Raw genomic sequence first — 56,674 nt, 5'->3', positions numbered from 1 at the left:
CCGGCGCGCTGCCGTCGTTCGGGCCGATCCAGACGAGGACGGGGCCGAAGCTTCCGCCGGGGTGGAGGGGGACGCATTCTACGTCACCGTCGCAGGGGAAATCGCAGGGCCCCGTGCTGCTACTTGGGCCGGCATCCTCTTCGTCGCCGGCGTCGGTGCCGGCGTCGGGGGCTTGGCCGCCCGTACCAGCGTCATAATAGTCGTAAAAAACGTCCCCTTCACTACAGGAAGCAACCATCGCTGCGACAAGAACGGCAAGGACACACAGACCATGCGTCTTCCGAGGTCGGTACATCATCGTTTCCTCCATAGCTCATTGCAGAAGATTGGCGCTGAGCGCGATGCCCAGCGAAAGCCTGATATTTGGAGATATCCAATCCGGTGGCGGAAGAACGCCTGGCTCGTTACTCCCGGATGTGCGCAAGTTGATTTTTCGGGTCTCGATCGTGCCATCCACATACCCCACGAGCGAAAACACACTCGACAGCGCGAGGCGCGGGGCGAGCCGAAGACCGAAGCCGGCGGATGATGCGTCCGCACGTTGGAGCGCTGCGGGCGCTTCCAGATCGAACCTCATCAGGCTACCGCTACCGATGGCGCAGAAGTCGATGTGGCGCGTGACGACACACGGAAGAACGGCGAACGTGTAAAGCGATACCCGGCCTTGGAGATCACCGTCCCCAATATCGGACGAAAGCGTCGTCACGGCGCGGATATCACCCCCGATGGCAAAGCGAGCCCAGCGAGCTTGAGCGAACAAGTTTCCTCCGAGCGCGACGCTCGGCAATCCGTACGGTGTCAGGGCTGCTCCCAGCGCCGCCTCCACTTGGAACGGCGTCTTCTCCTCTGCGGCCGGCGCCCGCTGCGCCCACAACGGCGCCGTCCCCTCCCACGGCGTCAGCGGCGCCTCCGACGGCTCCCCCGCCATCGAGTCCAGGAAGGCCGGCGGCATCTCCATCCTCAGCTCGGGAAGCTCCACCTCGAACCGGGGCGGCGCCAGGAGCCACGGCGGCGGCTCCTCCCCTTCCCACCCGCCCGGGCCAAACCGGATCCGGATCAGGGTCGCCGCATCATAAACGAGCTCCCGGCAGTCCTGGCTCGTGATCACCCGCCGCCATTCCCCCTCCCCCGCTGGGTTTGGCGCGGAAAGCTCGGCCTCGATCCCCCTGCCGTTCGTCCGGGTCTCGATGCGCAGCGTGGCTGCCGCATCGTCACGGACGAGCAGATATCCGAACTCGCCCGCGAGGATCAGGCCAAACTCGTCCGCATTCGGACATCCGCGTCCGGGGAGGTTGGCCTGGTAATCCAGGCGGAACGCAATCTGCGGAGGGACCTCGGCGGCGGGTTTGCCCGAGAGCGTCAGGACAGCGCATGCGGCGGCGATAGCAACGACCCGTTCTATCATGACGAACCCTACGTTGCCCGAGTTTGGCCGGGACCGCAAGGGGGGTTCGTCCAGGGAGACGACGCGGAGCCGTATCGCCCGTCTGGGCTCGAACGACAGCGGCTCCGCGCCGGTCCCCGAATTCGGGCCTATCGTGGGAGGATGCGACCGGCAGGCCCCCGGACAAACATTTCGTTGGTCCCAGGTAAGAGAACCGGCGCGGAGCCCTGCCGCCTGGCCAACCACGCACACGACCCCGCGCCGGCCGGGATACTTACCGCGGACAAACTCGACGGTCAAGCCCGGGGACAAACTTTTCGTTCACGGCACGCGAGGGGTGGTGTAGGGTTCCGAAAGAAGGGAGCACGTCATGAAGCGTCGTCAAAGGTTCGCCGCCACCGTCGCCATCGCCGTCATGGTCACCGCGGGGATGGGGGCGTACCGGGGGGACCGGCAAGTTCCCAGAGAGGAGCTTTGCGAAGGGGATGAACTATCCGACCTGTACGAAACGTGCACGCAGGACATCAGACTGGGTTTGTGCACAGGGATCTCGAAGGAGTTCGAGGTTCCCTGCCAGGTCGCGTGCGTGAGCCACATCTGCCCGGACGAGGCCGCATGTGTGGACGACGATCCCGTCGGGTGCGCGCCCTGCGACGACATGGATGGTGCGGCGTTCTGGTACACGCTCCACACAGCCGACTGGCGCTGCAATTACAAGACGATCGCCACTCGCGATGAACCCTTTGACCCGGCAGCGTTCACGGCATGTTATTGGGCCCAGGTGGAGCACCTCTGCCCCGCGCTCGTCGATACGGACTGGGACGAGCGGGTCCGCGCTGCCTTCTCGGTGTACTCTGATGAGTTCCCCTCCCGCCCTGCCTCACCTACGCGTCGCGCGCTGGGCGCGAAATAAGGAACCGGCAGGCGCGTTACTCGGCCGAGTCGTCCCCACCCTGAGAAGCGCCCTCGCGCGCTTGCTGTTCCAAGCGCTCGCGCCGCGTACGAATCGCGGGGCATCGTTCCTTCATGACTGCCTGCCTGCAATCCTGCCAAGGCCAGAAGTCGTGGGAATCCCATACTCCGTCGCCATTCGCGTCACCGGAAAGGTGTTCGCAACGCTCCGTGGCGATGATCGCGTTGCGCCAGAAGGTGGCGCCGCTCGGATCCTCACAGGGGGTCCCGCACCACATCGGGTCGAGCTCGGTGCACGTGATTTGCTCGGGGCAGAAGCGCATCACACAGCCGGCCTGACAGGCGGCACTGTACTCGTCCTGGATGCCGCACGGCCAATGGGCTCGGCTGTCGCACCAGTCGAAGACGAACCCGAGGTCCGTCGTACAGGACTCCGAGCTTGGCGGATGCCAGTCATCCGCGCGCGACCCCAAGCCGAGGTTCAGGAAGGCGACGGCGGCGATGGTGATGATCGCGATTCCATGGCGTCTCATGTGGTGATCCCCTTCGTCGCTCCGTTGCGTGGACGCTACACCACAGGGTCCGCGAACGCGAGCGTGCTCGTCTCCATCCCTCAGATCCCGCCCTGTCCCTCATCGCCGGGGTAGGCCCCGGCGCTCCCCGCGCCGCCTGCCCCCTGCGCATCGGACCAGTAATCGCCGCTGCCTGCGCCGACGCCCACACCCACGGTGATGAAGGTCTCGCCGGTGGGCGACGGACCAGGTCCGCCCGCTGCGGCGTCCACGTCCAGGCAGATGGGCGCGAGTGAGAACGTGGCCGTGCAGTCGGCATACGGGCGAATACGTCCCGCCCGGCGAAGCTCATCTATGCACCGATTTTCGGTCCAAGACCCCTGGTCGACGACCTCCGGATCCTCGACCCCCTTCAGCACCACAACCGTGTTGGGACGCCCTCCATAGTTCTCGCAAGTCAACACCGCGTTGCACTTGACCGCGGGCCCCTCGACCCTTTGTCCCCTGTAGTCCATCTGGGCCATCTTCGGATTCTTGCACTTGTCCTCCGAGCACCCGCCCCCGAACAAGACCACCCCCACCACCAGCACCCCGATCCCAAGCGCCCGCATCCTCACCCTCCGGCCCGCCCCGCGAACCTACGAGGGCGCAACGCAACGGGCCAACGTTTCCGCGGCGAGCCTCGACGCAATCGCCGACCCGCTCCACGCGGTCGACGCGCCCCTCCACGAATTCATCGTGCAATCCGACGACGACCTCGTCCTCGCCGACGCCCTCCTCGCTCTCTCCCCATGCAATCGTCGACCCGCCCGGCGCCGTCGTCCCCTCCCCCCGACGCCCTCGCCGCCCGCCCCCTCGACCTCGTCGCCGGCCGCGACGCTCTCGTCGACCCGCCCGACGATCCCGCGGGCCCGCTCGACGTGATCGTCGACCTCCCCCGACGACTTCACCGACCCATCTCGACGACATCGTCGACCCCTCCCGACGACATCGTCGACCCCTCCCGACGACTTCACCGACCCTCACCGTCCATTTCGTGCTGAATCACGCCCGCCCCTCGACGGCTCGATTCCCCTGGTTACGTTCCCGCTTCTCCCGCAACCCTTGCAAAAGAGGTATCGCGATGTCCAATGTAGCTGCAAAGCCCTATACCGGTCCGCTCGAATTCTCCCTCAAGGATTGCGAGGCCGACCTCGTCGACCTCGCCCCGGGCGCGATGAGCCACCTCCGCTTCGAGCACGACGGCCTCGCCGACGTCCTCGCAGAGCTCGCCACCAGCGTGCCGGCGCTCGGCGACGAGGCCGGCATCTCGCCGAAGGTCTATCAGCGCCTTCTCGATTCCAATGCCTCGATCGACAAACTCGCCGCCCACGAGCTCGTGCTCGCCAAGGCCCTCGAGGTCGTCCGGGAATCACGCGCGAAGAAGGTGCACGAGCGCGAGAACGACATCGCCGCGATCGTCGATTCCGCGAAGTCGACGGCGCGCCGCGGCGGAGACAAAGGTCTCCTCGCGGCATTCGAGAAGACCATCAAGTACAACGCGCAGGTCGCCGAGAAGGCCGCGAAGACCCGGCGCAAGAACGCCGAGGCCGTAAAGCCCGCGGCCCCCACCGGCTGACCCACGCAAGGAGTGGAACGGCGGCGCCCTCTCCCCCGCGCGCCGCCGTCCCCTTTTCAGGCCAGCGCAAACGCATGCGCCCGATGCGCATCCCGATGCGCCAGCCGCGTGATGGCCTCACGCAGCACGTCCTCGCGTAGCTCGCGCGGCGTCACGCCATTGCCGATCCCCTGCAGCAAAGGCACGCGCGGCGACCGGCCAAAGGATCGCTCCGACAACCCGTCGAGGAGCAAGAGCCGCCCCTCGGAGTCGACATTGCCGAGCGTGTCGTGCCACAGCCGCAGACCAAGCCGCTCGAGCAGCCGATGGATCGCCTCGCGCTCCGCCTCCGTGTTCGTCCCGTGCAGCGCGCCGAGCGTCGTGTCGAGTGCGATGCCCACCGCGAGCGCCTCGCCCTGCCGGATGCGCCGCTCGGTGTGGAGCTCGATCCGGTCCGCCGACCACGCCCCGAACGCGAGCGGTCCCTCCGGACCGTAGATGTCCTCGTGCGGCGCCGTCGCCGCGAGGTCGGCGTGCAGGGCCGCGCTCTGCTGGAGCAACTCCGCGACGGCGTCGCGCTCGCCCGAGGCGAGCCGGTGCGCGTGCGAGACGATCCAGCCGAAGAGCTCCGCGTCCCACAGGAGCGCAGCCCGTACGGCCTGGACGAGGCCGAAGACCTTTTCGCGCGTCTTCTGGGTCTCGACGAAGCGTCGATCGCACACGACCGCGTACGGCGGGCGGAACGTGCACAGGAAGTCCTTCGCGCCGAACGCGTTGATGGCGCTCTTCGGCAGCACCGCGGGTCCGGCCTGCGCGAGCGTCGTCGTGGGCACGCGGACGACGCGCGGCGCGCTCTGCACCATCGACGCGGCGAAGCCCACGAGGTCGAGCAGCGACGCACCGCCCACGACGAGCAGGACCGAACGTCGATCGAGCTCCAGGGCGTGGACGTACGCCTGCAGGCGCGCAGGTAACGTCGCGTCGTCCTTCATGCTCTCGCCCCCGCCCTGAACGATCGGCGGAGCCACGAGATCCAACACGTCGTTGTGACACCGGGCATACCGCTCGATGTGCAAATTCAGCTCGGGCTGGGCAGCGAGCGCACCACGGTCGACGATGGCCGCAACGCGGTGCCGGACGTCGGGCTCACGCCGGACGATGAGGTGGAGCAAGTCACGGTTCATCGGCGAGAACACGTCGCTCGTGAAGCAGACGGGGTACTCGAACGACGATGCCGAGGCTCTGACGTGGACAATCACAGCGCTCTCCGGGAGTGAGCACGCCTGCATGCGGCGTACCGACCCGTCGAGCGCGATCGTGAGCACAAACGAACAATCCCCGGGAGGCAGGGCCTACCGGGGATTGCTGTACTGTCTCGTTTCTAGTCTTGTCGGGGCGAGAGGATTTGAACCTCCGACTCCTCGGTCCCGAACCGAGTGCGCTACCAGGCTGCGCTACGCCCCGTACGCCGCGGGCTTTCGCCACCGACGTGGGGGCGGACCATGCTCGCACCGGGCGCTTCTGTCAAGTCCTGTCGAGCAGAGATTTCATCCGACCGGCCATCGCCCTGGGCGCCCTCACGTCCGCCGGGGACGTCGGATGGGCGGAAAAATCTTGAAACGCAAGCAAAAAAGTCGATCCAGGAGCAGCCGGGCTCGTGTTAAAGTGCTACTGGAATCGAGGCGAGACCTGGGGGCGCTCAGAGCCCCCCCAGGCCGAACATGCGGCGACTCCAGGGGGGGGTTCGAGGAAGTAGCCCGGCGGTCCGGGCGAAAACCTCGGGCGTCGACGAGAGCTCTTTCCACGTTTGGGGGGTGCGCTCGACGGGTCGAGCGCACCCCCCAAACCCCCAGTCGATGTGGCCGCGAATAGGAGGACAAGGTGGCAATCGAGCTTCCGGCAGTTCGCATCCTGATCGTGGACGATGACCGAGCCATCTGCGACTACATGCAGACGCTGCTCGAACGGGATGGATACCAGGTGAAGACCCTGGTCGATCCATCAGCCGTGGAGGAAGAGGTCCGCACAGGCGGGTATCACCTCATCATCCTCGATCTGATGATGCCCAAGCTCGACGGCATCGAGGTGCTCAAGCGCATCCGCAAGGTCGACACCGACATCGCGGTCGTCATCTTCACGGGCTTCCCGAACCTGGAGAGCGCCGTGCAATCGATGAAGCTCGACGCCGTCGACTACATCAAAAAGCCCTTCAACGTGGACGAGTTCCGCGAGGTGCTCGCCCGGGTGATGCGCAAGAAGGGCCTGGCGCGCACACCCGAAGAGCAGCTGCACCGCGTCATCGGCGACACGATCCGAAACCTCCGCAAGGAGAAGGACCTGACGCTGAAGCAGATGGCTCGCCGCACAGGGCTCAGCGTGTCGCTGCTCTCGCAGATCGAGCGCGCCGAGTCGAGCGCGTCGATCTCGTCGCTCTACAAGATCGCGGTCGCCCTGGAGTCCCGCATCCAGGACCTCTTCGGGCAGTACTGACAGACTCCCTCACCCCCAACCCCCTCTCCCTGGCGGGAGAGGGGGCGAAAAGCCGCGTTCTCCGAGGAGAAGAGGCTAGGGCGAGGAACCTTTGATGATCGCGCGGTCGAGCCGCGCTAGGTCCACGCCGGCGATGCGGTCGATCGCAACGCCGCGCTTGTCGTACACGACGACGTACGGGAGTTGGGGCACGTTCGCGAGGTAGCGCTTCGCGAGCGGCGTGTCCCAGTCCCCCACGTCGAGGCGCCGGTACGCCACGTCCGTGCGCGCGCCGAGCACCTTCGCCATGTGCTCGTCCACCTGGCGGCACGGGCCGCACCACTCCGCAGAGAAGTCGACGACCGTGACCTTGCCCGACGCGAGATGCGGCGCGAGGTCCGGTACGTCGCTTCCGTCCTCCACGACCATGCGCACGTCCGCGCCTTCGGGGAACGGTACATGTTCGAGGTAGCGGCCCTTGCCCGCACCGAGGATCGCCTCGAACCCGTCCTCGGCGGCAAGCGTGCGGACCGCCGTGAACACGTCGACGTTCGGCGCAGCCACGACTTGCACCTCGGCCTTGCGGCGATCGAAGCGAGCGTCGTAGACGCCCGGGCGCTCGCGCAAGTCCCGGGCGATCCCGTCGCCGCAGTCGCTGCAATCGAGCTTGTCGAGCGAGACGATCACGGTGCGCGCATCCTTCGGATAGGAGCGCGCGCCGCCGCACGCCGTGAGCAGGACGAACGCAGACAGCGTGAACAGGTGCTTCACCGAAATGCGCATCGCGAGGCGCACACGATGCCGCCCCGGTCGCACGAGAGCAAGGCGCGCGCGCAGGCCTGAATCCACGGGGCAAGGCATGCTCGCTCGGTGTACGCTCTCGCGCGTGAGCCAGAGCCAGATCCTGACCCGGACCCTCGCCGCCGATCACGTCACGCCTGTCCGCGCATACAACGCGCTCCGGGCGCAATCCGTCGGTCGCTCGTCGTTCCTGCTCGAATCCGTGCTGCCTGGAGAGCGCTGGGGGCGTTACTCGATCCTCGGCTACCGCGCGCGCACCGAGCACGCCTACCCGCCGGGCGCAAACGCGCTCGAGCTGCTCGCCAGTGACGCCTCCGAGCTCGAGAACGCCGAGGGCCTCGCCGCGCGCTTCTCGCAAGCGCTCGTCGGCTTCCTCGTCTACGACGCGGCCAACGTGGCGAACGGCATCAAGCCGTGGCCGAACGAGGGCATGAGCGGAAGGCTCATGCGCGACTGCACGGTGGTCGTGTTCGACAACCTCCAGCAGACGCTCACGATCGCAGGGCGCTCGAAGGGCGCGATCGATCGGTGCGCCTGGGAGATGACGCACGGGCCGGAGCTCGATCCGCTGCCGTCGCCGGATCCGACGCTGGAGGCGCTGTTCACCGAGCCGAACATCGACGACGACACGTACGCGGCGAAGGTCGCGAAGGCGAAGCAGTACATCGAGGCGGGCGATTGCCTGCAGATCGTTTTGGCTCGAACGTTCCGCGCGCCGATGCGGAACGCGGACGCGTTCGACGTGTACCGCGCGCTGCGCGTGCTCTCGCCCTCGCCTTACCTGTTCTTCCTGGACTTCGCGGAGACGCCGTTCGCCGAGGGGATGGCGATCGCGGGTGCGTCGCCCGAGACGATGGTGCGTGTGTCCGGCGGAAAGGTGACGCTCCGGCCGATCGCGGGGACGCGCAAGCGCGGGGCGACGCAGGAGGAGGACGAGGCGCTCGAACGCGAGCTCGTGGCCGATCCGAAGGAGCGCGCCGAGCACGTGATGCTCGTCGATCTGGCGCGCAACGACGTGGGGCGCGTGTCCGCGCCAGGGTCGGTGTCCGTGACGAGCGAGATGCGCGTGCAGCGTTTCTCGCACGTGATGCACCTCGTGAGCGAGGTGGAAGGGGCGCTCGCGGAGGACAAGTCGCCGATCGACGCGGTGCGCTCGGCGATGCCCGCGGGGACGCTCTCGGGCGCGCCGAAGGTGCGGGCGATGCAGATCATCCGCCAGCTCGAACCAGGTCCGCGCGGCGTGTACGGCGGCGCGATCGGGTACGTGCTGCCGGATGGAACGGTCGATTTCGCCATCCCGATCCGCACGGTGATCGCGCGCGGGGCAGACTTCGAGGTGACGGCGGGCGCAGGGATCGTGGCGGACAGCGATCCGCTGCGCGAGGCCGAGGAGACGCGCATCAAGGCGCGCGCGGCGCTGGCGGCGATCCGGAGCGCCCAGGACGCGGTCGAGCGGCGCGAGGCGGAGGCCGCGGCGCTGCAGAAGCGGCGTGAGGAGGCGGAGCGGAAGAAGGCCGAGGCCGCCGCAGCGGAGGCAGCAGCCAAGGCGAACGAGGACGGTGGAGGGGGCTCGGGCGAGCCGGGCGCGATGAACTGAGGGCTCTCTCGATCAGGGCGAGAGCTTGGCGAGGAAAGCGTCGCCGCTAGTGAGGTACGCGCTCAGCGGCCCGCCGCCGAAGTCGATCGAGCCGCCGTAGAGCACGCCCGCGAGGATGGTGTTCCCGGCGGTGTCGACGGCGAGGCCGCCGAGCCGCTGCTCGCCGCTGTCGCCGAAATGCCCGGCCGAGAGCGTCGCGCCCGAAGGATCGAGCTTCGCGGCGAAGACGTCGTACGTCGTCGTGGAGGAGCCGGGGACGTAGCCGAGGCCGAGATCGACGCTGCCCTGGTAGCTGCCGGCGACGCTGATGTTGCCGGCGGCGTCCACGTCGAGCTGCACCTGCTCCTGATGATTCGGGCCACCGAGGCGCTTGGTCCAGACGTGGTTGCCCGTCGGGCCGAGCTTGACGACGAACCCGTCGGAATTGTCGATGCCGTTGAGCGTCGGCCCGCCGAAGTTCGCGCGGTAAACGAAGTGGCCGCCGAGGAGGAGGTCGCCGCTCGGATCGACGCGGAGCGAGGACAACGTCTGGTCGTACGGGCCGCCGAGGCTCTTCGCCCATACCGTGCTCCCCGAAGGGTCGATCTCCGCGAGGAGGATCTCAGCGCCCGAGCCAGGGAACGCGCCCGTGCCCACGTCGGCGGAGCTACTGTAAACGAAGCCGAGGATGACATTGCCCGAGGCATCGACGTCGATCACCGGGAGCATTTGCGATTTCGTCGCGACGTACCGTTTGCCCCAGACGAGGTTGCCCGCCGCGTCGAACTTCCCGAGGACGACGTCACTATCGGCGCCGGTGAGCGCGCCCGCGCCGAAGTCGAAGGGCAGCTCGCTGTGGCTCGCGTAATAGACGTTGCCCGTCGCGTCCACGGCGACGCTGCCGCCGTGCGAGCCCCCCGTGAAGGGTCGCGCCCATAACGTATTGCCGGCGGGGTCGAGCTTCACGACGAAGGAGCCGAGTCCCGTGACCGTCATGGGTCCGGTGCCGAAATCACAGGTGCCGCTGAAGATGCCGGCGGCGAACACGTTGCCCGCCGCGTCTGTCGCGAGGGAGTAGACGCCTCCGCCACTGGCGCCGCCGACGTTCGGGCAGAGGGGCTTCATCCAGGCGTGAGAGCCGGACGCGTCATATTTGACCACGGCCATCCCGCCCGTGATGGGGATCGGGCCGCTGCCGAAATCGACGCTGCCGCTCGCGCCGAGGGCGACGAAGATGTTGTTCGAGGCGTCGGTCGCCACGGCACTGTAGTTCTGCCCTCCTGCGCCGAGGAGCCCGCGGCTCCAGACGTGCGTGCCGCCGGGGCAGCCGCCGAAGCCGTCGCAATCCTCGTCCTCGGGGGTGTTGCAATCCTCGGGCTGCGGCGCCTGATCGGGCACGCATTCGAGCTCGGCGTAGTAGCCGCAGGTGAGCGTGCCGGCGGCGCAAATGCCGGGCTGGCCGGTGTCACAGGCGAGGCCGTACGACGGATCGTCCTCGTCGACCTCGCCGTCGTAATCGTTGTCGAGGCCGTCGCAGACCTCGTCCCCAGGCGGCCCGAGGACCGCGGGCGGCGGGCCCGGGACCAGGGAATTCGTCTGCGGGCTAGGATCGCCGGGCTCCGCGCCGCAACCGGCGAAGCCCCAAGCAGTGACGAGCATGAGAACAGGAATGGAAGCGGTGAAATGGAAGCGCATTCGGACCTCCCTGCGGGTACGCCATCGACAATTCCGTCGATAGCCGATTCGCAGAAGAGCCGAGCCTACACCGGTCGAGGCCGGTCGGCAGTATCTTTTGGAAATGCCGGAGATGAAATCAGATGCGGGGCGCGCCCACGCCGAAGGCCAAGCGCACGTTCGGGCGCGTCAGATAAAAGACGACCACGGCCGCTATCACGATGGCGATCCACGCCGGCCAGGCGGCCGGCGCCGCCGCGACCGACACGATTGCAAAGAGGCCGTTCACGGCCTGGATTCCGAGCGTCACCACCCACGCCCAGGCGCGCAGCGTGATGAGGCCCCACGCGACGGCGAACATGGCAATTCCGACGGCTACGTCGAGCGCGATCGCCCAGGGCGGCAGCTCGGCGCCCGTGACGGCTGGGACGCTGGAGAGCACGGTGAGCACGCCGCTGAGCGCCATCAGCACGGCCACCACGGTGACGCCCGCAGGCCTCGTCTTCAGTTCATTCATGAAGACGGGCCGATGCAAGAGGCGCGCGACGCGTGATTCCGCTCCCGGTCCGCGCGGCTAGGACTGGTATTCGCGGAGGACGGTCAAATCGCGGGAGACCATGCGAAATGCCGCGCGCTCGGCCTCGGCGCGGATCTTCTCCTCGTCGAGCGTCAGGATCGTCCCGTTCGCGTAGAGGAGGTTTCCCGCGACGAACACGTGGCTCACGTCGCTGCCCTTCGCGGCGTGCACGAGGTTCGCGACGAGGTCGTGACGCGGCACGAGGTGGGGTTTGTCGAAATCGAAGAGCACGAGATCGGCCGGCCGCCCGGCTTCGAGCACGCCCGCCTTGGAAAAACCCATCGCGCGCGCGCCGGCCTGCGTGGCGATGCGGAGCGAGGCGTCGCCTGCGATCACCTCGGCATCGCGGCACGCGAGCTTCTGGAGCAGCGGCAGGAAGCGGACGGCTTCCTTCATGTCCATGTCGTTGTTCGACGCTGGCCCGTCGGTCCCGAGCGCGACGTTGACGCCCGCGCGGAGCAGCCGCGGCACGTCGCCCGGGCCCATCGCGAGCTTCATGTACGTGATCGGGCAATACGCCACGGTCGTCCCGTGCCGCGCGAGGATCGCCACGTCGTCGTCGCTCAGGTAGAGCGCGTGCGCCGCGATCGTCGGTACGTCGAGTACGCCCGTCTCTTCGAGCAGCCGCGCGGGCGTCACGCCGTGCGCGGCGAGCGAGCGGCTCACCTGCTCTTCGCTCTCGGCGATGTGAATGTGCAGGCCGAGGCCCTTCTCCTTCGCGAGCGCCGCGATCTCGCGCAGGAACGCGGGTGGACAGACGTAGGGCGAATGCGGCCCGAGCATCGCGCGGATACGCCCGTCCGCTTTGCCGTTCCATCGCTCCGCGAACGCGAGCGCGCCTTCGAGATCCGCGCCGACCTCCTTGTCCGCGCCGAGCCCGAACTGGCACCACGTGAGCGAGGCGCGCATCCCCGACGCTTCCACGACCTCGGCGACGTGGTCCATGTAGAAGTAGTGATCATTGAAGGCGACCGTGCCCGAGCGGATCATCTCGCACGCGGCCAAGAGCGCGCCGGCGCGCACTTCCTCGGGGCCGAGCGCGGATTCGGCGACCCAGACGCGCTCGTTGAACCAGCGATCGAGCGGCAGGTCCTCCGCGTAGCCGCGCACGAGCGACATCGACGCGTGGCAGTGGGCGTTAAAAAATCCAGGGACGGCGACGTGGTTCGTGCCGTCGATCGTCGTGTCGGGCACGAATTCGACGGGCGCCTCTCCGACGGCCACGATATGTGCGCCGTCGATGGCGAGGGCGCCGCCCCGGATCACCGTGCCTTTTTCGTCGAGGGTCACGATGTCCACGTCCTTGATCAGCGTCTTCACGGCTCTTCCTCCGGGCTCCGGGCGCTAGCGCCGTGGCGCATCCTACAACGAACATTCGTGATCCCAAAGCGCGAGGGACGATGCTAGTCTCGACGGCGCTTCGAGGACTTTGGGGGTCATCCCCGGGAGAGCTGGGCCATGGCTTTGACCGACCTCATCACCATTTCGTCGAGCGTGCTGCCGGACACGACGCGCGTGATCGCATTCCGCGGCGTCGAGGCGATCTCCCGGACGTACGAGTTCGAGATTTTCCTGTCGCTCGAAGGGGAAGAGGGCGACGGGCTGGATCTCGGCGACGCGATCGGCGCGAAGGCGCAGCTCGTGATCGACCGGGCGGACGATAACCTCCCTCCATTCGTGTTCGCCGGGATCCTGGCGAGCGTCGAGCTCCTGCACGCGGTCGAGGGCCGATCGCTCGTCCGCGCGGTGCTCGTCCCGCGGCTATGGCTGCTCGGGCTCTCGAAGCACAGCCGCATCTTCACGAAAAAGAAGCTGCCCGAGGTGATCGAGTCGATCCTCGAGGAAAACAGCCTCTCCGGCGACGATTACGAGCTCCGCCTCGGCTCCTACGAGACGGAGGAGCACATCTGCCAGTACCGGGAGAGCGACCTCGATTTCATCTCGCGCTGGATGGAGCGCGAAGGCATCTATTATTACTTCATCCACGGCGAGGAGGGCGAGAAGCTCATCATCAGCGACGGCTCCTCGTACGAGGAGGACATCCTCGGCAAACCCGTGCGGTATTACCCGCAGACCGGGCAGGATCGGAGCGCGGGGGCCTCGTTCCGCGCGTTCACGAGCCGCCACCGCACGCTGCCGTCGATGGTCAAGCTCAAGGATTACGATTACGCCCGGCCAAACCTCACCATCACCGGATCGGCGCAGGTCTCGTCGAACGGCGCGGGCGAGGTGAGCCTCTACGGCGAGCGGTTCTTCTCGGCCGCCGCGGGCGAGCGATTGGCCAAGCTCCGGGCCGAGGAGATGCTCGCGCGCGAGGTCGTCTACCAGGCGCGCGGCACGCGCTCGCACCTGCGCGCCGGGCACGTCTTCGAGATCGAGGAGCACCCGCGCGCGGCGCTCAATGCCCGTTACCTCGCGGTCGAGGTGCGCCACCACGGCAACCAGGCCGCGGGTGCGTCGGCGTTCAAGCAGCTTCTCGATCTGGACCACGACGAGGTGTATTTCGTCGAGGTCGAGGCGACCCCGGAGGGCACGCAGTTCCGGCCGGAGTCGCGCACGCAATGGCCGCGGATCTACGGCTACGAGAATGGCACCGTGGACGGGCCGGCCGACAGCGAGTACGCGCAGATCGACGACCATGGCCGGTACTCGGTCAAGTTCAAGTTCGACGAGACGAACCTGAAGGACGGCAAGGCGAGCACGTTCGTGCGCATGATGCAGCCGCACGGCGGCGGCATCGAGGGCTTCCATTTCCCGCTGCGCAAGGGCACCGAGGTCGTCTTCAGCTTCCTCGGCGGCGATCCGGACCGGCCCGTGATTTCGGGCGTCGTGCCGAACGCGCTCACGCCGAGCCCGGTCACGAGCGGCAACCACACGAAAAACGTGATCCAGACGGGCGGGCGCAATCGCCTCGAGCTCGAGGACAAGAACGGCCAGCAGCGGGTCACGCTCTCGACGCCGTACTCGAACTCCTACGTGCGCATGGGCTCACCGAACGAGGACCACGAGCTCATCGTGCGCACCGACGACAATACGCTCCTGCACGCCGGCAAGAACTATGACCAGAAGGTGGGCGAGAACAACGGCGGGACCTGGACGGTCACGGTCGCGAACGACTGGAAGTCGTACATCAAGGGCGGCATGTCGCTCGGCGTGGGGACGTTCTACGGCGGGCCCAAGGCCGGCTGCATCGGGATCGCGGCGCACGATAGCATCGGGATCGAGGCGAACACGGGCAGCTATACACTCACCGTGAAGAAGGGGCCCTGGACGACGAAGGTGCCGGAAAACTCGATGACCACGACCACGAAGGGCGATTACACGGTCACGGTCACCGCGAACAACACCAAGATCGACACGCAGAACGGCAAGACCGACATCCTGAGCAAGGGCAACATCAAGATCGAGTCTGCGAGCGGCGACATCACGATCGATGCGAAAACCGGAAAGATGACGATCAATGCCAAGAGCGGCATCGACATCACGTCCGAGGGCGACATCAGCGTGAAGGGCGCGCAGAAGTGGTATCAGTACACGGCCGGTGACTGGATCAAGTTCAACTCGAGCTCGGGCATCTCGCTCACGATGGGCATCACGAGCGACACGAAGATCGGCATCGCCAACGAGAACTTCATCGGCGGCAAGGTCTCGACCACGGTCGGCGGGTTCGCCGAGTTCAATGCGGCGTACAAGTTCTCCGTGACGGCCGCGGTCGCAATGGAATTCAAGTTCGGCGCGTCGCTCTGCATCAACGCCGCCGCCGAGGTGACGGCGAAGGCCACGCGCGTCAATGGCGTGGCCGCCGCCATCGAGAACATGCCCACGTGGATGGGCACGAGCGCCGTACGCTTCAGCCTCTCGGGCGTGCATACGCTCATGTGAAAGCGGCGTCCCGCCCTCTCCTCCCATCATGCGCGTCATCAAACCCCTCCGTCTTTCGGTCGTGCAGCGCATGCTCATGGTGCGGCGCGAAAACCGCCTGAGCATTGGCCTGCTCGTATATTTCCCGTTCGAAGCGCCCGATCGGCCGCTGCCCGAAATCGCGATGTGGCAGAAGGTCGTGAAGGAGATCGGCAAGGACGCCGCGCTCGACGAGGGTTTGCCCAAGCCGCGCGGCGAGGTCCTCGTCCACGGCAAGGCCCATGCGCCGGGTGGGCAGCCGCGGACCGCGTTCCAGGCGCGCCTCTCCATGGGCGACATCGACAAATCGATCGTCGTCGTGGGCCGGCGAAAATGGACGCTCGGCGGGCCCACGCCGCCCGAGCCGATCACGGAGATGCCCGTCACGTACGAAAAGGCGTTCGGAGGCGCCAGCTACGCGCAGAACCCGATCGGAATGGGCGCCGCCCCCGTGGAGGAGAACGGGGCCAAGGTGCATTGGCTCCCGCACCTCGAGGACCCGAAACGCCTGCTCAAGCACCCGGACGACCGGCCCCCGCCGGCCTGCTTCGGGCCGATCGACATCACCTGGCCCCAGCGCGCGAAGAAAGCTGGCACGTACGGCACGAAATGGCTGGAGACGGACTTCCCTGGCCTCGCGAGCGACATCGATCCGGAGATGTTCCAGACCGCGCCCGAGGATCAGAGGCTCGTCGGGTATTTCAAGGGCGGCGAGGAGATCACGATCGAGAACATGCACCCGACGAAGCCACGCCAATCGACGCGCGTGCCCCGGCTGCGGGTCCGGTGCTTCGCCTCGATGAAGCGGGCCGAGAGTGATTCTCCGCTCCTCGAGGTGCCGACGCGCCTCGAAACGGTGCTCCTGTTCCCGAACCTCGAGCGTGGCGTCGCGCTGTACCGCTGCGTGCTCCAGACCGTCGAGGACGACGCCGCCGACGTGGCGAGCTTGGTCGCGGCGATCGAAAAGCCCGAGGCGCCGAAGTCGCTCGACCATTACGAGGCCGCGCTCCGCAACCGGCTCGACAAGGAAAAAGGTCATCTCTACGGCCTGCGCGACAAGGACCTCATGCCCGAGCCCGACCCCGACGCGCCCGCGCTCCCGGACGAGGTCGTGAGCGACATGGACGAGCTCGTGAAGCGCGAGGACATGCTCCAGAAGCGAGGACACGCGCGGGCCGAGCGGGAGCTCGAAAAGGCGCGGCTCGCCATGCGCGTCGCCGGGCAGGACCCGGACGCGGCGCTGCCGAAAGCGATCCCGCCGCCGGAGAAACCGCCGAAGATCGAGGACCTGCCCGATTACGTCGAGAAGCTCCAAGCCGAATCGAAGAGGGTCCAGGAAGAGGCCGAGGCGAAGCGCAAAGACGCAATGGCGGAGGCCCGGGCCCAATGTGAAAAGCAGGGGGTCGATTTCGACGCGCTGCTCGAAAAGGCGAAGCGCGAGGGCGGCGGCCCGCCCGCGTTCCGCGCGGAGCTCGAAATCCAGCGCCTCCGGGACCTCGCCGACATCGCGCGGAACGGCGGCACGCCGATGGAGGAGCTCGAAGCGAAGATCGAGGATCCGGCCTTCCGCAAGAGCCTCGAAAAGATCGAGGAGATGCAGCTTTTCGCGTATCGCGGCTTCGCGCACCACTTCCCGCCGGCGCCCGATCGGTCGCCGGAGGATCAGGCGCGGCTCCGCGCCGAGGTGGAGGCCGCGATTGCCGCGAAGAAGCCGCTCGTCGGCTGCGATCTGACCGGCGCGGATCTACACGGGCTCTCGCTCGCCGGGGCGAACCTGCGCGAGGCGCTGCTCGAACGCGCCGATCTTTCGGGCTGTGATCTTTCGGGCTCGGATCTCTCGGGCGCGGTGCTCACGCGGGCGACGCTCGCGGACGTGAAGTTCGCCGGCGCGAAGCTCGTCGGGACGAACCTCGGCGAAGTGCTCGCCGAGGGGACGAGTTTTTCCGGGGCGAACCTGGAGAAGGCCGTGTTCTACAAGGCGCGGCTCTCGTCGGCGAAGCTCGCGGGCGTCACGCTCCGCGGCGCCGACATGATGGAGGCCGTGCTCGAAGGGGCCGACCTCTCGGGCGTCGAGGCGGCGGAGGTGCTGTTCTTCAAGGCAAACCTCAAGGGCGCGCGGTTCGAGCGGGCGAAGCTCGGCAAAGCGACGTTCTTCCAGTGCTCCTGCGACGGGATCGATTTCAGCCGGGCAAACCTCGACGCGACGAGCTTCGTGGAGCTCTCGGCCGAGCGCGCTTCCTTTCGGGAGGCCGCCGCGCAGAACCTCCGGCTCGTCTCGGCGACGTCCTTGCCCGGCGCAGATTTCACGGGCGCCGACCTCCGGCTCGCGAACCTGCGCGAGGTCGATTTCAAGGGGGCGATCTTCGACGGCGCGCTCTGCGAAAACGCGGACTTCGGAGAGTCGAACCTGAAAGGCGCGCGCCTGCGCGGGCTGCGCGCTCGGGGCGCTCGTTTCATCCGCGCGGACCTCACGGACGCGGATTTCACGGGCTCGAATCTCATGGAGGCGCTGCTCCTTCACGCGAAGCTTCCCGGCGCGAAGTTCGAACAGACAAACCTCTTCCGCGCGACGCTGATGAACGCGAAGGGCGACGACCGCACGAGCTTCGCGGGCTCCTACGTGCGGCAGACGCTGTTCACGCCGAGGCAAGGCTCATGACGAACGAAGAGGTCCTCGCGAACGTCGAGAACGCCGAGCCGATCACGGGAGTGGATCTCGCCGGGATCGATCTTTCGGGCCGCGATCTTTCGGGCGCGGTGTTCGAGAAGGTCAGCCTCCGCGGCGCCAAGCTCGCGGGCGCCAAGCTCTCCGAATCGCTCTTCAGCGAATGTGATCTGTCGAGCGCCGATCTCTCGGGCGTGCAAGCGCGGCACACGACGTTCAGCAAGTGCACCTTCCTGCTCGCGAACCTCGTGGACGCGAATCTCGTGGGCGCGAGCCTCGTCGACGTCGACGTGTCCGGCGCGCGGCTCGATCGGGCAAACCTGACGATCGCGGCCCTCATCAAGCCACGGGCCGACGAGACGAGCTTCCGCGACGCGACGCTCGATCGCTCTGCGCTCGTCGATTTCGTCGGCGCGCGCGCGGTCTTCGAGGGCGCGCTGCTCAAGCAGACGGGGCTCATCAAGGCCGACCTTCGGACGGCGATCTTGCGCGGCGCGAAGCTCGAGAACGCGCTGCTCATCGGCTCGAACCTGGAGGGGCAAGACCTGTCGAAGATGAGCCTCGTCCTGACGCAATTCACGGACGCGGACGTCTCGCGCTGCGATTTCCGCGGGGCGAACCTGACGCAGGCGATCTTCAAGGGCGCGAACCTAAGGGGCGCGAAGCTCGACGGCGCCACCGCGGAGCGCGCGCTGTTCGTCCAGGCAGACCTGTCGGCCGCGAGCCTCGCCAAGGCCGTCCTGCGGCAGTCGATCTTCCTCGAAGCGACGCTCGCGGCGACGGATCTGCACGAGGCCGACCTCTTCCAGGCCATCTTCAAGAGCGCGAAGTGCCCCCAGGCGAGTTTCCGCGGCGCGGAGCTCACGTATGCCGACTTCTCGTACGCCCGCCTGGAGGAGGCCGATTTCTCGAAGGCGCAGCTCTTCCGCGCCCGATTCCATCAAACGGAGGAGCGCGGCGCATTGTTCACGAACCGGGCGCTCGCGCTCGGCGACGACGAGGAGCTCCGCGCGGCCGAGCGCTGGAAGCCCAAGGCATGATAGGCTGATCAAAGGAGACGACGATGCGAGACAACTTGGCCAGGCAGCGGGTCCAATCGTTCGCGACGCAGGAGGTCGGCACCATCGTCGCGCTCCTCGGCCGCACGTTCCGCGTGCGGTGCGGGTCCGGCGAGCACGAGGCGCGGCGCGCGGTGAGCTGCCTCGTCGCGCCGGCGCTCGGCGACCGCGTGCTCGTCGCGCTCCACGACGAGGGTTGCCACGTGCTCGCGATCCTGGACCGCGACGCCGAGGCGCCGACGCGGCTCGTCGCAGACGGTGACCTCGAGCTCAGCGCGCCCGAAGGCACGGTGACGGTGACGGCCGGGGAGGGCGTGCGCGTCGTTTCGCCGGGAGAAACCGCTATCGCGTCGGGCACGGTGCGCATCGCCGCGTCGGACGCGTCTCTCGCGGTGGGCGCGCTGCATTACGTGGGCGAGCAGATCGCGGCGCAGGTCGACCGCGTGAAGACGGTGTCACGCGAGCTCGAAAGCGTGGCGGATCGCTGGGTGCAACGGCTCGGAAACGCGTACCGGTTCATCACGGAGTCGGAGCAGGTGCGCGCCCATTACCTCGAATATTCGGCGACCGCGGCCGTGAACGTGAAGGCCAAGACGACGATCGTCTCGGGCGGCGAGCTCGCCAAGATCGACGGCTCGCAGGTCCACATCGGTTAGAGTGGCGAGGAAGTCGCGCATGCTGGTTCTCGTCGCGCTCGTCCCGATCACCATCCTGCTCGTCGCGGGTATCGTCGTGTATCGCCTCGTCCGAGGGGAGCACCAGGCCGCGGAGATGGGCGCGGAGCAGCGGGCGGAGCTCGGCGCGCGCATGGCGCTTGGAATCGGCGCGCGCGCCGCCGTCGTGAAGAGCCAGACGATCGTGGCCATGCCGGGCCGCGGCGCGGCGGCAATTCAGGTGCACCTCGACGTGGAGGCGCCCTCCGGCGAGAGGTACCCGGCGAGCGCGAAATGGGAGGTCGATCTCATCTCGCTTTCGCGCCTGCAACCTGGGCAAATCGTGGGCATCAAGATCGATCCGGACGACAGGACGAGGGTGTATCCGGGCGAGTCGTGGGCCCGAATTTACGCAGACGGTCGATGACGGCGCGTCGCCGCGCGGCGCTGGAGGAGGACGACGATGTTCGCGAATTCGCAGATGATGGGCATGTCGCTCGGCTTCCCCGACGTATGCCTCACGCCGACGCCCGCGCCGGTGCCCATTCCGTATCCAAACATCTCGGCGCAGCCGATGGGCGTGCCCGCGGCGTACAACATTCTCTTCATGGGCACGCCGGCCCACAACATGGCGACGTCGGTGCCGCTCACGAACGGCGATAACCCCGGCGTCGCGCTGGGCGTCGCGTCGGGGATCGTCATGGGGCCGTCGCGGCACCTGACGGCGGCATTCCGGGTGCTCGCCGGCGGAATCCCGGCGACACGAATGACGAGCATGACGCTCACGAACTCCACCAATTGCCCTGGTGTCTCGATCGTGCCGAGCCAGGTGAAGGTCCTCTTGCTCGGCCCGTGAAAGAGCAAAACAAGAATCGCCTCGCGACCATCACGGGTCGATACGCCTCGCGGCAACGCGAGAAGGCTGCGCTCGACCGTCGCGCCTTCGACGAGGCCTTCGTCGAGGTGCGCGAGAAGGTCCTCCGGCCCGTATTCGAGGACATCGCGGACGAGCTGCGAGGCGCAGGGCACACGGCGGTCGTCGCTATCGACGGTGCGACGGAGACGCCGAGTATCGAGCTCGTGCTCGGGATCGGCGGGAATACGACGAAGGACGCGCACGATCGTGTCGCCTTCGTGGTCATCACGCGCAGGCCGGCGCCCGAGGTGCTCGCGTATCTCGTGGTGCGGCCACCGGCGCTCGACCTCGTGCGATTCGCGTCGCCCTCGGACATCACGGCGGAACAGGTGGAGCAAATCCTGGTCGACGCCGTCGAGCACATCTTCGCGTGCCATTCGGTTTGAAAGCGGATCCGCCATGCTGAAACGGAATGCCACCATCGCCGTCGTCGCCCCCGCAGGGATCCCGCAGCTCGCCGGCGTCGCGGCCGGCGTACGGCTCGTCAAGAGCTGGGGCTACGAGGTCGTTCTCGCGCCGAATCTGGAAAAGCAACACCATTTCACCGCAGGCACGGCCGAGGTGCGGACGCAGGATCTCCTCTGGGCGCTTTCGGCCGAGGGGATCGACGCGGTGTGGCTCGCGCGAGGCGGCTACGGGTGCATGCATTGCCTGCCGAGCCTGCCGAGCGAAGGGCTCGACGGGAGGCCGGTGCTCGGATGCTCGGACGCGACGGCGCTGTTCGCGGCGCTCGTGAAGTCACGCGGGGGCAAACTCGTGCACGGGCCGATGCTGGAGACGATCGCGACGAAGGTGGACGACGCGACACGCGAGCGAATCCGGGCAATGCTGGCCGGCGAGGAGGTCGCGGCCATTCCAGCGCAGCACTTCGCAGGGCCGAAGGAAGAGGTGCACGGGCGGGTCGTCGGGGGAAACCTGTGCGTGCTTTCGAGCCTGGCAGGCACGCCATGGGCGCTCGACGCGCGGGGGGCGATCGTGGTGCTGGAAGAGGTGACGGAGGTGCCCTATCGGGTCGATCGGCTGATCATGCAGCTGCGCCTGAGCGGGGCGCTCGACGGAGCGGTGGGGATCGCGCTCGGCGATTTCGTGAAATGCGACCCGCCGGAGGGCGCGCGCTACGAGCTCACGGACGTGCTGCGCGAGGCGCTCGAGCCGCTGGGGCTGCCCGTATGGTCGCGGCTGACCCTCGGCCATGACAAACGCAATCTGGCGTTCTGCATCGGCGAGGAAGGGTCGCTCGGGCCGGGCGGGCTGTCGCAAGCGCGATCGGTCTGAGGACCGACGAAACATCCGAGCGCCAAAAAGCAAAGGGGCCGACCCATTTCGAGTCGACCCCTTGCTTTCCGCTTTGCGGACTTGGTTGCGCGGGCAGGATTTGAACCTACGACCTTCGGGTTATGAGCCCGACGAGCTACCAGGCTGCTCCACCGCGCGTCAATTTGTCACTTCTACAAAAACAACCGAGCGTGGAGGACAGCGACTACGGCTGGCCCCACGCTCCGCTGGTTGCGCGGGTAGGATTTGAACCTACGACCTTCGGGTTATGAGCCCGACGAGCTACCAGGCTGCTCCACCGCGCGTCATGTTCGCCAAACGAAGCGGCGACGACGGGTCGGAACCTACTCCTGTCCGTGCAGGAGTCAAGCCCCTCGTGACCGTTCGATCACGCTTCCCGCGGGAAGGCCGTTTTTCCCAGGTCTCCGTCAGGCATTGAGCAGCCACGCCGGCACGAGCGCACTCGGCTTGGACGTCGAGATCACCCAGAGCTGATGCGCCGCGCGCGTCGCCCCGATGTGCAGGAGGTGCCGCGACTCGTCGTCCGCCGGGTAGGTCGATGCGTTCACGTCGACCAGCACGACGTAGTCGTACTCGAGGCCCTTCACCTGCCGGATCTCGGTGACGTCCACGCCCGGCCGGAAGAGGAAGTCGAACGCGCGCACGCGGCGGAGGCTCGGAATCTCCGCCATTTTCAGCGCCTCGTAGTACGCGTCCGCCTGCTCGGGGTGGCGCGCGAGGATCGCCAGCGTGGCGCGCGGCTCGCGCGTGAAGAGCGGGCGGATCGAGTCCGCGAGGAACGCGACGGCCGCGCCCTGGCTCGGGAAATGGTGGTGCTCGACGGGCGCGCCCGTGCGCGGCGCGACGGGCGGCGTGGGATCGGCGAGCGGGCCGAGGATGTCACGCGCGACCGCGAGGACTTCACGCGTCGAGCGATACGCGATGCGCAGAGGCTCGATGTTGACCGAGGAGAGACCGAGGTCTTCGAGGACGCGGCTCCAGTCGCGGAAGCCCGAGTCCATGAAGAGGCGCTGCGCGGTGTCGCCCGCGAGCGTCACGGACTTCTGCTTGGAGACGACGCCGAGCAGGACCGCGAGATCCACGGGCGCGAGGTCCTGCGCTTCGTCGACGAAGAGGTGCTCGACGACGTAGGGCTGTTTGCCCTTCTTGAGGTCGCCCTTGATGACCTGGTAGGCGCGGAGCAGGAGCGCGTCGTCCTCGGGATCGAGCAGCGCGCGCTCGTCCTCCTCGATGGGCTTGTCGTCGGCGCCGAGGCGCTCCTCTTCGGGATCCTCGTCCACGGGCTCGTCCGCGAGCGCCGCTTTGCGCTCGGCGCGATCGCCGGGATCACGATCGAGGACCGCGGGGCAACGCTCGGCGCACCAGCGCCACGCCTGGCGAACCTTGTCGAGGCTGAACTCGGGATCGTTTGCAGAGGCGAACGCCTTCTCGATGCTGTCCTTGTCCGTGAGCAGATCGGCCCAGAACCAGAGGATGCCGCGCGAGTCCTTGCGGGTCGTGGGATCCTCGGCGTACGCCCTCGCGCGCTCTTCGAGCAGGCGCAGGAGCGCCGGGTGCGTCTTGTACCGCGTGACCGCGCTCGGGGTGTTCTCCTCGACCGGGACGTCGAGCCACGGGTAGGCGCGCAAGCGCACGGCGCGGGCCCACTCGGCGAAGGTCTCGACCTGGACCTGGCCGATGCCGAGCGCAGGCAAGACCTCGCTGATGTACGCCCTTAGCGCGGGGCTCCCGACGATGACGAGCATCTTGTCGCCGGAGAAGCGAGCGCGGTTGTTGAACGCGAGGAAGGCCATGCGGTGGACGCCGATGGTGGTCTTGCCGCTGCCCGCTCCGCCCTGGATGACCACGATGCCGGAATCGGGCCGCGAGATGAGCTCGAACTGGCGCGGGTCGAGGAGCGCGGCGATCTCGGGCAGGTGCCGATCCTCCTTCGCCGCGAAGCTCGCGCCGGTGCCGAGCGCGCCGCGCATGTCCTCGGGGCGAACGGCTTTGCCCTGCCCGCCCGCGAGCACGACGGCGCGGCTGTCGAGCCGGCGATAGCCGTTCTCGACCCGCACGAAGACGCCCTGCGGCGCGGCGATGCGATAGAGCTCGCCGTCCTCGATGGTGACGGTGCGCCGGGCGAGGACCTTGCCCTCGACCTCGCGGTCGCCGAAGGTCTCCTCGTACTCGGCGCCTTCCTCGTAGCGGTAATAAAGCTGGCTCACGGGCGCATGGCGCCAGTCGACGATGCGTACGCCGGCCTTGGCGTCGACGTGCGTGGTGCGGCCGATGAGGACGTCGCGGTCCTGTTTGCCGCGCTCGCGGAGACGGAGGTGACCGAAGTAGGGCGAGCGCGGGTCGACGGGCTCGGTGACGACCTCGGCGCGACGCGCGGCGACGCCCGCGATGCGCTCCATCTGCTGCACGAGCGCAGGGACGTCTTCGAGGCGGCTCGCCGCGATCTGATCGCGCAGCGAGATCATCTGCGACTCGTAGTCCTCCGTGGGCGGCGGGCGCGAGGGCTTCACCGTCGCGAGGTGCTCACGGACGCGATCGAGCAGCGCTTGCTCTTCGCGAACGATCGTGAGCTCGTCCGCGCCGTTCGTCTGCGGCGTGCTTTGGGGGTTGCCCGAGCTCGACTCGGGACGAAGCGGCTGCGCGGTCGTCTGCTTGGCGGTCACGGTGGATTACGTAGCGCGCGGAGCGGGGTTGGGAGGGACAGGGCCCCTCGATTTCCATTTCCATCCGCTGTCCGGAAGACCGGTGGACGGACGGCAGAGCTCGCGGATGTTCCGGAAAAAGGGCTTCGGCCGCGAGGCGACCGCGCGTTTTGACCCATCCTCCCGGGCCGCGCAAGGGTTTGTCGAGGGAGAGCCTCACGCTCGGACGGACCGGTTCGGCCGTCCGGGCAGGAGGTGACCGTGGGGCGAGAGGGATGGGGCGGGACGCGTCAGGTGCGCGCTTCGGCGGGCGCCGGGCTCGACTCGGAGACCGAGGACATCGTCGGCCTGCGCGCGTTCTCTTTCGTGCGGACGTCGCGCACCTCGACGTGGATGCCGCGCATCGCCGCGGAGATCTGGAAGTCCTCGATCACCTCGAGGATGTCCTGATCGATGAACTCGGCGCGGGTGCCGTCGATGATGACCGACGAGCCGTCGGGGATGCGCTTGAGGACGCCGATGAACGTCGCCTTGTTGAGGAAGGAGACGTCCTTCTTGAAGGTGATCACGCGCTTCTTGCCCTCCTTCGCGATCGTGAACGCCGCGCGCATGTGGCTGCGCAGGACGAAGCCGACGCCGACGACGATGCCCGCGAGGATGCCGCGCAGAAGGTCGGTGAGGAGGATGGCGGAGATGGTGAAGACGAACGGGATGAACTGATCCCAGCCGAGCTTGTACATCTTCTTGAAGAGCTCGGGCTTGGCCAGCTTGTAGCCGGTCATCAGCAGGATCGACGCGAGGCACGCGAGCGGGATCATGTTGAGGAACCGGCCGATGAAGAGGACGGCGAGCAGCAGGAAGAGGCCGTGGAAGGCCGTCGCGGCCCGCGTCCGTCCGCCGGCGTTGATGTTCGCGCTGGAGCGGACGATCACGCTCGTCACGGGCAAACCACCGAGCAGGCCGCTCGCCGCGTTGCCGATGCCCTGCGCGACGAGCTCGCGGTCGAGCGGGGTGTTGCGCTTCCACGGATCGAGTTTGTCCACGGCCTCGATGCTGAGCAGCGTCTCGAGGCTCGCGACGATGCCGATCGTGAGCGCGACGATGTAGACCTGCGGGTTCGAGAGCGCGGCGAAGGTCGGCGTGCGGAGCTGCCCGAGCGCGCCGCCCACGCCGTCGTAGGCGGGCAACGTGACGAGGTGCGTCTGCTCGAGCGCGATGGGCAAGCTCGCCTTGCGGAAGAGGAGGTTGAGCCCGGTGCCGACGAGGACGACGACGAGCGCGCCCGGGAGCCACGAGAGCTTGCGCAGCCGCTCGGTCTTCTCCCAGAGGACGAGGATGCCCATGGAGACCGCGCTGATGACGAGCGCGCCACGCTCGAGACGGCCGAAGGCGTGGAGGATCATGGTGAACGTGTTCTCCTCCTCGGAGACCACGAACTGCTCGGAGCCCTCCTGATCGAGGTCGTACCCGACGGCGTGCGGGAACTGCTTGAGGATCAGGATGAGGCCAATCGCGGCGAGCATCCCTTTGATGACGGACGAAGGGATGAGGTAGACGGCCGTGCCGAGGCGCGCGACGCCGAGGATCACTTGCAGGACACCGCCGAGGACGACGGCGACGAGGAAGTTCTCGAAGGTGCCAAGCTTGTCGATGCCCGCGAGGACGATGGCCGTGAGGCCCGCGGCCGGCCCGCACACGCTGAGCGACGAGCGGCTCATGAGCGGGATCAAGAGCCCGCCGATCACACCCGCCGTGAGACCCGCAAAAAGCGGGGCATTCGACGCGAGCGCGACGCCGAGGCACAGCGGCAGCGCCACGAGGAACACGACGAGGCCCGCGGGCAAGTCGTATTTGAGGTTCGCGAGCGGGCTGAGGTTCGGCCGAGTCACACCGGCGCCGCTCGTCTTCGCGTTGGCCATCGCTTCCTTGCTCCGTATCCGGCTTGTTTTCCCCACCGCCGAAGGACCGGTAGGGGAGTAGCGTGCGCGGCAAACCCCGGCAAACGCCGAGGTCCGACGCGCGCAAATTCATCCGAACTCGAAGGATCGCACAAACGCGGCGCAAGAGCGAATCGCAGGCGGTTCCGTGTTCCAAAGTACGCAGTCTGCCCGGGGTCCACGGCGGTCTTGAGACCGAGGCGCACTGGGCTTATGGGTTTTCATGCATGGAACGCTCCTTTTCGAATGACGCGCTTCCCCTCCACGACCTGATTTTGCGCTCCTTCCGGCAACGGGATGCGCTCTTCCACCTGGTGCTCGCGACGTATCGCGTGGAGCTCACCGGCGTGCTCAGTCGCGCCGCGAAGACCGGGTTCGAGCTCGGAGACGCAAACACGGTGATCGATCTGGCCGATCAGATCGCGTCGGCCGCGCGCGCCGTGGATCTCACGGCGATTCGCAAGGACGCGCTGTCGCTGCGGACCTTCGCGTCCGCTGCCCAGGACGGCGGCGAACAGGAGGAAGGCAAGGTGCTCCTCGCAGGGCTCCGGTTGATCGATCGGATCCTCGACGAGGCCAAAGAGCGCGCGAAGGCGGCCGAGCCGTCCACGCCGCTGGTCTTGAACTAGCCGGGCGCGAGGGCTCGCCGTGTCACCCCGGTGCGCACGCGTTCCCCTAGCCCCCTGGCGCGGTCCGTGCTGCACCGCGCGCCGCGGACGTCCGTGCCGGCGTGATACGCCGAGGGGCGGCACCTCCGCGCGCACCCCATGAGCACCTGCGCCGTCTCCATGCCCGAAGCCCGCTCCGCACGTAGCCCGCAAAGGCGCGCCGTCGCGAGCGCACCGATGCGCGTGTCGTTCGCCGGAGGCGGCACCGACCTGCCGCCCTTCATCGAGGGCCTTCCCGGGCGTGTCGTGGGCAGCGCGATCGGCCTGCGCGTGCGTGCGCTCGTGGAGCCGTTCGATCGAGGCTGGGTGCGGCTCGAGGTGCCCGTGGCGGACGAGACGACCACGCGGCGAAGCCACGAGCCGCCGTCGAGCGAGCTCGCGTTCCGACTGCTCGAAGCCGCGCTCGCGCACACGGGCGTGACGGACGGCGTAAAACTCCGGATCGACACCGACGTCGCGCCGGGCGCAGGGCTCGGGGGGAGCGCGTCGACGGCAGTGGCCACGCTGTCGGCATTGCGGTGGAGCGTGGGTGAGGTGACGGCCGAGGAGGAGCTCGCACGCGAGGCGACGACGATGGAGCGCGAAGGGCTGTCGATCGTGTGCGGCGCGCAGGACGCGATCTTCGCCGCGTGCGGCGGTCTGCTCGACCTCGCATTCGGCGAGGCGGGGTGCACGCGGATCGAGCGGATCACGCCGGAACAAGCGCTCGCGGCGGAGCTCGAAGCAGGGCTTTTGCTGGTCGACACGCACGTGCGACGCGTGTCGGGCGCGGTGCTCGAGCAGGTCGACGCGGCGGCGGCGCTCGCGAACGTGGCGGAGCTCGCGGAGTCCGCGACGGAGGTGGCCGCGGCGCTGCGCGAGGGATCCCTCGCGCGTGCGCTCGCGGGGATGCGAAGGACCGCGATGGCCAAGGTGCGGCGCGCGCCGGAGGCGAGCGCGCTCGCGACGGAGCTTGGTGACAAGCTCGCGGGGCTCGGCGTGGAGGTGATCCGCGCGTGTGGCGCGGGCGGAGGCGGGCACGTGCTCGTGTGGGCGCCCGAGGCGCGTCACGCGGAGATTTTGCGCGCGCTCGGCCCTGCCACCGTGCGAAGGCCTGCGCTCTCCGCGCCTGGCGTGCGGATCGAGCCTGCCTAGGGGATCAGCACGACGCGGCCGAAGACGGCGCGCGCTTCGAGCAGTGAGTGCGCTTCGGCGGCGTAGCGGAGCGGGAGCTTGCGATCGATCACGACGCGCAGCGCGCCCGAGGCCGCGAGGCCGAGCACGTGTTCGAGGTCCTGCCGCGTGCAGGAGGCCGACCCAGCGATCGTATGACTCCAAAGGATCAAAGCGCCAAGCTTGATCGAGACTTTGGCCTGATCGATGTTGCCGACGACGACCATGCGTCCGCCGCGGCGGAGCGACTTCAACGCGGAGCTGAAGGTGGCGCTGCCGGTCAGCTCGAGCGCGACATCGACGGGGCCGCCGAGGCGCGCTTTGACGTCGTCTTCGAACTTGCCGTCGGGGCTCACGACGACCTCGTGCGCGCCGAGATCGGCGAGGGCGGCGGCCTTCGAGGGGCTGCCGGTCACGGCGACGACGCGGGCGCCGAGGTGCCGCGCAACCTGGATCGCCGCGGTGCCGACGCCGCCGCTCGCGCCCGTGATGACCACGGTCTCGCCCGCGGCGAGCCGCGCGCGGGCAGCAAGCGCCTGGTAGGCGACACCCGCGGTGCACATGAGCGTCGAGGCGTCCTCGAACGGGACGGACGCGGGGACCTTTACGAGGGCGCGGTGGTGCGCGACGACGAGCTCGGCGTAACCGCCGTCGACGGTGTGGCCGAAGCTCTGATAGGCGCGCTCGCAGAGAAGCTCCTCGCCGCCCACGCAACGCGGGCATTCGCCGCAGCTCGGCCGATGCAGGTTGGCCACACGATCGCCCGGGGCAACCCCGGCGCGCGCAGCCTCCTCACCCACGGATTCGACCTCGCCGGCGAACTCGTGGCCGAGGATCGTGGGCAGCTTCATCAGCGGGAAGCCACCACGCCGATCGATGAGATCACGGCCGCAGACAGCCGAGGCGCGGACGCGGACGAGGACCTCGTCGGCCGCGGGGACGGGGTCGGGCGTGTTCGGCGACGGGACGAGTTTGTCCGGTCCGCCGGTCTCACGAAGGACGACGGCGCGCATTTCAGGTCGAGGTCCGCAGCTTGCGACGGCGCTCGGACCGCGCGAGCGCGAGGTCGATGAGGCGCGCGACGAGCTCACGCGGCGGGATGCCGCTCGCCTCCCAGAGCTTCGGATACATCGAGATCGAGGTGAAGCCGGGCAGCGTGTTGATTTCGTTCACGTAGACCTCGCCGCTCTTCGACATGAAGAGGTCGATCCGCGCGAGGCCGGAGGCTTCGAGGACGCGGAAGGTACGCAGCGCGAGGAGCTGTACGGCGCGCGTCTCGGCATCGGTGAGGTCGGCCGGAACGCGCGTGGTGGCGCCGCGCTCGTCGATGTACTTGGCGGCGTACGAGTAAAACCCGTCCGGGTGATCGACCACGATCTCGCCCGGGATGCTCACGATGGGCTCCTCGTCGCCGAGGACCGCACACTCGATCTCGCGCGCGCCCTCGACGCCCTGCTCGACGACGATCTTGGTGTCGTACTCGAACGCGAGGCTGATCGCGTCGGCGAGCGCCTCGTACGTTTTCACCTTCGTCACGCCGACCGACGAGCCGAGGTTCGCGGGTTTGACGAAGAGCGGGAGCACGAGCCTCTCGCAACGCGCGAGAACCTCGCTCGGATCACGCTCCCACGCGAGGCGACGCACGGTCTCGTAGGGGACGAGGGGCAGCTCATCCTGCGCGAGAAGGCGCTTCATCACGTCCTTGTCCATGCCCACGGCCGAGCCGAGCACGCCCGAGCCGACGTACGGCACGCCCGCGAGCTCGAGCAGGCCCTGTACCGAGCCGTCCTCGCCCATGGGCCCGTGCAGCACGGGGAAGACCACGTCGATCGCCTGCGAGGATCCGCCGATCGTGAGCGCCGCCTCGCCGGCCGGGCTCGGATGCGCGAGGAGCGCGACGTCCGGCGCAGACTGATTGAGGCGCGCGAGTCGCGGATCACGCGACGCGCCGAGGAGGAGCGCCTCCTCCTGCAAGAGCCACCGGCCCGCCTTGTCGATGCCGATGAGGACGGGCTCGAAGCGATCCCGATCGAGGGCCTCGACGACGTTGCGGGCCGAAAGGAGGGAGATCTCGTGCTCGGCAGAGCGACCGCCGAAGAGCACGGCGACACGGAGCTTGCGCGGGGCGCTCATGAAGGCCGCACCCTAGCAGGGTGCTCGGGCCCGGTGAAACATCCGGCCGAGGAGCCCCGATCCACGCAGGATCGAGCGCTCGTCCCGCCGCCCTCGCTCGGCTACTCCTTGGACTCGTCGGCGACGGTGAACGCCTTGCGGATCGCGTCGACCGCGACGCGCTTCAAGACGTGCCCATCCGCGAGCTCGACGTCCACCGTGGCCACGCGACCCTTCTGCAGACCGACGCGCGTGACGTGGATACGCGCGCCTTTGCTGAGCGCGGCGTCGCGCAGGGTCACGTCTTCGGTAGCGACGAGATACATCCCTACGCCGATCTCGCGTGGCTCGCCGGCCTCAGGCGCCTCTTTCGTATCCGGCGTGTCTGCGTGGGCGACGCTCGACGTGGCCACGAGGCCCGCCGAAGCGGCGACCAGGGTCAGGAGCGAAGACAAAAGCCGCGCACGCATGAACACCATCCTACAAGATCCCCTCGATCGAAGCTCTACTTTTCACCGGGCGGCCGCGGCCTTCACGATTCCTTGGGACGCCAACCATCGAGCGCCTTCTCCACGAAGAGCAGGCGGTCCTGACCCCAGAACAAGAGGTCGTCGACGAGGAAGCTCGGCGCGCCGCAGACCCCGATCCGCTCGGCCTGTTCGGTAACGTCCTTGAGGCGCTGCTTCATCCGCTCGTCCACCGTCGCAGCCACGAGCGCGGCGCCATCGAGCCCCACGGAGGTCGCGATGTCGGCGAGGACCTCGTCCGCGGAGATGTCGCGATCCTCTACCCAGTAAGCGCGGTACACGGCGGCGACGAGCGCGGAGACACGATCCTCCGGCGCTGCGAGCACCATCCGCAGCGGCTTGACCGTGTTCATGGGGAAGCGCGAGGCGAAGCGGAACGGAACGCCCCAGTGATCCGCCCAGCGATGAAGGTCCGCCCGCACGAGCCTTTGCTTGGGTTCGGGCATGGCGAAGAGCGGGACGTTGGGAGTGCCGATCGCCTTGAAGAGAGCGCCGAGCAGGAAGGGCCGATACACGAGCGAGGCTCCCTTCCGCGCCGCGAGGTCCTCGATTTGCGTGGAGGCGAGATAGGCGAAGGGGCTCGAGAAATCGAAGAAGAACTCGACGCGCTTCATGGAGGTTCGGAACACGAGATTCGACCGAGGTTCCCCCGGAGCTCAACCGAAAATTCTTCCGTCCGCGATCGGGGCCCAAAGCCCGGCGAGGGGGCCGTGTCGGAAGGAGCGAACGGAGGAACGACGATGCGAAAGACGACGATGATCCTGCTTGCGACCCTCGGCACGACCCTCTTCACGAGCGCGGCGTACGCAGAGCCCAAGAAGGAGAAGAACGACAACTACGGCTACACGTTCGAGGACGACGACCTTCTCGGAGGTGACCTCGGCGTCCAGACCGGCATGATCAAGGTCCGGCAGAAGGGGACGCGCGACAGGCTGATCCGCCCGCGCGTGCAGTTCGTGAACGAGCTGCTCAAGTCGGTCGAGGCGCTCTGAGCCGCGGCGCCTTCGCGGCGCTCTCCCCTCTCCCCCATCCCCCCAACATCCCCTCGCATCGTCACGAGAAGCGCCTCCGCGCGGGCCCATCTACGCCCGCCCGCGCGGAGGCTCGTCCCTCACGTCGCCACGGACGGCGGCGCAGACTCGCGCGACGTCGTGCGCGGGGACAAACTGGCCACCGTCGCAGCAAGCTCGGCCGCATCCACAGGCTTCGGGACGTGCATCTGAAAGCCCGCCGCGAGCACACGCACGCGGTCCTCGGCGCTCGCGTATGCAGTGAGCGCAACGGCGGGCAAGGCGCCCCAGCGCGCAGGCTTCAGCGCACGAATCTGCCGGATGAGCGCGTAGCCGTCCTCGCCGGGCATGCCGATGTCGGAGACGAGGACGTCGGGGCGGAACTCGTCGAGCGCGGACAAGGCCGCAGCCGCCGAGGACACGCACCGCACGACGGCGCCGCACTGCTGGAGCATCGCGGCCAGCATCTCGCGGCTGTCCTGTTCGTCGTCGACGAGCAAGAGACGCAGGCCTTTGAGCGAAGGCAGCTCTTCGAGGCCTGCCGGCTGCGGCGTGAAGCGGTCGAGGCTCGCGAGCAAATCCGGGTTCGGGCTGAGCGGCAGGAGCACCGAGAAGATCGCGCCCTTGCCCTCGCCCGCGCTGTCGGCGCGCACCACGCCGCCGTGCAGCTCGACGAGGTGCCGCACGATCGCGAGCCCGAGTCCGAGACCGCCGTGCTTGCGCGTCGTGGTGCTGTCGCCCTGGCGGAACCGATCGAAGACGTACGGGAGGAACTCCGGCCTTATCCCTTCGCCCGTGTCGCGGACCGTGATGCGCGCGTGCTGGCCCGATCGGCCGAGCGTGAGCTCGACGCGGCCGCCGTGCGGGGTGAACTTGATCGCGTTCGTCAGGAGGTTCCAGACGATCTGCTGCACGCGGCTCGGATCCCCTTCGACGAGGCAAGCGCCGCGCTCCAGGTTGTTTTCCAGGCAAACCGACTTCGCCGTGGCCGCCGGACGAACCGCCTCGATGGCCGCGTTGATCGGGCCGACGAGGTCGAGCGTGCGTAGCTCGAGGCGCAGCTTGCCCATGACGATGCGCGAGGCGTCGAGTAGGTCCTCGACGAGCCGCGCCTGCAGCATGGCGTTGCGCTCGATCGTCGCGAGGGCGCGCTCCTGCGAGGTGCCGTTGAGCGACGCGGTGCGAAGCATGCGCGTCCAGCCGAGGACCGCGTTGAGCGGCGTGCGAAGCTCGTGCGAGACGGTGCCGAGGAACTCGTCCCGCATGCGCGTGGCCTCCTGCGCGTTCTGGTAGAGGCGCGCGTTCTCCAGGGCCATCGCGGCGCGATGCGCGAGCTCCTCGGCGAACGGAAGATCCTTCGTCGTGTACCGATCACCGACGCGGAAGAGCGAGAGCGTGGCAGAAGCCGTGTCGCCCACGGTCAAGGGGATCACGATGGCCGAGCGCGCCCGGAGCTTCGCAAGTCGCGCGGCCTGATCGGGCGAACCCACGATGCGTTCGAGCGAGGAGACGCCAAGGTCAGTGAAGATCTCCGAGGTGCGGGTGCGGAGCGCGCGCGTGACGGGGCCATCGCTCCAGCCGTCGGGCGCGCTGCCGCCGCGGAGATCCTGGACGTCGCGCTCGAGATCCGGATCCTCGTGCGCCACGGCGACGGTGACGATGGTGCCGTCCTCGGAGGCGATGTCGAGCATCGCGTACGTCGCCATCGTGGGCACGACGAGGCGGACGATCTTTTCGAGCGTGGCCTCGTAGTCGAGCGAGGCGGAGAGCAGCGCGCTCGCCTCGGCGAGGAACGAGGAGCGCCGGGCCGCGTCCTCGGCCTCGGCGCGCGCGATCTGCTCGCGGATGAGGCGCGTCCTCTCCTCCTCGGCGCGCTTGCGCTCGCTGATGTCGCGACAAACGCCGACGAGGAAACGCGCGCGGCCCTCCTTGTCGAAGACGGGCTTGGCCGTGGTCTCGATTGGGACCGTCGTACCATCCTTTCGAACACAAACGAGCTCGCCGAGGAACGCGCCCTGATCGCGGATGCCACGCAGGATGCGCGGGCCGATGCGCTCGACCGTGTCGGGGTGCGCGAGGATCGTGACCGGGCGGCCGACGGCCTCGGTCTCGGTGAAGCCGAAGATCTGCGTGGCCTTGCCCATCCAGCGCAGGATCGTGCCGTGGAGGTCGGTCACGAGGATCGCCTCGGGCATCTGCTTCAAGATCTCGTGCGAGAGGTGGACCGCCTCCTCGGCAGCGCCGGCGGAGAGCGAGGCGCGATCGAGGGCGTCGGCGCAATGCTGGGCGAGCGAGAGGACGAGCCAGCGCTCGTTGTCGTCGAAGGCGCGCGGCTCCTGGAACGAGAGCGCGAGGCTGCCGACGACCTGGCCGTCGACGAAGAGCGGCACCGCAGCCCACGCGTGGCTGCCCTGCACGAGATCGCCGAGCGGAAGGCCTGGATAACGTGCCGCGAGATCGGCGCGCGAGCGGAGCCAGATCGGCTGCTTGATGCGCACGGCCTCGGCGACGGGCGCCTCGGTGGCCATGGAGATGCGCGGGGTGTGCGCAGGGATCACCTCGGGAAAACCCGCGGCATGGACGATCTCGAGCTCGGCGCCGCAAGGCGAGAGGCGTGCGATCACGCACGCGCGAGCCCCGAGCACACGCGCGCCGTCCTCGACCACACGCCGCGCGACCTCGTTCGGCGAGACCGCACGCGAGAGCGCCGCCGTGACCTCGGAGAGGCGCTTCATCTGCACGAGCCCACGCTCGGCCGCCTCGAAAGCGCGCTCGCGTGATGCGCGCGCGAGCGCCGTGTCGATGGCCGAAGCGCCAAGGCGAACGAGCATCTCGATCAGCGCGCGCTCCTCGCGCGGCATCACCTCGCGGAACGGCCCCACGCCGACCGACAGGACGCCGTGCGTGCGGTTCGCGACGCGCAAGGGGTAGATCATCTCGCTGAGCACACGCGTCTCGCGCGACCGCGCAGGCGTCGCCTTGCCGTCGGGTGCGATCCGCGTGATGCGCATGGATCCGCGACGCGTCTGCGGCTCGCCGCTTTCGAGGGCTGCACGCGCGGCGCGTTCGTGGGCCTCGGCGTCGCCGTCCGGGCTACACACGTCCCAGAGCCGCTGCTCGTCACGCATGTCCACGTGCGCGACGGCGACGCGGCGAAGCTCGCCGCGCTCCAGGAGGTCGAGCGTGCAGTAATCCGCGAGGTCCGGCACCGCGAGCCATACGACCCGCGTGAGCACCTCTTCGAGTGTCGACACGCGCAAGAGCTCGTCGGCCGCTCGCTCCACGAACGCGGCGCGGCGCCGCGTCCGAGCGTCGTTGATGTGCGTCACGCCGGTCTGCGCCTGCTCGCGGACGCGCTCCGTCTTCGATGCATCCCCCGCCATCATGCCCCGATCACTCAGCCTAGCGATCGGTGAGCACGCTCGCCAGCGAGCGGGTCCCTTGCTCTCTTGTCAGGAAGAGCCTTCTCCGTCTGCGTCGAGCGCCCGGCGCGCCGCGTAGACGAGCGACTGGACCTCTGCACGTGCACGCTCACGAAGCTCGCCGACGTCGCCCCCAACGTCGACGATCGGCTCACCAACGACGATCGCCGCGCGTGTCCGCGGTGCACCGCTCACGCGAACCATGTGATCGGCGAAGCTCTCGGAGCCGAACGACGCAGCCGCGCCTTCGTACGCGAGGCCAACCGGGACGATCTCCGCGTCCGTGCGTTGTGCGGCAAGGAAGGCGCCGGGCTTGAAAGGTCGCACCTCGTCGCCCTCGTACGTCGTGCCCTCGGGGTAAACGAGCACGCCGCGGCCTCGCTCGATGGAGGCGGTCATGGCGTTGATCGCGGCCGCTCCGCTCTGCTTGTTCGTGCGATCCACGAAGAGCGTGCCCACGCGCCGCGCGGCGACGCCGATGACGGGCCAGCCCGAGAGGTCGGCGCGGCTCAGGATCGTGGCCTCGATGTGGGCAAGGCAGATCGGGATGTCCAGGCCGGAGCGGTGGTTCATGACGAACACGCGCCCGCGCCCGCTGGCGCCGCGGCCCGGGTAGATGTCGCCGCGCTCCACGTGAGGACCGCGGGCGATCATTTTGACCCCATACAATTTGAGGAGCGCCTCGCCGTAGCGACGGATCCACGCGTGGAGCACGGCTTCGCGCTCGGACGCGGGCGAGATCGCCGTGTCGAGCTCGAGCATGCCGTACATGCTGAACGTGAGGCCCACGAACGCGGCCGTGCGCCCGACGAATCGCCCCTTCTCCACGATGGACTGTCCGCTCATGCCTCGCTCCCTTCGCCGAGGAGACGCACGAGCACCGCGTTCACCGTGGCCGGGTCCGCGCTGCCCTTCGTCTGCTTCATGATCTGTCCGACGAAAAACCCGAGGAGCGCCGTCTTGCCGGCGCGGTACGAGGCGACCTGCTTCGGGTTCGCCTCCATCACGCCGCGCGCGATGGCCTCGATCGCCGACACATCGCCGAGCACCGCCATGCCACGCTCGCGCACGACGTCGGAAGGCGCGCGGTCCGTGCCCGCGACGGCCGCGTAAAGCTCCTTCGCCTGCTTGCCGCTGATCGTGCCCGCGTCGACGAGCCGCAGGATCTCGGCCACCTGCGCGGGCGTCACGGGCAAGCTCGCCGAGAGCCCCGTCGTCGTGACGTCGCGCAGGACCTCGCTCTGCACGAAGTTCGCGAGCTTCACCGCGTCGGGATAAAGCGCGCGCGCTTCGTCGAAGAACCGCGCGATCGCGGGATGCGCGCCGAGCACGCCGGTCGCATACGCGGTGAGGCCGAGCTCGAGGGCCCATCGCGCGCGTTTCGCGACGGGCAGCTCCGGCAACGCGCTGCGGATCGACTCGATCTGCGCCTCTTCGAGCACGAGCGGAGGCAGATCCGGCTCGGGGAAGTAGCGGTAGTCGGACTCGCTCTCCTTGTCGCGCAGGAGGTAACTCTCGCGCTTTTCCGCGCTGTAGCCGCGCGTCTGCTGACGGACGCGCTCGCCGCGCTCGACGAGGTTCACCTGCCGGCGGATCTCCACGTCGATCGCGTCGGCGACGAACTTGAACGAGTTGATGTTCTTGAGCTCGACGCGCGTGCCGAGCCGCGTCTCGCCCACCTTGCGAATCGAGACGTTCGCATCGCAGCGGAAGCTGCCCTGTTCGAGGTTGCCGTCGTTCACGCCGGTGAACATCAGGACCTCGCGCAGCCGCCGCAGATACTCGGCCGCCTCGGCACCGGATCGCAGATCAGGTTCGCTCACGATCTCGATGAGCGGCGTGCCCGCGCGGTTCAGATCGACGACGGACTCGTCGCCGATGCCGTGCAGGTTCTTGCCCGCGTCCTCCTCCATGTGGATCCGGCGGATCCCCACGCGGCGCGGCGTGCCGTCGACCTCGACGTCGAGCACGCCCGAGAGCGCGAGCGGCAGGTCGTACTGGCTGATCTGGTAGCCCTTCGGCAGGTCCGGATAAAAATAGTTCTTCCGGGCAAACACGCTGCGCGTCTGCAAGGAGCAGCCGAGCGCGAGCGAGGCGCGCACCGCGAGGGCCACGGCCTCGGCGTTCAGGACGGGGAGCGCGCCGGGCAAGCCGAGGCAGACGGGGCAGGTGTGCGTGTTCGGCGGGTCGCCGAAGCTCGTGGCGCAGCCGCAGAACGCCTTTGTCCGCGTGAGCAGCTGCGCGTGCACCTCGAGCCCGATCACCGGCTCGTACGCACCGTAGGCGGTCATCGGGCGGATTATGGCAAGCCGAGGCGCGGATGCCCCTGTTTTCCCGCTGAAAGCAAAAACCCCCTCTCCCGCGAGGAAGAGGGGGTTTCTGTCCATCAGCGAATCGGACTCAGTGATCCATCTGCTCGCGCGACAGGCCCGGATGCGTCGGATCGCCCGGCTCGTGGCGCGGGTTCGCCGACTTGCGCGAACCGTCCCGGCCGGTGAACTCCATGAGCAGGTCCTTGCGGTAGATGAACTGCTCGCGCGAGTCGTACGGCGTCGCGTGAATGCCCGTGTCCATGCGAATCGCGTCGCAGGGACAAGCCTCGACGCAGAACCCGCAGAAGATGCAGCGCAGCTCGTCGATGACGAACGTCTTCGGGAAACGCTCGTAGCCGCGCCGATTGTCGCCCTCGGCGTACTCGCCCGCCTCGATGTGGATGCACTGCGCGGGGCAAGCCGTCGAGCAGCACAGGCACGCCACGCAGCGCGGTGAGCCGTCGTCACGGAGCGTGAGGCGATGCAGCCCGCGGAAGCGCTCCGGATAGGGGCGCTTCTCCTCGGGGTAGCAGATCGTCGTGACGCCGTCGTTGAGGGCCTCGAGCACCGGGTCGGGCTTCTGGCCGAGCATCATCTCCTTCGTGTTCTTGAAGAAGTGACGCATGGTGATCGCCATGCCCCGGAAGAGCTCGGGCAGGTAGGACTGGACCTCGGCCGTGCGGCGCGGCCGCGGGATGGGCTTGCCCTGAATGGGCGCGCCGGCCGGCTTGGTCCACGGGTTCGAGGGAGTGCGCTTCGCCATCGTTCGATCCTCTCAGGCCTGCTGAGGCTCCGGCTTGACCCCGCCCACCGCGGCCGCGAAGCGCGCCGCAGACGAGGCGAGGAACTTCTTGCGCTCGACCGGCTCGAGCAACCCGACCACGACCGCCACGAAGCCGGCGAGTGTGGCGACCGCGACGACGCCCTGCGTGATGTCCCCGAGGAGCTTGACCCACGCGTCCGCCTCCGGACCCGCGTTGCGAAGCGCCAGCACGACCACGCCCGTCACCATCATGTTCGCGATGGCGAGCGGCAGGAGCTTGGTCCAGCCGAGCTTCATGAGCTGGTCGTAACGGAAGCGCGGGAGCGTCCAGCGGAAGAAGATCTGCACCCACGTGACGAAGACCGTCTTGCCGAAGAACGCGAGCGCCGAGATGAGGCTCACCGCGAGGTGCGTCATCTTGTACTGGAACAGCACCGTGTTGCCGAACGCGACGGTGATGCCGTCCGGGTGCAGGAACGGCAGCGAGTAGCCGCCGAAGAAGAGCGCGACGAGCAGCGCGCTCGAGAAGACGAGCTCGATGTACTCGCCCGTCATGAACATGCCCCACTTGAACCCCGAGTACTCGAGGAAGTAGCCGGCGACGATCTCGCTCTCGCCTTCGGGCTGATCGAAGGGCACGCGCTTCGTCTCCGCACAGAGCGCCGTCAGGAACAGGATGAACCCGAGCGGCTGCACGAAGACGCCCCACGCGTTCTGGCCCTGCCACACGGCCATGTCGCTGAGCCGGACGCTGCCGTAGACGAGGAAGAGGCCGACGAGCGAGAGGCCCATCGCGACCTCGTACGAAACCATCTGGCTCGACGCGCGCAGGCCGCCGAGGAGCGCGAACTTGTTGTCGCTCGCCCAGCCCGCGATGGCCGCGCCGATGATGCCCGTGCCCGCGATGCCGAAGATGTAGAGGATGCCGACGTTGAGGTCGATGATCTGCAGCTTCACGCGGAAGCCGTTGCAAGCGCCGCTCGCGGGGACCGTGGCCAGGAGGTTCGTGAGGTCCGAGAAGTCGAGCGTGCCGTTCTTGTTGCCGTCGGCGAAGCAGAGGTCGTTGCCGAAGGGGATGACGGCCATCACCGCGAGCGCGGAGAAGACCGCCAGCATCGGCGCGAGGCCGTGGAGGAGACGATCCCCGTTCTTCGGGATGAAGTCCTCCTTCCAGATCATCTTGATCGAGTCGGCGAGCGCGTGGAGAGTGCCCGCGAGGCGCAGCGGGATCTTGCCGTCGGGCACGCGCGAGGTCGCGTAGAGGCCGACGAGCAGGAAGACGCCGCCGAGCACGAAGCCCGAGACCTGCGCCGCGAGCGGCCACGCCGCCTGCGTCACGAGGCGCCCGGCCACGAGACCGATCGCGTGCACGCCGAGGCCCGCGAAGAAGATCGATCGCGGATCCACGTCCTCGAACACCTGCTCGGCGCGGTTGATGGCGCCGCCGCTGCGCACCTTCGCGCAGAGCACGAGCAGGCTGAACCAGGCCACGAGGATCGTGAGCTGCACGTTCACCGTGAACCGCTCGGCCGCCGCGCGCCCCACGACCTGACCGAGCGAGCTGAAGATCGCGAGCACGCCGAAGAGCGCGGGCGGCAGGAGCACGATGGCCCGCGCCGCCATGTTCGGCAGGTACACGACCGCGCGGTTCGGACCGACGCGGTCCTGCACCATCGCGCCCTGCCGGCGGTCCGCCCACGTGCTGAGCGCCGCCATGTTCAAGAAGAACAGGGCGAGGATGAGGATCTTGACGACTGCCAGGACGATCTCGACGGCACTCATGCGCTCACCTCGGGCTTCGCGGCCCGATCCGCGTCACGGCTCGGGGCCGGCGTCTCGGGCGTCATGGCCCGACGCACGTCCGCGAGCGTCTTGTAGGTCATCGCGTAGCCGAGCTCTTTGCCGAGCTTCGCCACGAGCTCCCAGCCGGGTCGCGCGTCGCCGCGCGGCTTGAGCGCGCGCTCGCTCTTCTGCGCGAGACCCTGACGGTTGACGTACGTGCCGTCCTGCTCGGCCCACGCGGTCGCGGCGAGCGCGACGTGCGCGGCACGCGCGAGCGGCCCGTCGTGCGCGGCGATCGTCACCACGCCCTTGAGCTTCGACAGCGCGCTCTCGGCGTCCTTCGCGTCGACCTCGATCTCGGCGCCGAGCGCGATCACGAACGAGTACTTGCCCGCCTTGATCGCGTCGAAGAGCGACGCGATCGGCTTCGGCGCCGGCGCGCCCGCGAGCTGCATGACGCCGAGCGTGTTCGGGTTTTTGTCCTCGCTCATGAGGATCTTGTCGCCGCGGCCGAGCGGACGACCCGACACGTAGAGGTCCTTCGCGCCGATGAACGTGCGTGCGAGCGTGAGGAGCGCGTAGTTGTCCTCGTTCGAGTGCTGCGCGCTGAGCACCACGGCGACCCGACCCGGATCGTCCTTGAGGCCCGCGAGCTGATCCTTCGCCGCCGCGAGCGCCTCTTCGAGGCTCGCGTCCTCGCCGCCGACGAGCGCCGTGCCGAGGCGAGCCTCGACCGCGCGCCTGTACGAGAGCATGCCCTCGTCGCACATCCAGTACTTGTTGACCTCTTCGTTGTCGCGCGGGCGATGCCGATGCGGAACGTTCGTCCGCGGATCGTAATCGAGGTACGCGTTGCAGCCCGTCGCGCAGCCCTGGCAGACCGTGCGCGCGCTGCGGAGGAACCACACGCGCGCCTTGAAGCGGAAGTCCTTGGAGGTCAAAGCGCCGACGGGGCAGACGTGCTCCGTCATGAGCGTGTAGTCGTGGTCGAGCTCGCGGCCCGGCGAGACGACGATCTCGTTGAGATTGCCGCGCTCGCGCACGCTGAGGACCGGATCCTTCGCGACCTCGGCCGTGAAGCGGACGCAACGCGTGCACACGATGCAGCGCTCGGCGTCGTAGACGATGGTCGGCCCGAAATCGACGGCCTTCGGCTTGTGCACGACCTCCTGCTGCATGCGCTTGCCCGTGCCTTGATGCTCGAGCCAGTAGTCCTGCAGCCGGCACTCGCCCGCCTGATCGCAGATCGGGCAGTCGACCGGGTGGTTCAGGAGCAGGAGCTCCTGCACCGCGCCGCGCGCCTCCTCGACGTGATCGCTGCCCTCGGAGAGGACCTCCATGCCGGGCGCGCAGGCCTGCTGGCAGGCGGGAACGAGCTTCGGCTTGCGGGCGGGGACGTAGTCCTTCTTCTGCGGATCCCAGCGCAGGATGTCGAGCTGCATCGCGGGACGGCCGGGAGGCGGCGCGACCTCGACGAGGCACATGCGGCAGTTCGCCGCGACGGAGAGGCCCGGGTGCCAGCAGTAGTGCGGGATGTCGATGCCGGCGCGGTGCGCCGCTTTGATGATGGTGTCCCCTTGCTCGAAGGGGATCTCGCGCCCGTCGATCTTGATCGTAGCCATCTCAGTGATCGCACTCCCCGCCGATCATGTTGAGGGAACCGAACGTCGGGACGACGTCCGGGATCATCAGGCCCGTGATGAGCTGCTCGAGGCCCTGCGTGGTGGCGAAGCAGGGGGGCCGGATCCGCACGCGGTAGGGCGTGCCGCTGCCATCGGAGACCAGGTAGAAGCCGAGCTCGCCGTTGCCCGCCTCCGTGTACGAGTAACACTCGCCCGCCGGGACCTTGATGCCCTCCATCACGATCTTGAAGTGCTGGATGGTGGCCTCGATGGTCGTGTAGACGTCCTGCTTCGGCGGCAAGACGATGCGCGGATCGTCGATGTTGATCGGACCCTCGTCCGGCATCTGATCGAGCGCCTGCTCGATGATCCGCGCCGTCTGCCGGATCTCCTCCTGGCGGCACATGAACCGGTCGTAGTTGTCGCCCGTCGTGCCCACAGGCACGTCGAACTCCATCCGGTCGTAGACCATGTACGGATGCGCGCGGCGCACGTCGTACGGCACGCCCGAGGCGCGCAAGACGACGCCCGTCCACCCGAGCGCGAGCGCGTCCTCCTTCGACATCACGCCAACGCCTTCGAGGCGGTCGAGGAAGATGCGGTTCTTCAGGAGGAGCTTCTCGCCCTCGCTGATGAGCTGCAGCACGCGCGGAACGCCCGCGCGGACCATGTCCTTGAAGTACTTCGTCGGCGGGTTCGCCATGCCGCCCACGCGGCCGAAGCTGTGCGTGACGCGCGCGCCCGTCTCCTCCTCGAAGATGTCCCAGATGATCTCGCGGGCGCGGGCGAAGTAGAGGAACGGCGTGAACGCGCCGAGCTCCATGCACATCGCGCCCGAGCAGATCATGTGGTCGCAGATGCGCGCGAGCTCGCCGAGCGCCACGCGGTAGTACTGGCAGCGCTCGGGCACCGTCACGCCGAGCATCTTCTCCACCGCGAGCGCGAAGCCCACGTTGTTCAGCATCGGCGAGACGTAGTTGCAGCGATCGACGTACGGGAAGATCTGCGTCCAGGTGCCCCGCTCGCACATCTTCTCGAAGCCGCGATGCAGGTAGCCGATCTGCACGTCGGCCTTCTGGATCATCTCACCCGAGAGCTCGAGCACGATGCGCACCGTCCCGTGCATGGCCGGGTGGGACGGGCCCATGTTGAGCATCATCGGCTCGCTGGGCAGCTCGAGGAGACCCTCCTCGAGGTCACGATCCAAGGGTTCCATGGGTCAGTTCGTCTCCTCGCCCCGCGGGTAGTCGTGGGTCTGACGCCCGAACGGCATGCCCTCGTCGATGCCGAAGGGGGGTAGTTTGTCGGGGACGTTGCGCAGCTCGACGAGCGGCTGGATCTTGTCCGCCGGATAGTCCTTGCGAAGCGGGTACCCGACGAACTCGGGGTACATCAGGATCCGCCGCAGATCGGGGTGGCCCTTGAAGGTCACGCCGAACATGTCGAAGCACTCGCGCTCGAACCAGTTCGCGCCTTTCCACACGGGCACGACCGAGTCGATCTCCACGCCGTTCGCGTCGTCGTCGCCGATGCGCGCCTTCAGCCGGATGCGGTGGCCCCTCTCCAGCGAGCGCAGGTGCAGCACGACCTCGAAGCGCGGCGTCTGCCGGCCGAGGTAATCGACGGCGGTGAGGTCGACGAACATGTTCATCGCGCACTGCGAGTCGTCCCGGAGAAAGCGCGCGATCTCGCGCCACTTCTCGGGGTTCACCACGGCGGTGTCGTCGCCGAACTGCGAGTGGGTCTCGTAGATGTCGCCGCCGAACTTGCTCTTCAGGATTTCGAGGACGCGCTTGCTCATGTTGCGGTGCTCTTCTTGCCGAGCCTCACGAGGTTGCCCGCTTGCACGGTGGGGTCGCGGCGCGGCTTCACGATCGCCGGCGTGCGGTCACCACGCGCGATCTTGTCCTGCAGCAGGAGGAGCCCATCGATCACGGCCTCGGGGCGCGGGGGGCAGCCAGGGACGTAGACGTCGACGGGGATGACTTTGTCGATGCCCGCGAGCGTCGTGTAGTTGTCGTAGAAGCCGCCGCACGACGCGCACGTGCCGAAGGCGAAGACGTACTTCGGGTCCGCCATCTGCTCGTAGATGCGCTTGAGCGCGGGCGCCTGGCGCTGGCTGATCGTGCCCACGACCCAGAGCAGGTCCGACTGGCGCGGCGAGAAGCGCGGCGCCTCGGCGCCGAAGCGCGCCATGTCGAACCGCGGGCTCGCCATGGCCATGAACTCCATGGCGCAGCACGCCGTGATGAACGGGTACTGGAACAGCGAGTACTTCCTCGCCCAGTTGAGGAGGTCGTTGAAGCGCGTCGTGGCGAACCCGGTCTCCGATCCCTCGAGGACCTGAATCGTCGTGCCAGCGCCGCCTGAGGTCACTTCTCCCATTCGAGGGCTCCTTTTTTCCAGACGTAGAGCAGCGCCACCACGAGCATGAGGATGAACGACCCCATGGTCGCGAGGCCGATCCAGCCGAGGTTCTTGAACTCCACCGTCCACGGGTAGATGAGCACCGCTTCGATGTCGAAGACGACGAAGAGGATCGCCGTGAGGTAGAACTTGACGCTCGGCTTGACGAAGCGACCGCCCGTCGTTTCGCTCCCGCACTCGTACGGGATCATCTTCTCGGGCGTCGGGTTCTTCGGCCCGAGCACGGTGCTGATCGTGAACAGCGCGCCCGCGAGGACCGCTGCCACGATGAAGAGCAGGAACAGGGGGACGTAGGTGGACATCGTTTGCTCCGGGTGCTCCGGGTGCTCCGGGGTACGCGGTGTACTCCGGTTCTAGTGCCGACCGAGAAGGTGGGTCCTCGCTCGCGATCGCTCGCGATCACGAGCGGACGCTGGCAGGCTCCGAGATGCATCGAAATCCGTGCGATCTCGGCACAATCGCCGCGGCTATGTAGCTTTGGGGTTCTGGGGTGTCAATTGCGCGGCCAGGGGGTATGGGGCCACCTGCGCGCCCGTCAACTCCTGGAGCTCAGCACGAGCCCACGGAACGCCGTCAGCGCCGTGCCGAGCCGGGCCTCGATCTCGCGGATCTCCTCGATGAGCTCGGCGTCGGGCACGCCCGCCGCGCGAGCCTCCCGCACACACGCGAACGCGGCCACGTAGCGCTGCCGCTTCACGTACGCCTTCGCCAGGAGCGGCCAGATGAGCTTGGGCGGCGCGCCGAGGCTCGCCGCGCGCCGGAGCCCACCGATGGCCTCCCCTGCACGCCCGTTCTCGAGCTGCGCTTCCCCGAGCCGACGGAAGATGTCCGCCGCCGCCGCCCCATCCTGCGCGTACTGCACCGCGAGGCGCATGACCTCCTCGCCCTGGTGCTCTTCGCCGAGCTTGACGCACGCCGTGCCGAGCAAGCCGAGCCCCTTCGCGATGAGCGCGCGCGCATCGGTCGTGAGCATCTGCCCCTCGGGCGTGCGAAGGAAGATCGCGAGCGGCGCCGGCCACGCGCCGAGGAGCTGCACCACGCGCGACCAATCGCCGCGCTGGCTCGCCGCCTCGGCCTCGGCCACGCGCGTCAGATCGATCGCCGAGCGCGAGCCCGCCGAAGCGCGCTCGAGCTCTTCGCGCACGTGCGCGCGGATGCGCGCCCGGAACTCGCCGAGCTCGTAGGTTTGCTCGAGGCCGTCACGCAGGACGAGCAGCCTCGAGGTGCGACCGTCGACGTAGAGCTTGCGCAGGCTGTAGCCGAAGAGCGGCGCGAGCAGCAGGTAGCGCACGCCGATGTGGAGCTGCAGCGCTTCGATGTCCGTGTCGCGCTCGGGGGGCCCTGGCGTCGCGTCCTCGGTGAGGAGCGCGCCGACGAGCCGATGCCGGAAATCGGCGAGCGTGAGCCGCTGGACCTCGCTCTCTTCTTCCTCGTCGCCCGGAGGCGCGATGACGAAGTCGACGAGGGTGTTGTCGGGGTTGCGGCGGTCGACCGTGAGCGCGGTGATGCGCGCTCCCGTGATCATCGAAAAGGCGAAGAACGTCTCGCCGACGATGTCGCAGAGAGCCTGAAAGCTGCCGATCCCATCGCCGATGCGTTCGAACCAGCCGTCGGTGCGGACCGCATCGAGAGAGAAAACTCGTTCCTTCGCCATGAGCGGGAGATTGGGGAGAGTCGCACGAGCCGCGCGGGATGTCACCGCCCGTGGTCGTCGCCGCGAGCAGTCTTGCCCGTCCATCGGGTCGTCGAAAAGCCCCCTTCTGCGAAGAATTTTGTGCTTCGTGCCACAAAATCCGCAAAAACCTGGGGGCAGGCCCACCAATCGACGTCGTGGCCGCGAATTTTGCGCGGTTCGGCGGATCAGGTCGCCGGGCGGGCGCTCGCGGAGGCGCGCACGTGGCGCTTGGGTCGCGCGCCGATGTTCGCCACGTCGAAGCTCACGCTGCCGCCGAGGCTGTCGCTCCCCCCGCCCTTGTTGATGTTCGTGCCGCCCGTGCTGCCGTCGGGCATCTGCAACTGCGAGACGACTTCGACCATCACGATCGCGCCCTGCGCGTACGACTCCGGCAGCGTGAACTGACGGCTCGCGAGCCTGCCGCTCACCGCGCCCGCGACCGCGCTCCAGTCGCCCGCGTTGCCCGCCGACGAACGCACGACACGCACGCTCGCCACGCGACCGCCGGGCGCGATGCGCACTTCGAGCGTCGCGCGTGCGACGTCGGGCGTGCCCGAGCCGCGCACGACATCCGAGACGACGGACGCGATCGTGCCCGCGCCCGGCAGATCCAGGCCGAGCTGTCGATCTTTTTCGCGCATCACGTCGGTGATCACGCGGCCCGCGATCTTGCGATCGACCTCCGGCGGAGGCCCGACCGTGGTGGGCGCGGGCTTTGGCTTGCCGGCCTCGGGGATGACGCCGGGCATCGCCCACACGGGGCCGCCGATCCCGGGGATCCCAGGGCCTCCGGGCACCGGCGGCGGCGGCGCGCCGTACTCGTCGGGCGGGCCCGCCGAAGGCGTGCCCGTCGGCACGGGCTCGACCTGCTGCGGCTCGGTGTTGTTGTTCGGTTGCGCGGTCGTCGGATCCACGATGCGCGGGTCGACGGACTCCGTCGTGCGCGGGCGCGTGTCGTTCATCGCGACGGCCGGATCCGGCTCACGCTCGGGACGGGGTTCGTCCGGGCGCATCGGCTCGATCGGGACGTTCTCGATGTCGATCTCCATGCGCCGCGCCATGCCGGTCGAGATCGCGAGGAGCGGCCCTTGAGGCCGCGGCGCGACTCGAGCGACGACCGGGATGAAAAAATGAAACCCGGTGGCGACGAGGACGAACGGGAGAAAGCGCACCTACGAGGACCTTGGTCCGCGCGCGTCGGCGCTGCAAGGGAGGAATTTGGAGGCGCGCGGGGATCCGCGCTCCCGTCGCGGGGTCAGGGACCGTCGTGGGTCCGAGGCGCCGGCAGGGAGGATCGCAATTTGCCTCGGATCTCGGCCTTCAACCTTCGAGGCGCGTGACGGCGCGCTCGACGAGGGCGGGGACCATCTCGCGGCGCCACTCGGTGTCGTCATCGACGTTCGGGAGAGGCTTGCACTCGGCGTAGGCGCCCTCGGCGAGCTCGCGGGCGGCGACGTCGAAGGGGGTCCCGGGACGGATCTTCGAGGCGGCTCGGATGCGGCGCGGGCGAGCGCCGAGCGCCGAGACGACGACGTCCGCGCCGTCGACGCGCGTGGTCTCCACGCCGGACACGTCGAGCCTCACGGCGATCGAGAGCAGCGGAAAGTCGATCGCGTTCCTGCGCCGCAGCTTTTCGAAGCTCGAACGGCGGCCGGGGTTTCGCGTGATGGAGACACGCACGACGAGCTCGCCGGGTTCGAGCACGGTGTTCTTCACGCCGTCGGCCACGTAAAAATCGTGAGCCTTTACGACACGCGCGCCGCGCGGGCCGAGGAGATGGAGGTCGGCTTCGAGCGCGATGAGCGCGGGTGCCGTGTCGTTCGAGGCGGCGGCGACGCAGCGTGATCCGCCGCGCACGACGTGGCAGACCGTGCCGTCCTTCTTGAGGCAAAAGCCCAGCGATTTGCGCCAGAAGTAGGTCTGGTTGTAGTAGCGGCAGCGCGTGTCGAGGCAGATGTTGCCGCCGAGCGTGCCCATGGCGCGGTGATGCGGTCCGCCCACCTGGCCCGCGGCCTCGGCGAGCGCGGGCGCGATGCGACGCACGAGGATCGAGCTCTCGATCTCGGCGAGGCGCGCGCCGGCGCCGAGGACGAGCTTGTCGTCGTCGCCCTCGCGCACGAGCGAGATGCCGCGCAGCTCCTCGATGCCCCCGATGGAGACGACGTGCTCCGGCTCCACGAGCCCCTGCTTCATGTTGGGCAGCACGTCGGTGCCGCCGGCGATGACGACGGCCTTGTCGCCGAGGCGCGCGAGCAGATCGAGCGCCGCCGAGAGGGTGCGCGGCTTGTGATGATCGAAGACGGGCAGCGGCAACATGAAGACCTCACTCCGCAGCAGCAGTCGCCGCAGCTTGCTCGTCGGCCTGCTTCTTCCGCAGGGCCGCGAGCACGCGCGCGGGCGAGAACGGGAGCCTGTCGATGCGTACGCCGACGGCGTCGAAGATGGCGTTCGCGATGGCCGGGATCGACGGGTGCAGCGGGCCCTCGCCCGACTCCTTGGCGCCGAGCGGGCCCTCTTGATCCTCGGACTCGACGATGAGCGCGTGGAGGTCCGGGACGTCGAGGCTCGTCGGGATGCGGTAGTCGAGCAGGTTCGGCCCCTTGTGCAGCCCGTCGGGACCGATCACGTGCTCTTCGAGCAGCGCCTCGGCCGCGCCCATATATGCCGATCCTTCCATCTGCCCCTCCACGATCACGGGACAGAGCGCCTTGCCGCAGTCGTGCGCGACCCAGATCTTCTCGACGCGAACGAACCCCGAGCGCGGGTCGACCGAGACCTCGGCGACGTGCGCGGTGAACGAGTACGCGGGCGAGGCGCCGATGGTGCCGCCGCGGTAGTCGCCGCCGAGCTTCGGCGTGTTGTAGTGACCGACGGCGCCGAGCGTGCCGAACTTCGCCTCGGCGAGCTGGATGGCCTCGGTGACGGGGACGCCGCGCGCCGGATCGTGCACGACCACGAGCGCGCCGCGCGTGACGAGCACGTTCCGCGGATCGACGTCGAGCTTCTCGGCGACGGCGGCGACGAGCTTGCTCTTGATCTCGCGCGCGGCCATGAGGCACGCGTTGCCGTTCATGAACGTGCCGCGCGAGGAGTAAGCGCCGAGGTCGACGGGCGTGAGGTCCGTGTCGCCGGAGATGACACGCACCGACCCGAGATCCAGGCCGAGCTCGTCGGCGACGAGCACCGCGAGCATCAGGTCGCAGCCCTGACCGATTTCGCTTTGACCTGAAAAGACCGTCACGACGCCCGAGCGATCGACCTTGAGCTGCACGGCGCTCTGGGGCATCGCGTTCGGGTAGATCGCGTAGTTCGTCCCGCTGATGTACGCGCTCGTGGCCACGCCGAGCCCGCGCCCCTTGGGCAGCTTGCCGAAGCGATCCTTCCAGCCGCTCGCCTTCTCGACCGCGTCGAGGCACTGCTCGATGCCGTTCGAGGTGACGCGCAGGCCGTTCAGCGTGGTCGTGTTCGGCGGGACGAGGTTTTTCCTTCGCAGCTCGATCGGATCGATCCCGAGCGCGCGGGAGATCTTGTCGAGCGAGACCTCGAACGCGAAACGCGGCTGCACGCTGCCGTGGCCGCGCTTCGGGCCGCACGGAGGCTTGTTCGTGAAGAGGCGCGTCGAGCGGAAGCGGTAGGTGTCGGCGAACGCGGGCAGCGTGAGGAGCTGGCCCGAGTAGTACGTCGTGACGAGACCAAACGACGAGTAGGCGCCGCCGTCGATGAAGGTGCGCGCGTCGACGCCCGTGAGCTTGCCGTCGCGGCTCGCGCCGACCTTCATGTGGATCTGCATCGGGTGCCGCCCGCGATGCGCGTAAAACTCTTCTTCGCGCGTGTAGAGGAACTTGACGGGGCGGCCCGTGATCATCGCGAGCTTGGCCGCGCAGAACTCGAGCGAAAAAGGCTCGCTCTTGCCGCCGAACGCGCCGCCGACGGGCGGCTGGATGACGCGGATGCGCGTGGGCGGGACGCGCAAGACGCGCGAGAGCTCGCGGTGCAGGTAGTGCGGCACCTGCGTCGTCGACCAGACCGTGAGCAGGCCGTTCTTGTCGAGGTTCCCGATGGCGCAGTGGGTCTCGATCGGAACGTGCGCGCTGCCCTCGTAGTAGTAGTCGCCCGTGATGACGACGTCGCTCCCGGCGAGCGCGGCGTCGACGTCCCCGAACGCGAGGTCGACCTCCTTCGAGACGTTGTCCTTGCCGCCCTTGCCGAGCCCCACCTCGGGCTTGTCGATCGCCGTCTGCAGATCGGTCGCGGCCGGCAGCACCTCGTACTCGACGTCCACGAGCTCCGCGGCCTCGTGCGCGATGCGCTCGTCGGTCGCGGCGACCGCGGCGACGGCATCACCGACGAAACGCGCGCAATCGAGGGCGAGCGGGTACTCGTCCGGTGTCCACGGGATGATGCCGAAGCGCTCGGGCATGTCCTTGCCCGTGATGACGGCGATGACACCCGGCTTCGCGAGCGCGCGTGTCGCGTCGATGCGCACGATGCGCGCGTGTGGATGAGGGCTGCGGACGATCCGACCCCACAGCATGCGCGGCAGGTGGATGTCGTCGGTGTAGCGGACCTGCCCGGTCACGCGCGGCGCGAGCAGCGTGCGCGTGCGGCTGCCGACGAGGCCTCGGAGCTCACTCGGCTTTCGCGTGTCCGTCATGGCTAGCCCTGCCTCCCCTCGCGCGAGCTCTTGTTCGAAGGCAACGGCGGCGGCGTGTTCTCGATCCCCGGCAAGCCCACGCCCGCCTCCGCCTCGCCGCGACGGATCTGCGCCGCGAGCTCGATCGCGTCGACGATCTTCCCGTAGCCCGTACAGCGGCAGAGGTTGCCCGCGATCGCGCACTTGATCTCGTCACGCGTGGGACACGGGTTCCTGTCGAGCAGCGCCGTCGCGGTCATGAGCATGCCGGGCGTGCAGAAGCCGCACTGCCCGCCGCCGAGCCTGTCGAAGCCGTCGAGCAGCGCGTCGATGTGCGGCGCGCCTTCGAGCGTCTCGACGGTGCGGACCTCCTTGCCGTCCGCGTCGAGCGCGAGCGTGAGGCAAGAGAGGATCGCGACGCCGTCCACGACGACCGTACACGCGCCGCAGTCCCCCTTGTCACAGCCCTGCTTCGTGCCGACGAGGTCGAGGTCGTACCGCAGCGCTTCGAGCAGCGTCCTGCGCGGAGGGACGGCGAGCGCGACGGCGCTGCCGCCGATCTTCATGCACATCGGGACGAGTTTTTCCATGGGCTCCAAGGGCTCGGATGCAGGCGCCTCCTCGGGCGTCGCGTGGTAAGGGCGTACCTCGAAACGCGCGCCGCGCATGTTTGCGCCGGCGATCGGATGTCCCGCGGGGATGGGATACCGGAGCGCGCGGGAGGCGAGCTCGCAATACTCGACGAGGCGCGCCTCGGGCACACGCGGACGCGCGCCGAGCAGGCCGAGGTTCTCGACGAGCAATTCGAGGCTGGTATTGCCGACCCGCTCGCCGACGCCGAGGCCGGTACCATGCACGCGATCGACGCCCGAGGCGGCCGCCCAGAGCGCGTTCGGCAGGCCGATGCCGCGGTCGTTGTGCCCGTGCCAGTCGAGCTCGACGTGCCGCGCGCCGAGCTCGTCGAGGGTGCGCCGCGCGAACCCGACGAGCGCCTCGATGCCGTACGGCGTGACGTGGCCGGTGGTGTCGCAGAGGCAAATGCGGCCCGCGCCCGCTTCGATGGCGGCGCTGTAGAGGCTGCGGAGGACCTCGGGGTTCGAGCGGGTGGTGTCCTCGGTGACGAGGCAGAAGGGCAAGCCCGCGGCCTTGGCCTCGCGCGCGGCGGCGGTGATGGCGCCGATGAGGAAGTCCGTGTCCCAGTTTTCGACGGCGAGGCGAATGGGGGAGCTGCCGATGAAGGCGTAGACCTCGATGGGGATGCCGGCGCGATCGGCGGCGCGGGCGATGCCGTGGACGTCGGCGACGACGGTGCGCGCGGCGGCGGTGGGGACGACGCGGAGCTTGGAGCGGACGATCTCGCGGCAGAGGAGGAAACAATCCTCGGCATTGACGAGGCCGGCGGCGGGGAGGCCGACGCTGACGACGTCGACGCCGATCGCGGCCATGGCGTAGAGGAGATCGATCTTCTGCGCGGCGTCGGGCTGGTAGCCGGCGGCGCTCTGCAATCCATCCCGGAGGGTCTCGTCGACGACCTTCACGGGCCGCACCCTGCGCGCGAAGTCGCGCCGCACAGGCCCGCCGGAGAGGGAGAGCACGCGGCCCGATCCATCGACGGACGGGACGCTGTCGTTCCAGTCGTACATGGCAACCCCCGGGAGTGATTCCGAGGTGATGAGTACCACGGAACGAGGTTCGGCCGGGACGCTGGATCGCGGGGACGTACGGGGAAAAAGCTATGGCGCGGTGCGGCGGAGGACGGCTGTAACGTTACTGTATCTGTTGCAGTACGCGCCCCCTCCATCCAGCCCATTACCTCGGCGTTCGGCCGGTCGGAGGGCCCGCGAGGGTCATTGGGCCGCCAAGAAAGCCGCGTCGAGGCGTGGAATGGCGACTGGCATTGGCCTTGCTCTTCGCAAGGAAGATCATGACCCTCCTCGAAAAGCACCAATCGCTTGTGCAGAACCTCGCCCTCAATGCGTGGCAGACGCCTGCGCCCGCGCTCTCCTAACTCCGCGGCGTCGAGGGGCACGTACCTCGAAGCGCAAGCAGCCGATCAAGCGATCGGCAACTTCGAAAGCAACATCCCCCGCTCCGAACCCCCGATCCCCGTATCCGCCCCTACACTCCCCTGCTCCCCGAGCTCGATCCCCTGCTCCCGCAGGTCGATCCCCTGCTCCCCGAGCTCGATCCCCGTATCCGACTTCACACTCCCCCGCTCCCCGAGCTCGATCCCCGCCTCCGCCCACCGAGTCCCCGGGGGGATCCGCCTTCCGGAGCGGGGGACGCACCTTCCGAGAGCACGATTGCGTCGTTCATGATCGGGTTCACACGCGTTCTGGACGGGAACTACCTGGGTCCACCCCCATAGGGAGGTTTCCATCATGGCAAGGCTCACCATTGGTCAGAAGGCCGAACGCGTCCTCAAGCTCCTCATCGCCCTCCGCAACCCGCGGATCGCCGCCCCCCTCGCCCGGCACGGCTTCACGAACGTCGACCTCGACGAGGGATGGTCGCTTCTCAAAAACGTGACGCGCACAAAACTCGATTTCGTCGAGGCGCCGCCCACCACGGACCCCGACGCCCTGCGCGCCCTCGACGCCTGGGAGAATCAATGGTTCGTCATCGCGGATGCCACCTTGACGCGGCACGCGCCGGAGATTCACGCGCAGGTCTTCCGCAACCTCTCCCAGACCGACGGCATGGCCGTCATCGTCTCCGTCGGCACCTTCGTCGAACGACTCGACACCATCGACAACCCCGAATGGAACGGCGGATTCGGCCAGGCCGGGAAAGATGCCCGAGCCCTGCTCGCCCAGCGCGGGCTCACGGAGATGGTGGTCGACGAGGCCAAGGCGCTGCTCGGAAAACTCCGCAACGTCGACGGGCCGTTGCCCGATCTGGAAAAGATCGCCGCCGAGGACGAGACCTTCGAGAAGGCCGAGGCGGCGCTCTGGGCCTGGTACCTCGAATGGAGCGCCATCGCCCGGAGGGCCATCACCCAGCGCGGCCTGCTGCGGCAGCTCGGGTTCCTGCGCACGACGCCCGGCGGAAAAGACGTCGAGGTGACGGACGACGAGGTCCCGGAAGACGCGCCCGCCGCACGCACCCCGCCGGTTCGAGCGGACGCCACCACGATTCCGGCGTAACCCGCGCCTCCCCCCACCGAATCTGGCTGGCGCACCACACCGTTGGACCGGTAAAACCCCGGTCCGTCCACGGGCAATCCCTGCCCTCGGACCCTCGCTTGCACGAACGTGGCGCGTACACAGCTCCCCCTCGTCGGCCTCCTCGAAGAGGCCATCCTCCCCGGCGAAGAACGCACGTTCGCCGTGCCCGCCATCGACACGGTCGCCCTCGTCGCGCTGTCGCGCGTCGCCCGCGACGGAAAACTCCCCGCGGAGATCCTCGCCGTCACGATCACCTCGTCGGTCGAGCTGCCCTCGCTGGTCACCGGCAGGTGGGGCACGACGTGTCGGATCGTCTCCGTCGACGCAGCTTCCCTCACGCTCGCCGGCCTCCGAAGAGGTCGGCTCGTGGCGGCGCGCGGCAAGGAGCCCCCGTACACGGCCGACGTGGACACGCCCGACGAGGACGAGCCCACGCCGGACACGAAGGCGCTGCTCTCCGCCGCCCACCTGCTCTTCGCCGCCCTCGACGAAGGCGCGGTGCCCGAGCCCCTGGACTTCCACGCCCCCCTGCGCACCGCGCTCGCCGCCGCCACGCGCGCGGTCTCCGGCAAGAGCGAGCTCGCCGAGCTCACGCAACACCCGCTCGAAGAAGGGATCCGCCGCGTCGCGCTGCTCCTCGCGTCCCGCGCCGAGGGTCGACACGCCGCCTCCGAGCTCGAAGCGATGCTGCGCCAGGCGATGGCCAAACCCGAGGTGCCGAAGGCCCTCCGGCAGAAGCTCTGGTCGCAGATCGTGGAGCTCCAGAAGCGGCTCGACCTGCACGATCCCGCGATCGCCGAGGAAGGCGACGACCTCGCCCGGCTCCAGCGCAAGCTGTCGCAAGCAGGGATGCCCAAGCTCGCGCGTGAGACGGCCAAGCGCGAGCTGCGCCTCTTGCGGGGCATGCAGTCGAACCACCACGACTACTCCACGTACACGAACCACCTCGACTTCATGGCGCGCCTGCCCTGGCAGCCAGACCCGGAGCGCCCGATCGATCTCGCCGCCGTGCGCGCCGCGCTCGATCGTGGTCACCACGGCCTGGAGAAGCCGAAGCGGCGCGTCGCCGAGTACCTCGCCGTGCGCAAGCTCGGCGGCGAGAACGCTTCGATGATCCTCTGCCTCGCCGGCCCGCCCGGCGTCGGCAAGACGACCATCGCCCGCGCGATGGCCGAGGCCCTCGGGCGCCCGTTCGCACGCGTCGCGCTCGGCGGCGTGCACGACGAGAGCGAGATCCGCGGCCACCGTCTGAGCTACGTCGCCGCGTCGGCAGGCCGGATCCTGCGCGCCATCGCGGAGGCAGGCAGCGCGAGCGCGCTCGTCTTGCTCGACGAGATCGACAAGATCGGCGAAGGGCGCGCCCGCAGCCCCATGGCCGCGCTGCTCGAGGTGCTGGACCCGGAGCAAAACCCCCACTTCCAGGACAACTTCCTCGGCGTGCCGTACGACCTGTCGCACGTGCTCTTCGTGGCCACGGCGAACGACACGTCCCAGATCCACCCGACGCTGCTCGACCGGCTGGAGCTCTGCGAGATCGAGGGATACACGGCCGTCGAGAAGACCATGATCCTGCGGACGCACCTGCTCGATCGGCTGCGCGCCGAGATCGGGTTGCCGAAGACGCCCGCGATCGAGGACGACGCCGTGATGGCGCTCATCGACGGCTACACACGCGAGGCCGGCGTCCGGCAGCTCCGTCACACGCTCGCGACGGTGCTCCGCGCCCGCGCCCTCGCGCTCGTCACGCGCCGAGAGCAAGGCGAAGCCGACGCCGCCGGCGAGGAGCAAGCCCCGCCGATCACCCAGGCCGAGGTCGAGGCCGTGCTCGGTCCGCCGCGCTTCACGAAGGCGAAGGCGCTCGGCGCGCTTCCCATCGGCGTCACGACCGGCCTCTCCGTCGGACCCGGCGGCGGCTCGGTGCTGTTCGTGGAGGCCGCGACCATGGCGGGGCGCGGCGAGCTCGTGTCGACGGGCAACCTCGGCGACGTGCTGAAGGAGTCCGTCCGCGCGGCGTTCTCGCACGTGCGCGCCGAGACGAGCCGCTACGGCGTCGAGCCGGGCAGGCTCGCGGCGACCGATGTGCACGTGCACGTGCCCGAGGCGAGCCTCGCGAAGGACGGTCCGAGCGCCGGGACGGCCATCTTCGCCGCGCTGGTCTCGGCCCTCTCGGGCAGGCCGGCGCCCGCCGATACCGCGCTCACCGGGGAGCTCTCCCTGAGCGGCCGCGTGCTCGCCGTCGGCGGCATCCGCGCGAAGCTCATCGCCGCCGAGCGCGCGGGTCTCGCGCGCGTGGTGATCCCCGAGGCGAACCGAGCCGATGTCCCCGAGGACATCCATCTCGACGTGACCTTCGTGCGCACGATCGACGAGGTATACCGCGCGCTCTTCCCGTCGTAGGACAGCGCGCCGAGGGAAAGGACGCGCTCATGCCCAAACAGTATCCGCTGCTCGCGACGGCCGAGGAGATCCGCACGATCGCGCGCCGCGCCATCACGCTGATGGAGGTCCTGCACGAGGGGCACGACGACGACACCGCGTGGAACGATCCGGACGCGCAGCGGCTCGACAACCTCGTCTTCCGCGGCGCGAAGGAGGCCATGCGGTTCTGCGCGACCGCGGCAGGCCTGCTCGGAGACGCGTCGCTGCTCCAGCTCGTCGCGACGCTGCTGGAGGAACAAGGCGGGTGGGACGATCACGCCGACAAGGACACGGACGTCGTGGCCGAAGGGCTCGGGGAGCTGCTCCGGCGAGGCGCGCCGGTGAACGACAGCGTGGCGGCGTTCGCCGCGAGCCCGAACGACGACATCCGCGCCGTGATCGCCGCGGGCCTGCG

General features: G+C 68.5%; 50 protein-coding genes and 3 tRNA genes (2 of these 53 cut by a window edge). 19 read left to right on the top strand and 34 right to left on the bottom strand.

All coding sequences use genetic code 11. The features are described 5' to 3' along the window. Both KEG57_RS06685 and KEG57_RS06680 read right to left on the bottom strand, forming a co-directional pair. Positions 1-298, bottom strand: the start of a protein-coding gene (locus KEG57_RS06685) for a hypothetical protein (RefSeq protein ID WP_272458286.1). It extends 821 nt beyond the left edge of the window; only the first 298 of its 1,119 coding nucleotides appear in the window; it begins with the start codon at positions 296-298; the stop codon falls past the left edge of the window. A 15-nt stretch (positions 299-313) separates the two neighbouring features. Beyond that, entirely contained in the window at positions 314-1,405 is a 1,092-nt protein-coding gene (locus KEG57_RS06680) for a hypothetical protein (RefSeq protein ID WP_272458285.1), read from the bottom strand. Positions 1,406-1,754: 349 nt separating this feature from the next. Here KEG57_RS06680 and KEG57_RS06675 point away from each other — a divergent pair, with 349 nt between their 5' ends. After that, a complete protein-coding gene (locus KEG57_RS06675) occupies positions 1,755-2,297 on the top strand; it encodes a hypothetical protein (RefSeq protein ID WP_272458284.1) in 543 nt (180 codons plus the stop codon). Between the two features lie 16 nt (positions 2,298-2,313). Here KEG57_RS06675 and KEG57_RS06670 read toward each other — a convergent pair whose 3' ends face one another. Beyond that, positions 2,314-2,829, bottom strand: coding sequence for a hypothetical protein (locus KEG57_RS06670; protein WP_272458283.1), 516 nt, complete (start codon positions 2,827-2,829; stop codon positions 2,314-2,316). Positions 2,830-2,909: 80 nt separating this feature from the next. Beyond that, positions 2,910-3,419 carry a hypothetical protein gene (locus KEG57_RS06665; protein WP_272458282.1) on the bottom strand — a complete coding sequence of 170 codons (510 nt, stop codon included), beginning with the start codon at positions 3,417-3,419 and terminating at the stop codon, positions 2,910-2,912. 512 nt (positions 3,420-3,931) lie between these two features. On the opposite strand from KEG57_RS06665, the gene KEG57_RS06660 reads away from it, so the two are divergent. After that, positions 3,932-4,426, top strand: coding sequence for a hypothetical protein (locus KEG57_RS06660; RefSeq protein ID WP_272417191.1), 495 nt, complete (start codon positions 3,932-3,934; stop codon positions 4,424-4,426). A 56-nt stretch (positions 4,427-4,482) separates the two neighbouring features. Here the strand turns inward: KEG57_RS06660 and KEG57_RS06655 are convergent, their stop codons facing one another. Then, positions 4,483-5,664: a 3-dehydroquinate synthase family protein gene (locus KEG57_RS06655; RefSeq protein WP_272417190.1), complete on the bottom strand. Its 1,182-nt coding sequence runs from the start codon at positions 5,662-5,664 to the stop codon at positions 4,483-4,485. Positions 5,665-5,795: 131 nt separating this feature from the next. After that, positions 5,796-5,869, bottom strand: a tRNA-Pro gene (locus tag KEG57_RS06650). Positions 5,870-6,286: 417 nt separating this feature from the next. On the opposite strand from KEG57_RS06650, the gene KEG57_RS06645 reads away from it, so the two are divergent. Next, positions 6,287-6,895, top strand: a complete 609-nt coding sequence (locus KEG57_RS06645; protein ID WP_136930390.1) for a response regulator — start codon at positions 6,287-6,289, stop codon at positions 6,893-6,895. 75 nt (positions 6,896-6,970) lie between these two features. Here the strand turns inward: KEG57_RS06645 and KEG57_RS06640 are convergent, their stop codons facing one another. Beyond that, a complete protein-coding gene (locus tag KEG57_RS06640; RefSeq protein ID WP_272458281.1) occupies positions 6,971-7,657 on the bottom strand; it encodes a thioredoxin family protein in 687 nt (228 codons plus the stop codon). A 103-nt stretch (positions 7,658-7,760) separates the two neighbouring features. Between KEG57_RS06640 and KEG57_RS06635 the strand changes: the two genes are divergently transcribed. Beyond that, positions 7,761-9,272 carry an anthranilate synthase component I family protein gene (locus KEG57_RS06635; protein WP_272458280.1) on the top strand — a complete coding sequence of 504 codons (1,512 nt, stop codon included), beginning with the start codon at positions 7,761-7,763 and terminating at the stop codon, positions 9,270-9,272. A 12-nt stretch (positions 9,273-9,284) separates the two neighbouring features. Here the strand turns inward: KEG57_RS06635 and KEG57_RS06630 are convergent, their stop codons facing one another. The 3 genes from KEG57_RS06630 to KEG57_RS06620 form a co-directional block, all read right to left on the bottom strand. Then, entirely contained in the window at positions 9,285-10,910 is a 1,626-nt protein-coding gene (locus KEG57_RS06630) for an NHL repeat-containing protein (protein ID WP_272417187.1), read from the bottom strand. 154 nt (positions 10,911-11,064) lie between these two features. Continuing rightward, positions 11,065-11,442, bottom strand: a complete 378-nt coding sequence (locus tag KEG57_RS06625; protein WP_272417186.1) for a hypothetical protein — start codon at positions 11,440-11,442, stop codon at positions 11,065-11,067. A gap of 57 nt (positions 11,443-11,499) precedes the next feature. After that, positions 11,500-12,822: an amidohydrolase gene (locus tag KEG57_RS06620; protein ID WP_272458279.1), complete on the bottom strand. Its 1,323-nt coding sequence runs from the start codon at positions 12,820-12,822 to the stop codon at positions 11,500-11,502. 138 nt (positions 12,823-12,960) lie between these two features. Between KEG57_RS06620 and KEG57_RS06615 the strand changes: the two genes are divergently transcribed. Genes KEG57_RS06615 through KEG57_RS06580 form a run of 8 tightly spaced genes read left to right on the top strand, consistent with a single transcriptional unit; the run spans position 12,961 to position 21,969 of the window. Beyond that, positions 12,961-15,384, top strand: a complete 2,424-nt coding sequence (locus tag KEG57_RS06615; protein WP_272417184.1) for a type VI secretion system Vgr family protein — start codon at positions 12,961-12,963, stop codon at positions 15,382-15,384. A gap of 28 nt (positions 15,385-15,412) precedes the next feature. Next, on the top strand, positions 15,413-18,061 hold the full coding sequence (locus KEG57_RS06610) for a DUF2169 domain-containing protein (protein ID WP_272417183.1): 2,649 nt from the start codon (positions 15,413-15,415) through the stop codon (positions 18,059-18,061). Further along, positions 18,058-19,107 carry a pentapeptide repeat-containing protein gene (locus KEG57_RS06605; RefSeq protein WP_272417182.1) on the top strand — a complete coding sequence of 350 codons (1,050 nt, stop codon included), beginning with the start codon at positions 18,058-18,060 and terminating at the stop codon, positions 19,105-19,107. Before KEG57_RS06610 ends, KEG57_RS06605 begins: the two co-directional genes overlap by 4 nt. A gap of 23 nt (positions 19,108-19,130) precedes the next feature. Continuing rightward, entirely contained in the window at positions 19,131-19,781 is a 651-nt protein-coding gene (locus KEG57_RS06600) for a DUF3540 domain-containing protein (protein WP_272417181.1), read from the top strand. A gap of 19 nt (positions 19,782-19,800) precedes the next feature. Further along, on the top strand, positions 19,801-20,205 hold the full coding sequence (locus KEG57_RS06595) for a hypothetical protein (protein WP_272417180.1): 405 nt from the start codon (positions 19,801-19,803) through the stop codon (positions 20,203-20,205). A 36-nt stretch (positions 20,206-20,241) separates the two neighbouring features. Continuing rightward, complete coding sequence (locus KEG57_RS06590) at positions 20,242-20,634, top strand: DUF4150 domain-containing protein (protein WP_272417179.1); 393 nt, start codon at positions 20,242-20,244, stop codon at positions 20,632-20,634. Beyond that, on the top strand, positions 20,631-21,080 hold the full coding sequence (locus tag KEG57_RS06585) for a hypothetical protein (RefSeq protein ID WP_272417178.1): 450 nt from the start codon (positions 20,631-20,633) through the stop codon (positions 21,078-21,080). The genes KEG57_RS06590 and KEG57_RS06585 overlap by 4 nt, the downstream gene beginning before the upstream one ends. A 13-nt stretch (positions 21,081-21,093) precedes the next feature. Continuing rightward, positions 21,094-21,969 carry a S66 peptidase family protein gene (locus KEG57_RS06580; protein WP_272417177.1) on the top strand — a complete coding sequence of 292 codons (876 nt, stop codon included), beginning with the start codon at positions 21,094-21,096 and terminating at the stop codon, positions 21,967-21,969. Between the two features lie 82 nt (positions 21,970-22,051). Here KEG57_RS06580 and KEG57_RS06575 read toward each other — a convergent pair. From KEG57_RS06575 to KEG57_RS06560, 4 genes are all read right to left on the bottom strand, one after another. Beyond that, a tRNA-Met gene (locus tag KEG57_RS06575) sits at positions 22,052-22,128 on the bottom strand. A gap of 69 nt (positions 22,129-22,197) precedes the next feature. Next, positions 22,198-22,274 (bottom strand) — tRNA-Met (locus tag KEG57_RS06570). Positions 22,275-22,397: 123 nt separating this feature from the next. Beyond that, the gene (locus KEG57_RS06565; protein ID WP_272417176.1) at positions 22,398-24,653 is read right to left on the bottom strand and encodes an ATP-binding domain-containing protein; all 2,256 of its coding nucleotides are present in this window, start codon (positions 24,651-24,653) and stop codon (positions 22,398-22,400) included. Positions 24,654-24,922: 269 nt separating this feature from the next. Then, positions 24,923-26,551 carry a SulP family inorganic anion transporter gene (locus KEG57_RS06560; RefSeq protein WP_272417175.1) on the bottom strand — a complete coding sequence of 543 codons (1,629 nt, stop codon included), beginning with the start codon at positions 26,549-26,551 and terminating at the stop codon, positions 24,923-24,925. Positions 26,552-26,796: 245 nt separating this feature from the next. On the opposite strand from KEG57_RS06560, the gene KEG57_RS06555 reads away from it, so the two are divergent. Beyond that, entirely contained in the window at positions 26,797-27,198 is a 402-nt protein-coding gene (locus tag KEG57_RS06555) for a hypothetical protein (protein WP_272417174.1), read from the top strand. Positions 27,199-27,414: 216 nt separating this feature from the next. Next, the gene (locus tag KEG57_RS06550; protein ID WP_272458278.1) at positions 27,415-28,371 is read left to right on the top strand and encodes a GHMP family kinase ATP-binding protein; all 957 of its coding nucleotides are present in this window, start codon (positions 27,415-27,417) and stop codon (positions 28,369-28,371) included. Here the strand turns inward: KEG57_RS06550 and KEG57_RS06545 are convergent. The 4 genes from KEG57_RS06545 to KEG57_RS06530 all read right to left on the bottom strand — a co-directional run bounded on the left by KEG57_RS06545 (position 28,368) and on the right by KEG57_RS06530 (position 31,642). Further along, positions 28,368-29,402, bottom strand: a complete 1,035-nt coding sequence (locus KEG57_RS06545; RefSeq protein WP_272417172.1) for a zinc-binding dehydrogenase — start codon at positions 29,400-29,402, stop codon at positions 28,368-28,370. The genes KEG57_RS06550 and KEG57_RS06545 overlap by 4 nt on opposite strands. Before the next feature lies 1 nt (position 29,403). After that, positions 29,404-30,522, bottom strand: a complete 1,119-nt coding sequence (locus KEG57_RS06540) for a D-alanine--D-alanine ligase family protein (protein ID WP_272417171.1) — start codon at positions 30,520-30,522, stop codon at positions 29,404-29,406. Between the two features lie 101 nt (positions 30,523-30,623). Next, positions 30,624-30,971 (bottom strand): hypothetical protein, encoded by a 348-nt coding sequence (locus KEG57_RS06535; protein WP_272417170.1) that lies wholly within the window; start codon positions 30,969-30,971, stop codon positions 30,624-30,626. Positions 30,972-31,033: 62 nt separating this feature from the next. After that, the gene (locus KEG57_RS06530) at positions 31,034-31,642 is read right to left on the bottom strand and encodes a 2-hydroxychromene-2-carboxylate isomerase (protein ID WP_272417169.1); all 609 of its coding nucleotides are present in this window, start codon (positions 31,640-31,642) and stop codon (positions 31,034-31,036) included. Positions 31,643-31,768: 126 nt separating this feature from the next. Between KEG57_RS06530 and KEG57_RS06525 the strand changes: the two genes are divergently transcribed. Then, entirely contained in the window at positions 31,769-32,020 is a 252-nt protein-coding gene (locus KEG57_RS06525) for a hypothetical protein (protein ID WP_272417168.1), read from the top strand. Positions 32,021-32,139: 119 nt separating this feature from the next. Here the strand turns inward: KEG57_RS06525 and KEG57_RS06520 are convergent, their stop codons facing one another. The 15 genes from KEG57_RS06520 to KEG57_RS56435 all read right to left on the bottom strand — a co-directional run bounded on the left by KEG57_RS06520 (position 32,140) and on the right by KEG57_RS56435 (position 52,317). After that, the gene (locus tag KEG57_RS06520; protein ID WP_272417167.1) at positions 32,140-35,424 is read right to left on the bottom strand and encodes a hybrid sensor histidine kinase/response regulator; all 3,285 of its coding nucleotides are present in this window, start codon (positions 35,422-35,424) and stop codon (positions 32,140-32,142) included. 66 nt (positions 35,425-35,490) lie between these two features. Further along, positions 35,491-36,306 carry a lysophospholipid acyltransferase family protein gene (locus KEG57_RS06515; protein ID WP_272417166.1) on the bottom strand — a complete coding sequence of 272 codons (816 nt, stop codon included), beginning with the start codon at positions 36,304-36,306 and terminating at the stop codon, positions 35,491-35,493. Then, positions 36,303-37,751 (bottom strand): Asp-tRNA(Asn)/Glu-tRNA(Gln) amidotransferase subunit GatB, encoded by a 1,449-nt coding sequence (gene gatB / locus KEG57_RS06510; protein ID WP_272417165.1) that lies wholly within the window; start codon positions 37,749-37,751, stop codon positions 36,303-36,305. Before gatB ends, KEG57_RS06515 begins: the two co-directional genes overlap by 4 nt. 109 nt (positions 37,752-37,860) lie before the next feature. Continuing rightward, positions 37,861-38,535: a NuoI/complex I 23 kDa subunit family protein gene (locus tag KEG57_RS06505; protein WP_272417164.1), complete on the bottom strand. Its 675-nt coding sequence runs from the start codon at positions 38,533-38,535 to the stop codon at positions 37,861-37,863. 12 nt (positions 38,536-38,547) lie between these two features. Continuing rightward, positions 38,548-40,317 carry a complex I subunit 1/NuoH family protein gene (locus KEG57_RS06500; protein WP_272417163.1) on the bottom strand — a complete coding sequence of 590 codons (1,770 nt, stop codon included), beginning with the start codon at positions 40,315-40,317 and terminating at the stop codon, positions 38,548-38,550. Then, positions 40,314-41,939 carry an NADH-quinone oxidoreductase subunit G gene (locus KEG57_RS06495; RefSeq protein WP_272417162.1) on the bottom strand — a complete coding sequence of 542 codons (1,626 nt, stop codon included), beginning with the start codon at positions 41,937-41,939 and terminating at the stop codon, positions 40,314-40,316. Before KEG57_RS06495 ends, KEG57_RS06500 begins: the two co-directional genes overlap by 4 nt. Position 41,940: 1 nt before the next feature. Beyond that, positions 41,941-43,155 (bottom strand): NADH-quinone oxidoreductase subunit D, encoded by a 1,215-nt coding sequence (locus tag KEG57_RS06490; RefSeq protein WP_272417161.1) that lies wholly within the window; start codon positions 43,153-43,155, stop codon positions 41,941-41,943. Between the two features lie 3 nt (positions 43,156-43,158). Beyond that, on the bottom strand, positions 43,159-43,740 hold the full coding sequence (locus KEG57_RS06485; RefSeq protein WP_272417160.1) for an NADH-quinone oxidoreductase subunit C: 582 nt from the start codon (positions 43,738-43,740) through the stop codon (positions 43,159-43,161). Further along, positions 43,737-44,324 (bottom strand): NADH-quinone oxidoreductase subunit B, encoded by a 588-nt coding sequence (locus tag KEG57_RS06480; RefSeq protein WP_272417159.1) that lies wholly within the window; start codon positions 44,322-44,324, stop codon positions 43,737-43,739. The genes KEG57_RS06485 and KEG57_RS06480 overlap by 4 nt, the downstream gene beginning before the upstream one ends. After that, on the bottom strand, positions 44,312-44,668 hold the full coding sequence (locus KEG57_RS06475) for an NADH-quinone oxidoreductase subunit A (protein WP_272417158.1): 357 nt from the start codon (positions 44,666-44,668) through the stop codon (positions 44,312-44,314). The genes KEG57_RS06480 and KEG57_RS06475 overlap by 13 nt, the downstream gene beginning before the upstream one ends. Positions 44,669-44,901: 233 nt before the next feature. After that, positions 44,902-46,020, bottom strand: a complete 1,119-nt coding sequence (locus tag KEG57_RS06470) for a hypothetical protein (protein ID WP_272458277.1) — start codon at positions 46,018-46,020, stop codon at positions 44,902-44,904. Positions 46,021-46,226: 206 nt separating this feature from the next. Beyond that, a complete protein-coding gene (locus tag KEG57_RS06465; protein ID WP_272458276.1) occupies positions 46,227-47,213 on the bottom strand; it encodes a hypothetical protein in 987 nt (328 codons plus the stop codon). A 148-nt stretch (positions 47,214-47,361) separates the two neighbouring features. Beyond that, positions 47,362-48,357, bottom strand: coding sequence for an FAD binding domain-containing protein (locus tag KEG57_RS06460; RefSeq protein WP_272458275.1), 996 nt, complete (start codon positions 48,355-48,357; stop codon positions 47,362-47,364). Between the two features lie 7 nt (positions 48,358-48,364). After that, positions 48,365-50,695 (bottom strand): xanthine dehydrogenase family protein molybdopterin-binding subunit, encoded by a 2,331-nt coding sequence (locus tag KEG57_RS06455; protein WP_272417154.1) that lies wholly within the window; start codon positions 50,693-50,695, stop codon positions 48,365-48,367. Positions 50,696-50,697: 2 nt separating this feature from the next. Next, complete coding sequence (locus KEG57_RS56435) at positions 50,698-52,317, bottom strand: hydroxymethylglutaryl-CoA lyase-like TIM-barrel protein (protein ID WP_272417153.1); 1,620 nt, start codon at positions 52,315-52,317, stop codon at positions 50,698-50,700. A 236-nt stretch (positions 52,318-52,553) separates the two neighbouring features. On the opposite strand from KEG57_RS56435, the gene KEG57_RS06445 reads away from it, so the two are divergent. After that, positions 52,554-52,682: a hypothetical protein gene (locus tag KEG57_RS06445; RefSeq protein ID WP_272417152.1), complete on the top strand. Its 129-nt coding sequence runs from the start codon at positions 52,554-52,556 to the stop codon at positions 52,680-52,682. A gap of 45 nt (positions 52,683-52,727) precedes the next feature. Here KEG57_RS06445 and KEG57_RS06440 read toward each other — a convergent pair whose 3' ends face one another. Continuing rightward, positions 52,728-52,880 carry a hypothetical protein gene (locus KEG57_RS06440; RefSeq protein ID WP_272417151.1) on the bottom strand — a complete coding sequence of 51 codons (153 nt, stop codon included), beginning with the start codon at positions 52,878-52,880 and terminating at the stop codon, positions 52,728-52,730. A gap of 175 nt (positions 52,881-53,055) precedes the next feature. On the opposite strand from KEG57_RS06440, the gene KEG57_RS06435 reads away from it, so the two are divergent. From KEG57_RS06435 to KEG57_RS06425, 3 genes are all read left to right on the top strand, one after another. Beyond that, a complete protein-coding gene (locus KEG57_RS06435; protein ID WP_272417150.1) occupies positions 53,056-53,820 on the top strand; it encodes a hypothetical protein in 765 nt (254 codons plus the stop codon). A 108-nt stretch (positions 53,821-53,928) separates the two neighbouring features. Beyond that, positions 53,929-56,238 (top strand): S16 family serine protease, encoded by a 2,310-nt coding sequence (locus tag KEG57_RS55480; protein WP_272417149.1) that lies wholly within the window; start codon positions 53,929-53,931, stop codon positions 56,236-56,238. Between the two features lie 29 nt (positions 56,239-56,267). After that, positions 56,268-56,674, top strand: partial view of a hypothetical protein gene (locus tag KEG57_RS06425; protein ID WP_272458274.1) — the beginning only. Its footprint extends 1,621 nt past the window's final position; 407 of the gene's 2,028 nt are visible here — the first part of the coding sequence; the start codon lies at positions 56,268-56,270; its stop codon lies off the right edge, out of view.

This window comes from Polyangium jinanense (assembly GCF_028435365.1).
This window is presented reverse-complemented; position numbering and strand designations above follow the sequence as displayed.

What these genes read in the sequence shown, in the direction of transcription:
- KEG57_RS06520 (WP_272417167.1), bottom strand. Translation starts at nt 35,424, where the DNA reads ATGATGGCGGGGGATGCATCGAAGACGGAGCGCGTCCGCGAGCAGGCG.
- KEG57_RS06535 (WP_272417170.1), bottom strand. Translation starts at nt 30,971, where the DNA reads ATGCGTGCGCGGCTTTTGTCTTCGCTCCTGACCCTGGTCGCCGCTTCG.
- KEG57_RS06495 (WP_272417162.1), bottom strand. Translation starts at nt 41,939, where the DNA reads ATGGCTACGATCAAGATCGACGGGCGCGAGATCCCCTTCGAGCAAGGG.
- KEG57_RS06675 (WP_272458284.1), top strand. Translation starts at nt 1,755, where the DNA reads ATGAAGCGTCGTCAAAGGTTCGCCGCCACCGTCGCCATCGCCGTCATG.
- KEG57_RS06640 (WP_272458281.1), bottom strand. Translation starts at nt 7,657, where the DNA reads ATGCGCATTTCGGTGAAGCACCTGTTCACGCTGTCTGCGTTCGTCCTG.
- KEG57_RS06610 (WP_272417183.1), top strand. Translation starts at nt 15,413, where the DNA reads ATGCGCGTCATCAAACCCCTCCGTCTTTCGGTCGTGCAGCGCATGCTC.
- KEG57_RS06560 (WP_272417175.1), bottom strand. Translation starts at nt 26,551, where the DNA reads ATGGCCAACGCGAAGACGAGCGGCGCCGGTGTGACTCGGCCGAACCTC.
- KEG57_RS06630 (WP_272417187.1), bottom strand. Translation starts at nt 10,910, where the DNA reads ATGCTCGTCACTGCTTGGGGCTTCGCCGGTTGCGGCGCGGAGCCCGGC.
- KEG57_RS06515 (WP_272417166.1), bottom strand. Translation starts at nt 36,306, where the DNA reads ATGAGCGGACAGTCCATCGTGGAGAAGGGGCGATTCGTCGGGCGCACG.
- KEG57_RS06595 (WP_272417180.1), top strand. Translation starts at nt 19,801, where the DNA reads ATGCTGGTTCTCGTCGCGCTCGTCCCGATCACCATCCTGCTCGTCGCG.
- KEG57_RS06625 (WP_272417186.1), bottom strand. Translation starts at nt 11,442, where the DNA reads ATGAATGAACTGAAGACGAGGCCTGCGGGCGTCACCGTGGTGGCCGTG.
- KEG57_RS06580 (WP_272417177.1), top strand. Translation starts at nt 21,094, where the DNA reads ATGCTGAAACGGAATGCCACCATCGCCGTCGTCGCCCCCGCAGGGATC.
- KEG57_RS06500 (WP_272417163.1), bottom strand. Translation starts at nt 40,317, where the DNA reads ATGAGTGCCGTCGAGATCGTCCTGGCAGTCGTCAAGATCCTCATCCTC.
- KEG57_RS06555 (WP_272417174.1), top strand. Translation starts at nt 26,797, where the DNA reads ATGGAACGCTCCTTTTCGAATGACGCGCTTCCCCTCCACGACCTGATT.
- KEG57_RS06590 (WP_272417179.1), top strand. Translation starts at nt 20,242, where the DNA reads ATGTTCGCGAATTCGCAGATGATGGGCATGTCGCTCGGCTTCCCCGAC.
- KEG57_RS06455 (WP_272417154.1), bottom strand. Translation starts at nt 50,695, where the DNA reads ATGACGGACACGCGAAAGCCGAGTGAGCTCCGAGGCCTCGTCGGCAGC.
- KEG57_RS56435 (WP_272417153.1), bottom strand. Translation starts at nt 52,317, where the DNA reads ATGTACGACTGGAACGACAGCGTCCCGTCCGTCGATGGATCGGGCCGC.
- KEG57_RS06460 (WP_272458275.1), bottom strand. Translation starts at nt 48,357, where the DNA reads ATGTTGCCGCTGCCCGTCTTCGATCATCACAAGCCGCGCACCCTCTCG.
- KEG57_RS06530 (WP_272417169.1), bottom strand. Translation starts at nt 31,642, where the DNA reads ATGAAGCGCGTCGAGTTCTTCTTCGATTTCTCGAGCCCCTTCGCCTAT.
- KEG57_RS06670 (WP_272458283.1), bottom strand. Translation starts at nt 2,829, where the DNA reads ATGAGACGCCATGGAATCGCGATCATCACCATCGCCGCCGTCGCCTTC.
- KEG57_RS06475 (WP_272417158.1), bottom strand. Translation starts at nt 44,668, where the DNA reads ATGTCCACCTACGTCCCCCTGTTCCTGCTCTTCATCGTGGCAGCGGTC.
- KEG57_RS06665 (WP_272458282.1), bottom strand. Translation starts at nt 3,419, where the DNA reads ATGCGGGCGCTTGGGATCGGGGTGCTGGTGGTGGGGGTGGTCTTGTTC.
- KEG57_RS06525 (WP_272417168.1), top strand. Translation starts at nt 31,769, where the DNA reads ATGCGAAAGACGACGATGATCCTGCTTGCGACCCTCGGCACGACCCTC.
- gatB (WP_272417165.1), bottom strand. Translation starts at nt 37,751, where the DNA reads ATGACCGCCTACGGTGCGTACGAGCCGGTGATCGGGCTCGAGGTGCAC.
- KEG57_RS06490 (WP_272417161.1), bottom strand. Translation starts at nt 43,155, where the DNA reads ATGGAACCCTTGGATCGTGACCTCGAGGAGGGTCTCCTCGAGCTGCCC.
- KEG57_RS06485 (WP_272417160.1), bottom strand. Translation starts at nt 43,740, where the DNA reads ATGAGCAAGCGCGTCCTCGAAATCCTGAAGAGCAAGTTCGGCGGCGAC.
- KEG57_RS06605 (WP_272417182.1), top strand. Translation starts at nt 18,058, where the DNA reads ATGACGAACGAAGAGGTCCTCGCGAACGTCGAGAACGCCGAGCCGATC.
- KEG57_RS06600 (WP_272417181.1), top strand. Translation starts at nt 19,131, where the DNA reads ATGCGAGACAACTTGGCCAGGCAGCGGGTCCAATCGTTCGCGACGCAG.
- KEG57_RS06615 (WP_272417184.1), top strand. Translation starts at nt 12,961, where the DNA reads ATGGCTTTGACCGACCTCATCACCATTTCGTCGAGCGTGCTGCCGGAC.
- KEG57_RS06545 (WP_272417172.1), bottom strand. Translation starts at nt 29,402, where the DNA reads ATGCGCGCCGTCGTCCTTCGTGAGACCGGCGGACCGGACAAACTCGTC.
- KEG57_RS06480 (WP_272417159.1), bottom strand. Translation starts at nt 44,324, where the DNA reads ATGGGAGAAGTGACCTCAGGCGGCGCTGGCACGACGATTCAGGTCCTC.
- KEG57_RS06435 (WP_272417150.1), top strand. Translation starts at nt 53,056, where the DNA reads ATGGCAAGGCTCACCATTGGTCAGAAGGCCGAACGCGTCCTCAAGCTC.
- KEG57_RS06680 (WP_272458285.1), bottom strand. Translation starts at nt 1,405, where the DNA reads ATGATAGAACGGGTCGTTGCTATCGCCGCCGCATGCGCTGTCCTGACG.
- KEG57_RS06550 (WP_272458278.1), top strand. Translation starts at nt 27,415, where the DNA reads ATGCGCGTGTCGTTCGCCGGAGGCGGCACCGACCTGCCGCCCTTCATC.
- KEG57_RS06660 (WP_272417191.1), top strand. Translation starts at nt 3,932, where the DNA reads ATGTCCAATGTAGCTGCAAAGCCCTATACCGGTCCGCTCGAATTCTCC.
- KEG57_RS06470 (WP_272458277.1), bottom strand. Translation starts at nt 46,020, where the DNA reads ATGGCGAAGGAACGAGTTTTCTCTCTCGATGCGGTCCGCACCGACGGC.
- KEG57_RS06540 (WP_272417171.1), bottom strand. Translation starts at nt 30,522, where the DNA reads ATGAGCGCCCCGCGCAAGCTCCGTGTCGCCGTGCTCTTCGGCGGTCGC.
- KEG57_RS06505 (WP_272417164.1), bottom strand. Translation starts at nt 38,535, where the DNA reads ATGGCGAAGCGCACTCCCTCGAACCCGTGGACCAAGCCGGCCGGCGCG.